The 57,671-nt window shown below is 39.0% G+C and carries 54 protein-coding genes, 1 tRNA gene and 1 pseudogene (2 of these 56 only partly in view); 30 read left to right on the top strand and 26 right to left on the bottom strand.

The genetic code is table 11. The features are described 5' to 3' along the window. Together FUA25_RS07115 and FUA25_RS07110 are read right to left on the bottom strand one after the other, a co-directional pair. Positions 1 to 266, bottom strand: partial view of a helix-turn-helix transcriptional regulator gene (locus FUA25_RS07115; protein WP_147756202.1) — the 5' end (the start) only. 736 nt of this gene lie to the left of the window's left edge; 266 of the gene's 1,002 nt are visible here — the first part of the coding sequence; it begins with the start codon at positions 264 to 266; its stop codon lies off the left edge, out of view. After that, on the bottom strand, positions 253 to 600 hold the full coding sequence (locus FUA25_RS07110; RefSeq protein WP_147756201.1) for a HopJ type III effector protein: 348 nt from the start codon (positions 598 to 600) through the stop codon (positions 253 to 255). The genes FUA25_RS07115 and FUA25_RS07110 overlap by 14 nt, the downstream gene beginning before the upstream one ends. Positions 601 to 693: 93 nt before the next feature. On the opposite strand from FUA25_RS07110, the gene FUA25_RS07105 reads away from it, so the two are divergent. Together FUA25_RS07105 and FUA25_RS07100 are read left to right on the top strand one after the other, a co-directional pair. Further along, the gene (locus FUA25_RS07105) at positions 694 to 2,073 is read left to right on the top strand and encodes an RtcB family protein (RefSeq protein ID WP_147756200.1); all 1,380 of its coding nucleotides are present in this window, start codon (positions 694 to 696) and stop codon (positions 2,071 to 2,073) included. Between the two features lie 237 nt (positions 2,074 to 2,310). Continuing rightward, positions 2,311 to 2,859, top strand: a complete 549-nt coding sequence (locus FUA25_RS07100) for a hypothetical protein (protein ID WP_147756199.1) — start codon at positions 2,311 to 2,313, stop codon at positions 2,857 to 2,859. Between the two features lie 163 nt (positions 2,860 to 3,022). On the opposite strand, the gene FUA25_RS07095 is transcribed toward FUA25_RS07100, so the two are convergent. Next, positions 3,023 to 3,139 (bottom strand): HopJ type III effector protein, encoded by a 117-nt coding sequence (locus tag FUA25_RS07095; protein WP_228411669.1) that lies wholly within the window; start codon positions 3,137 to 3,139, stop codon positions 3,023 to 3,025. 280 nt (positions 3,140 to 3,419) lie between these two features. Between FUA25_RS07095 and FUA25_RS07090 the strand changes: the two genes are divergently transcribed. The 3 genes from FUA25_RS07090 to FUA25_RS07075 all read left to right on the top strand — a co-directional run bounded on the left by FUA25_RS07090 (position 3,420) and on the right by FUA25_RS07075 (position 5,608). Then, positions 3,420 to 3,713 carry a hypothetical protein gene (locus FUA25_RS07090; protein ID WP_147756198.1) on the top strand — a complete coding sequence of 98 codons (294 nt, stop codon included), beginning with the start codon at positions 3,420 to 3,422 and terminating at the stop codon, positions 3,711 to 3,713. Between the two features lie 455 nt (positions 3,714 to 4,168). Further along, entirely contained in the window at positions 4,169 to 4,852 is a 684-nt protein-coding gene (locus FUA25_RS07080; RefSeq protein WP_147756197.1) for a hypothetical protein, read from the top strand. Between the two features lie 321 nt (positions 4,853 to 5,173). Then, complete coding sequence (locus FUA25_RS07075; RefSeq protein WP_147756196.1) at positions 5,174 to 5,608, top strand: DUF4304 domain-containing protein; 435 nt, start codon at positions 5,174 to 5,176, stop codon at positions 5,606 to 5,608. Positions 5,609 to 5,726: 118 nt separating this feature from the next. Here the strand turns inward: FUA25_RS07075 and FUA25_RS07070 are convergent, their stop codons facing one another. Then, positions 5,727 to 5,906, bottom strand: a complete 180-nt coding sequence (locus FUA25_RS07070; RefSeq protein ID WP_228411668.1) for a HopJ type III effector protein — start codon at positions 5,904 to 5,906, stop codon at positions 5,727 to 5,729. A gap of 162 nt (positions 5,907 to 6,068) precedes the next feature. Here FUA25_RS07070 and FUA25_RS07065 point away from each other — a divergent pair, with 162 nt between their 5' ends. Further along, complete coding sequence (locus FUA25_RS07065) at positions 6,069 to 6,746, top strand: XAC2610-related protein (RefSeq protein ID WP_147756195.1); 678 nt, start codon at positions 6,069 to 6,071, stop codon at positions 6,744 to 6,746. 122 nt (positions 6,747 to 6,868) lie between these two features. Here FUA25_RS07065 and FUA25_RS13465 read toward each other — a convergent pair whose 3' ends face one another. Then, positions 6,869 to 6,964 (bottom strand): HopJ type III effector protein, encoded by a 96-nt coding sequence (locus FUA25_RS13465; RefSeq protein ID WP_147756194.1) that lies wholly within the window; start codon positions 6,962 to 6,964, stop codon positions 6,869 to 6,871. Positions 6,965 to 7,100: 136 nt separating this feature from the next. Here FUA25_RS13465 and FUA25_RS07055 point away from each other — a divergent pair, with 136 nt between their 5' ends. Continuing rightward, a complete protein-coding gene (locus FUA25_RS07055) occupies positions 7,101 to 7,580 on the top strand; it encodes a CPCC family cysteine-rich protein (protein WP_147756193.1) in 480 nt (159 codons plus the stop codon). Between the two features lie 409 nt (positions 7,581 to 7,989). Beyond that, positions 7,990 to 8,667, top strand: coding sequence for a HEAT repeat domain-containing protein (locus tag FUA25_RS07045; RefSeq protein WP_147756191.1), 678 nt, complete (start codon positions 7,990 to 7,992; stop codon positions 8,665 to 8,667). Between the two features lie 212 nt (positions 8,668 to 8,879). Here FUA25_RS07045 and FUA25_RS13460 read toward each other — a convergent pair whose 3' ends face one another. Beyond that, a complete protein-coding gene (locus FUA25_RS13460; RefSeq protein WP_147756341.1) occupies positions 8,880 to 8,972 on the bottom strand; it encodes a HopJ type III effector protein in 93 nt (30 codons plus the stop codon). 143 nt (positions 8,973 to 9,115) lie between these two features. On the opposite strand from FUA25_RS13460, the gene FUA25_RS07035 reads away from it, so the two are divergent. The 6 genes from FUA25_RS07035 (at position 9,116) to FUA25_RS07010 (ending at position 13,429) form a co-directional block, all read left to right on the top strand. Then, positions 9,116 to 9,481 (top strand): hypothetical protein, encoded by a 366-nt coding sequence (locus FUA25_RS07035; protein ID WP_147756190.1) that lies wholly within the window; start codon positions 9,116 to 9,118, stop codon positions 9,479 to 9,481. A 255-nt stretch (positions 9,482 to 9,736) separates the two neighbouring features. Then, positions 9,737 to 10,222, top strand: a complete 486-nt coding sequence (locus FUA25_RS07030; RefSeq protein WP_147756189.1) for a hypothetical protein — start codon at positions 9,737 to 9,739, stop codon at positions 10,220 to 10,222. Between the two features lie 338 nt (positions 10,223 to 10,560). Beyond that, positions 10,561 to 11,016, top strand: a complete 456-nt coding sequence (locus tag FUA25_RS07025) for a DUF5063 domain-containing protein (protein WP_147756188.1) — start codon at positions 10,561 to 10,563, stop codon at positions 11,014 to 11,016. Beyond that, the gene (locus tag FUA25_RS07020) at positions 11,009 to 11,506 is read left to right on the top strand and encodes a hypothetical protein (protein ID WP_147756187.1); all 498 of its coding nucleotides are present in this window, start codon (positions 11,009 to 11,011) and stop codon (positions 11,504 to 11,506) included. Before FUA25_RS07025 ends, FUA25_RS07020 begins: the two co-directional genes overlap by 8 nt. A gap of 420 nt (positions 11,507 to 11,926) precedes the next feature. Then, positions 11,927 to 12,409 (top strand): hypothetical protein, encoded by a 483-nt coding sequence (locus FUA25_RS07015; protein WP_147756186.1) that lies wholly within the window; start codon positions 11,927 to 11,929, stop codon positions 12,407 to 12,409. A gap of 432 nt (positions 12,410 to 12,841) precedes the next feature. Further along, on the top strand, positions 12,842 to 13,429 hold the full coding sequence (locus FUA25_RS07010; RefSeq protein ID WP_147756185.1) for a hypothetical protein: 588 nt from the start codon (positions 12,842 to 12,844) through the stop codon (positions 13,427 to 13,429). Positions 13,430 to 13,486: 57 nt separating this feature from the next. Here FUA25_RS07010 and FUA25_RS13455 read toward each other — a convergent pair whose 3' ends face one another. Then, the gene (locus FUA25_RS13455) at positions 13,487 to 13,567 is read right to left on the bottom strand and encodes a HopJ type III effector protein (protein WP_147756340.1); all 81 of its coding nucleotides are present in this window, start codon (positions 13,565 to 13,567) and stop codon (positions 13,487 to 13,489) included. 132 nt (positions 13,568 to 13,699) lie between these two features. Between FUA25_RS13455 and FUA25_RS07000 the strand changes: the two genes are divergently transcribed. Next, positions 13,700 to 14,257: a hypothetical protein gene (locus FUA25_RS07000; RefSeq protein ID WP_147756184.1), complete on the top strand. Its 558-nt coding sequence runs from the start codon at positions 13,700 to 13,702 to the stop codon at positions 14,255 to 14,257. On the opposite strand, the gene FUA25_RS13450 is transcribed toward FUA25_RS07000, so the two are convergent. After that, positions 14,249 to 14,401 carry a HopJ type III effector protein gene (locus tag FUA25_RS13450; protein WP_147756339.1) on the bottom strand — a complete coding sequence of 51 codons (153 nt, stop codon included), beginning with the start codon at positions 14,399 to 14,401 and terminating at the stop codon, positions 14,249 to 14,251. The genes FUA25_RS07000 and FUA25_RS13450 overlap by 9 nt on opposite strands. A gap of 182 nt (positions 14,402 to 14,583) precedes the next feature. On the opposite strand from FUA25_RS13450, the gene FUA25_RS06990 reads away from it, so the two are divergent. The 5 genes from FUA25_RS06990 (at position 14,584) to FUA25_RS06965 (ending at position 18,676) form a co-directional block, all read left to right on the top strand. Next, a complete protein-coding gene (locus tag FUA25_RS06990; protein WP_147756183.1) occupies positions 14,584 to 15,168 on the top strand; it encodes an AAA family ATPase in 585 nt (194 codons plus the stop codon). After that, a complete protein-coding gene (locus FUA25_RS06985) occupies positions 15,096 to 15,980 on the top strand; it encodes an AAA family ATPase (protein ID WP_147756182.1) in 885 nt (294 codons plus the stop codon). Before FUA25_RS06990 ends, FUA25_RS06985 begins: the two co-directional genes overlap by 73 nt. A gap of 3 nt (positions 15,981 to 15,983) precedes the next feature. Beyond that, the gene (locus FUA25_RS06980; RefSeq protein ID WP_147756181.1) at positions 15,984 to 16,844 is read left to right on the top strand and encodes a DUF4435 domain-containing protein; all 861 of its coding nucleotides are present in this window, start codon (positions 15,984 to 15,986) and stop codon (positions 16,842 to 16,844) included. 239 nt (positions 16,845 to 17,083) lie between these two features. Next, positions 17,084 to 17,593, top strand: coding sequence for a hypothetical protein (locus FUA25_RS06975; protein WP_147756180.1), 510 nt, complete (start codon positions 17,084 to 17,086; stop codon positions 17,591 to 17,593). Positions 17,594 to 17,983: 390 nt separating this feature from the next. Then, on the top strand, positions 17,984 to 18,676 hold the full coding sequence (locus FUA25_RS06965) for a hypothetical protein (RefSeq protein ID WP_147756178.1): 693 nt from the start codon (positions 17,984 to 17,986) through the stop codon (positions 18,674 to 18,676). Positions 18,677 to 18,932: 256 nt separating this feature from the next. On the opposite strand, the gene FUA25_RS06960 is transcribed toward FUA25_RS06965, so the two are convergent. Together FUA25_RS06960 and rpsO are read right to left on the bottom strand one after the other, a co-directional pair. Continuing rightward, positions 18,933 to 21,272 carry a polyribonucleotide nucleotidyltransferase gene (locus FUA25_RS06960; protein ID WP_147756177.1) on the bottom strand — a complete coding sequence of 780 codons (2,340 nt, stop codon included), beginning with the start codon at positions 21,270 to 21,272 and terminating at the stop codon, positions 18,933 to 18,935. Between the two features lie 174 nt (positions 21,273 to 21,446). Continuing rightward, positions 21,447 to 21,716, bottom strand: a complete 270-nt coding sequence (rpsO, locus tag FUA25_RS06955; RefSeq protein ID WP_147756176.1) for a 30S ribosomal protein S15 — start codon at positions 21,714 to 21,716, stop codon at positions 21,447 to 21,449. 175 nt (positions 21,717 to 21,891) lie between these two features. Here rpsO and FUA25_RS06950 point away from each other — a divergent pair, with 175 nt between their 5' ends. The 3 genes from FUA25_RS06950 to FUA25_RS06940 are packed head-to-tail and all read left to right on the top strand — an operon-like array spanning position 21,892 to position 24,591. Next, the gene (locus FUA25_RS06950) at positions 21,892 to 22,461 is read left to right on the top strand and encodes a pyruvate decarboxylase (protein ID WP_147756175.1); all 570 of its coding nucleotides are present in this window, start codon (positions 21,892 to 21,894) and stop codon (positions 22,459 to 22,461) included. 56 nt (positions 22,462 to 22,517) lie between these two features. Continuing rightward, the gene (gene mgtE, locus FUA25_RS06945) at positions 22,518 to 23,861 is read left to right on the top strand and encodes a magnesium transporter (RefSeq protein ID WP_228411667.1); all 1,344 of its coding nucleotides are present in this window, start codon (positions 22,518 to 22,520) and stop codon (positions 23,859 to 23,861) included. A gap of 7 nt (positions 23,862 to 23,868) precedes the next feature. Next, the gene (locus tag FUA25_RS06940; protein WP_147756173.1) at positions 23,869 to 24,591 is read left to right on the top strand and encodes an ABC transporter substrate-binding protein; all 723 of its coding nucleotides are present in this window, start codon (positions 23,869 to 23,871) and stop codon (positions 24,589 to 24,591) included. Here FUA25_RS06940 and FUA25_RS06935 read toward each other — a convergent pair. Beyond that, positions 24,586 to 25,035 carry a GAF domain-containing protein gene (locus FUA25_RS06935; protein WP_147756172.1) on the bottom strand — a complete coding sequence of 150 codons (450 nt, stop codon included), beginning with the start codon at positions 25,033 to 25,035 and terminating at the stop codon, positions 24,586 to 24,588. The two genes, FUA25_RS06940 and FUA25_RS06935, sit on opposite strands and share 6 nt — an antisense overlap. A 12-nt stretch (positions 25,036 to 25,047) precedes the next feature. Beyond that, a complete protein-coding gene (locus FUA25_RS06930) occupies positions 25,048 to 26,475 on the bottom strand; it encodes a TonB-dependent receptor (protein WP_147756338.1) in 1,428 nt (475 codons plus the stop codon). A gap of 56 nt (positions 26,476 to 26,531) precedes the next feature. Here FUA25_RS06930 and FUA25_RS06925 point away from each other — a divergent pair, with 56 nt between their 5' ends. The 5 genes from FUA25_RS06925 to FUA25_RS06905 all read left to right on the top strand — a co-directional run bounded on the left by FUA25_RS06925 (position 26,532) and on the right by FUA25_RS06905 (position 30,602). Continuing rightward, positions 26,532 to 27,296 carry an MBL fold metallo-hydrolase gene (locus FUA25_RS06925; RefSeq protein ID WP_147756171.1) on the top strand — a complete coding sequence of 255 codons (765 nt, stop codon included), beginning with the start codon at positions 26,532 to 26,534 and terminating at the stop codon, positions 27,294 to 27,296. A 67-nt stretch (positions 27,297 to 27,363) separates the two neighbouring features. Beyond that, positions 27,364 to 27,448: transfer RNA gene (locus FUA25_RS06920), tRNA-Leu, on the top strand. 647 nt (positions 27,449 to 28,095) lie between these two features. Then, a complete protein-coding gene (locus FUA25_RS06915; RefSeq protein WP_147756170.1) occupies positions 28,096 to 28,626 on the top strand; it encodes a YceI family protein in 531 nt (176 codons plus the stop codon). A 25-nt stretch (positions 28,627 to 28,651) separates the two neighbouring features. After that, the gene (locus FUA25_RS06910; RefSeq protein WP_228411666.1) at positions 28,652 to 30,031 is read left to right on the top strand and encodes a hypothetical protein; all 1,380 of its coding nucleotides are present in this window, start codon (positions 28,652 to 28,654) and stop codon (positions 30,029 to 30,031) included. Positions 30,032 to 30,092: 61 nt separating this feature from the next. Further along, positions 30,093 to 30,602, top strand: coding sequence for a YceI family protein (locus tag FUA25_RS06905; protein WP_147756169.1), 510 nt, complete (start codon positions 30,093 to 30,095; stop codon positions 30,600 to 30,602). Between the two features lie 80 nt (positions 30,603 to 30,682). Here FUA25_RS06905 and FUA25_RS06900 read toward each other — a convergent pair. The 3 genes and pseudogenes from FUA25_RS06900 to queG form a co-directional block, all read right to left on the bottom strand. Further along, positions 30,683 to 30,793: pseudogene (locus tag FUA25_RS06900) on the bottom strand (DUF2459 domain-containing protein); the annotation flags it as partial. Positions 30,794 to 31,997: 1,204 nt separating this feature from the next. Beyond that, positions 31,998 to 32,702, bottom strand: coding sequence for a TIGR02117 family protein (locus FUA25_RS06895; RefSeq protein WP_147756168.1), 705 nt, complete (start codon positions 32,700 to 32,702; stop codon positions 31,998 to 32,000). 306 nt (positions 32,703 to 33,008) lie between these two features. After that, entirely contained in the window at positions 33,009 to 33,938 is a 930-nt protein-coding gene (gene queG / locus FUA25_RS06890; protein WP_147756167.1) for a tRNA epoxyqueuosine(34) reductase QueG, read from the bottom strand. 87 nt (positions 33,939 to 34,025) lie between these two features. Here queG and FUA25_RS06885 point away from each other — a divergent pair, with 87 nt between their 5' ends. Further along, positions 34,026 to 34,313, top strand: a complete 288-nt coding sequence (locus tag FUA25_RS06885) for a rhodanese-like domain-containing protein (protein WP_147756166.1) — start codon at positions 34,026 to 34,028, stop codon at positions 34,311 to 34,313. Positions 34,314 to 34,374: 61 nt separating this feature from the next. Here FUA25_RS06885 and FUA25_RS06880 read toward each other — a convergent pair whose 3' ends face one another. Next, complete coding sequence (locus FUA25_RS06880; protein ID WP_147756165.1) at positions 34,375 to 35,154, bottom strand: zinc ribbon domain-containing protein; 780 nt, start codon at positions 35,152 to 35,154, stop codon at positions 34,375 to 34,377. A 3-nt stretch (positions 35,155 to 35,157) separates the two neighbouring features. Beyond that, positions 35,158 to 36,255: a Nif3-like dinuclear metal center hexameric protein gene (locus FUA25_RS06875; RefSeq protein WP_147756164.1), complete on the bottom strand. Its 1,098-nt coding sequence runs from the start codon at positions 36,253 to 36,255 to the stop codon at positions 35,158 to 35,160. Between the two features lie 51 nt (positions 36,256 to 36,306). Between FUA25_RS06875 and FUA25_RS06870 the strand changes: the two genes are divergently transcribed. Next, entirely contained in the window at positions 36,307 to 37,131 is an 825-nt protein-coding gene (locus FUA25_RS06870) for an ion transporter (RefSeq protein ID WP_147756163.1), read from the top strand. Positions 37,132 to 37,183: 52 nt separating this feature from the next. Here the strand turns inward: FUA25_RS06870 and FUA25_RS06865 are convergent, their stop codons facing one another. The 9 genes from FUA25_RS06865 to FUA25_RS06825 all read right to left on the bottom strand — a co-directional run. Beyond that, on the bottom strand, positions 37,184 to 40,732 hold the full coding sequence (locus FUA25_RS06865; RefSeq protein WP_147756162.1) for an efflux RND transporter permease subunit: 3,549 nt from the start codon (positions 40,730 to 40,732) through the stop codon (positions 37,184 to 37,186). A 32-nt stretch (positions 40,733 to 40,764) separates the two neighbouring features. Then, the gene (locus tag FUA25_RS06860; RefSeq protein WP_147756161.1) at positions 40,765 to 42,018 is read right to left on the bottom strand and encodes an efflux RND transporter periplasmic adaptor subunit; all 1,254 of its coding nucleotides are present in this window, start codon (positions 42,016 to 42,018) and stop codon (positions 40,765 to 40,767) included. A 29-nt stretch (positions 42,019 to 42,047) separates the two neighbouring features. Beyond that, positions 42,048 to 43,376: a TolC family protein gene (locus FUA25_RS06855; protein ID WP_147756160.1), complete on the bottom strand. Its 1,329-nt coding sequence runs from the start codon at positions 43,374 to 43,376 to the stop codon at positions 42,048 to 42,050. Then, positions 43,360 to 43,977 carry a TetR/AcrR family transcriptional regulator gene (locus FUA25_RS06850; protein WP_147756159.1) on the bottom strand — a complete coding sequence of 206 codons (618 nt, stop codon included), beginning with the start codon at positions 43,975 to 43,977 and terminating at the stop codon, positions 43,360 to 43,362. Before FUA25_RS06850 ends, FUA25_RS06855 begins: the two co-directional genes overlap by 17 nt. A 164-nt stretch (positions 43,978 to 44,141) precedes the next feature. Further along, positions 44,142 to 46,277, bottom strand: coding sequence for a T9SS type A sorting domain-containing protein (locus tag FUA25_RS06845; protein ID WP_228411665.1), 2,136 nt, complete (start codon positions 46,275 to 46,277; stop codon positions 44,142 to 44,144). 767 nt (positions 46,278 to 47,044) lie between these two features. After that, a complete protein-coding gene (locus FUA25_RS06840; RefSeq protein ID WP_147756157.1) occupies positions 47,045 to 50,767 on the bottom strand; it encodes a T9SS type A sorting domain-containing protein in 3,723 nt (1,240 codons plus the stop codon). A 151-nt stretch (positions 50,768 to 50,918) separates the two neighbouring features. Beyond that, positions 50,919 to 53,513, bottom strand: coding sequence for a T9SS type A sorting domain-containing protein (locus tag FUA25_RS06835; protein WP_147756156.1), 2,595 nt, complete (start codon positions 53,511 to 53,513; stop codon positions 50,919 to 50,921). Between the two features lie 196 nt (positions 53,514 to 53,709). Further along, the gene (locus FUA25_RS06830) at positions 53,710 to 57,315 is read right to left on the bottom strand and encodes a T9SS type A sorting domain-containing protein (protein ID WP_147756155.1); all 3,606 of its coding nucleotides are present in this window, start codon (positions 57,313 to 57,315) and stop codon (positions 53,710 to 53,712) included. Between the two features lie 229 nt (positions 57,316 to 57,544). Beyond that, positions 57,545 to 57,671 carry the end of a fibronectin type III domain-containing protein gene (locus FUA25_RS06825; protein WP_147756154.1) on the bottom strand. The gene runs 4,916 nt beyond the window's last position, so the window shows 127 of its 5,043 coding nt (coding positions 4,917-5,043); the start codon falls outside the window, past its right edge — the gene reads right to left on this strand; its stop codon occupies positions 57,545 to 57,547.

Below are 57,671 nucleotides of genomic sequence, written 5' to 3'. Positions count from 1 at the left end.
TGGATACTGTATTCTGGATCACTGTAACGGTAATATTTCCTGTCATACACTTCAATCGGAGCTTCGTAACCGAATTTTTCGCTGCGCATGTTCTGAAGGTCTAACTGCACAGTACGTTTGCTTACAAAAGATTCTTTTCCTTCAAATTCAAACAAAGCTTCAGAACATTCGTCTATTAAATCTTCGAGCGTATAGTTTCTGAATTTGTTTTTAAGACACCGGTCTAAAGTTTTGTATCGGATTAATGCGTTCTTATTCGATGACATTTTCTTTCTTTTTCAGCGCTTCAGACTCAAATAAAATACCGTCCCAGCCAAACTTTATGAAATTTCTGATATTCTGATGATCATGGCCGTTTGGATTGTTTAAAACATCTCCCCTGTAAATCTCTCCGAATAGATGCAGCAATTCCGATTCTGAAAGATGATGAATTTTGCCAAAGCTAAAAATCTTGCATGAGCCATTGTTTTGACCGCTTTCATTTACAACCCCACCGTTTGTGAATTTGGATGGTGTAAAAATATAATGATGGTCTATATAAGAAATCACCTCTTTAAACTGTAAGGTTTCCGGCGAGGTTTTAAGTTGTGATAATATCATTGTTATTAATTTTTATAAATGTAGGAAATAATTTCAACTGCGCAAAATGGTTGCGTACATGACTTTTTTCTTTGTATCATCAAATTAAACATTATGAAAATAACAGGAAACGAATTAATCGATTTAGGGTTCAAACCAAAAAAATGGTTTACCGAGGCACTGGTTCACATCAATGAAAACAAACTTGACCACGCTGCGATGACGGAATATCTGGAGCAGTTTAAATCCCCTGATCCAAAACCGCTGCATGCCGATCCGGTTGATTTTATTGTGAACATCAAAGCGGAAAATGAAAATGAAACTGACAATGTTGAAAAAGTCATCAGGACGATGAAAGTATTAATGAAAACACCAACGCTGATGGCGGGTGCAATCATGCCCGATGCTTGCCCAACAGGTCCGGAAGGAAACATTCCGGTAGGCGGTGTCGTGGTTGCGAAAAATGCTATTCATCCTGGATTTCACAGTGCAGATATCTGTTGTTCGGTAATGCTGACCGATTTTGGGAAAAAAGATCCCAAAGAAGTTTTAGATGCTGCCCACTCCATCACTCATTTCGGGTACGGCGGTAGAGACCGGGGTTCACAAATGCCCATGTCGGCTGAACTGATGGATGCCTTCAGGGGAAATTTCTTTCTGAATGATGAGCGTTTAATCAGCATCGCACGTTCGCACATGGGAACACAGGGAGACGGGAACCATTTTCTTTTCGTCGGTATTTCAAAAAATACCGGAAATACGATCATGGTTACCCACCACGGATCACGCGCTCCGGGAGCGATGTTGTATGATAAGGGGATGAAAGTAGCAAACCGCTTTCGGGAAGAGTTATCTCCTGATACATTAAAGGAAAATGCATGGATTCCTTTTGAAACTGAAGAAGGGCGGTCATATTGGGATGCCTTGCAGCTCATCAGAAAATGGACCAAGGAAAATCATGAATCCATCCACAGCGCGACACTGGAAAAACTGAAAATTGAAAAACTGGATCGTTATTGGAATGAGCATAATTTTGTATTCAGAGACGGAGATTTATTCTATCACGCGAAAGGTGCAACACCGCTTGATGACAAATTTATGCCGGATGTTACTGGTCCGCGACTCATCCCACTGAATATGGCAGAACCAGTGTTAATTGTTCAGGGGAAAACCAACGACAGAAATCTTGGCTTTGCGCCGCACGGCGCAGGAAGGAATTTCAGCAGAACCCAGCACAAGAAATCTCTGGCCCATAAAACGACTGAAGAAATCTTCGAAGAAGAAACAAAAGGTCTGGACATCCGGTTTTTCACCAACGACGTTGATATCTCGGAACTTCCGAGCGCCTATAAAAGCGCAAAGAATGTAAGAGCCCAAATTGAAGAATATGGTCTTTGTGAAATCATTGACGAAGTGTTGCCTTTCGGATGTATAATGGCGGGTGATGTTCAGAAAAACGCACCTTGGAAAAAGAAGAAAAAATTCAGGAAATAAAAAAACCACCGGATAATCGGTGGTTCTTTCATTTTATATCTTTTCAGTCTTGGAATCCCTTCCAAAGCTCCTCTTCAATCAAGATTAGGTTCCTTCCAATTTCATAAAATTCCGGATATTTTGGTGGTCATTTGCATTGATCGTCTGTTGATTCATTTTTATCGAAACTTGCATATATTTGATTGCCAACTAAGATCACATTCATAAGAGACATATATACAAGTCATGCAATATTCTATGAAAAAGTCCGAAACCAAAGGAAGTCAAATATTTAAAATAATTTTTTATTCAGTAATAATTGCAAGTTTATTCGGAGCGATTCATAATCAAATATCTTATTCAGTTTCTTCAGAATTCTTCACAAATTTTCTTTTCGGAAATTTTGGCACCCATGAATGGAATTTAAAAAATAACAGACTTGAAGCATCAATTGTAGGAATAATTGGTTCGTACTGGGTTGGATTAATTCTCGGAATAATTTACATAATAGTTTTTCTCTTTATGAGAACCGAAAATAATTTTAAAGATATCATTAATGCAATTTTAATAAATATTGGCTGTGCATTTCTTGGAAGTTTTATTGCATATTTGATTGCAAAATATTTAATTGATTACGAAAATAGTGGAGTTTTCATTGATTTTGGAACTCAAAATCCGCAAAATTATCTTGAAGCAGCTTTTATGAATACTGGAAGTTATATCGGTGGAATTTTAGGAGTTATTGCTGGAATTATTTACTTGTTGAAAAAAAATAGTAACTACGAAAATAAAAAGAACAGATTATAACACGGCATTTCTACAACCGTGTAAAGTTTGTTCGAAGATTTTAGCAGTTAATAAAGTTCTTAGCAAGTAGAAAGTTTTCGTATTTTTTTCCGGCCTTCGGCAATACCCGCACCTTTGGCGCTCAAATCCTGCTTCATCGCAGCCAAACCATCCCGGGAATTTTCTAACTGCTCACTTCTGCTTTCAAAGCTTCCCCTTCAAACGAAATTCCGTCCCACCCGAACTCCATAAAATTCCGGATATTTTGCTGGTCATTTACATTGATCGTCTGTTGATTCATTGTTATCAAAACTTGCTTATATTTGATTGCCAACTAATATCACATTCAGGAAACCAATACAACATAATGCGGTTATTGGTTTTATGATATGAGACATATATACAAGTTGTGGGCAATTTTAAGATAAAAAATATTATAAAAGAATAAGGATTTGAATGAAGTAAAAATAAATACGAGTAAATTAAAATCCGATATAAATAAATTTAGGATTTCATTAATCATTTTGACTATATTTCAACTGATATATCTCTTGACAATAGTAGGAAGTTTTGTGTTAATAGTGAAATACAAAATAACAGATTCGGGCATAATTTCCCTGTGGATATTTTTAATTTTAGCAGGCGCGATTATTTTAGGATTTTTCAAAATGATATTTACATTTATTGTAATAAAATACGAACGAAAATACATACCAATCACTCAAAAGAAAAATAAAGACAATCTCCTGATGATTATGTTTACAGGTATAATTGGTTTATGGTTGTGGCTTCCAAACAAAAAAGAGACAGATCAAATTATTAAAAAAGTTTACCAAAACAACGAAAATGAGGACGGTAAAACTATTCTGATTTAAAAATCGAAGGAAAGATTGAAAAACATATTTTTAAAAACGAAATAATAAAAGAACTTAAAATAATTACCACATTATAACCGACAATAATTAATAATAGAAAACTGCCCACAACACGGTATTTATATTAGCGGGGTTGAAGTTTACATCATAAAGATTTTCGCTAAATGTTGCGCGCAGCCAAAGCATCCCGGGAATTTTCTAAATTCTCACTTCTGCTTTCAAAGCTTCCCCATCAAACGAAATCGCCTCCCACCCAAACTCAATAAAATTCCGGATATTTTGGGGTCATTTACATTGATCGTCAGTTATTTCATTATTATCGGAACTTGCTTATATTTGATTGCCAACGAAGATCACACTCATGAGACCAATACAACATAATACGGTTGTGTTGGAATGATTATATGAGACATATATACAAGTTATCTGTAATTTTAAAACAAGCCGTCACCGAAATGAAAGAATTAAAGAGATATTTTATAATTTGGTGGATTCCTATAATCGCATATATTATTCCCTACTTAATCTACGTTTTAGGAACATTATTTAAAAATGATGATGTAATTGATATAGCGCTAATTTTCTTCTACTTAAATATTCTTGGAAATATAGTTTCGGGCATTGTTCAAATTTATCTCAAAAAATGGTTTCTGTTAATACCTCAATTTTTGATTTCAGGTTTTTTGTTCTTTTCCGTTTCTGTTTATTTCACTTTTTCACCACCTGATTATTATGGTGCTAATAAAAAAATTCCTGAAAATATTAGATTCGACAAACCCTTAAATCGAGAAATAACCATAAGTGACTTAAAAGAAAATGATTTTAAATTAGCAGAAATTTCACAACCTGGAATTTATAATTATTACACAAACTATCAACCAAAAGAATTAGGGATATTTTTTATCAAAGCCTATGAAATAACTTCCAATGATAGATTATCTGAAGAAAGAATGACCGACCGCTCTAAAATAATTGTTGACAGTTTAAACAGAGGTTTACATTCTGGCGAATTTACAATTTACGAAGGTTCTTGGGGTGACAAATATGGAGCAAGAATTGAACTTTGGTACGAACCCAACACAGGAAAATCTTATAAAGTTGCGGTAAAAAACTATATTGTAGAAGGTTGGATGAGATAAAAACAACCGCTAACAGGATATTCCTACAACCGGGTTTAAGTTTTCAGTTGAAGATTTTAGCGATCACACCAGCTTCCCCGCAGCCAAAGCATCCCGGAAATTTTCTAGGTTCTCGCTTCTGCTTTTAAAGCTTCCCCTTCAACCGAAATTCCGTCCCACGCAAATTTCATAAAATTCCGGGTATTTTGGGGTCATTACATTTATCGGCTGTTGATAAACTATTATCGAAACTTGCTTATATTTGATTGCATATATACAAGTTTAGCGGCAAGTGTATCGACGACGAAACAACCATACGACTTACAAAAACAGAAAGAAAATATGAATAATTCGGACAAAGACAAAATGATTAAAAACCTGAACGAAATTGTTGTTCCAGCATTACGACAATTAAATTTCAAGGGTTCATTTCCGCACTTTAGACGACTGACAACAGACCGCATAAACCTTTTGACTTTTCAGTTTGACAGACACGGTGGAGGATTTGTAATTGAAATTGCAAATTGCAACTCGACAGGTTATAAAACCTCTCTGGACAGACCAATTGAACCTAACAAATTAACAGCTCACGACTTTAATACAAGAAAAAGAATACAAGCAAATATGAAAACACCAGACAGTTCAACGGACGACTGGTTTCGTTACGACAAAAAGAATTTGTTTGGTTTAGGCGACATTTATAAAAAAGTTTGTAAGGACGTATTAACAAAACTCGACGTCGCAGACGACTATTGGAAAAACGGAGAACTGAACTAACGACAGAACACCAGCCGATAACAGCACCCTTGCAATATGCTGGGGTTCGTGCATTTGCAAGCGCATTTTTTCAGCGGTGTAAACTTTTTGTTGGCGCTTGCCATAACCTGTGGAGCTTTTAATATATATTTGTGGTAGTAGGCAGTGAAGTGCTTTCTAATCCAGCCATCCCGGGAATTTTCTGACTTCTCACTTCTGCTTTCAGAGCTTCCCCTTCGAACGAAATTCCGTCCCACCCAAACTCCATAAAATTCCGGATATTTTGATGGTCATTTACATTTCTAGTCTGTTGATTCATTTTTATTGAAACTTGTTTATATTTGATTGCTACCTTAGATGCCATTTCATGGATCAATTCAACGTAATACGGTTATTGGTATGATGGTAGGAGACATATATACAAGTTAGTAGCTATTTTAAGATGGCATCGAAACAGATAGCAATTTAATACTACCGCAGAATGACAAAACTGACATTTTTCATATTGACAATATTAGGATTAACAATATCGTGTAACAATGGACAACGAAAAGACGGCAAGTCCCCAACCGACAGCATAGCATTAACTAAAATAGACAGTATAACGGAAACTAAATTTGAATCGACAGAAATTGTTTGTGACACAGTGTATCCAAACAAAGTCTACAAAATAAGCCTGATGGCTTTTGACCCAAGGAATGAAGACGAAAAAATTCCAAACACTTTGTTCACTATCAGCAAATTGACAAACGGAAAATATTTGCCAATTTTTTCGGACTCAATTTTCAGCAGAGTTCAAGAAGTTCGTTTTGAGGATTTCAACAATGACAAAGTAAAAGACATTTTAGTGCAAAACTATTCAGACGTAAGAAGTAACTGGACTTATTATTTGTATTTGGCTGATACCGTTCAGGACAAATTCAAAAAAATTAAAGGTTTTGAAGAAATCAAAAACCCGAATTATTTACCACAATACAATCTTATAGACAACTATGTTATGTCGGGTCAAATTTGGACAAGTTTTTATAAAATAACGGGCGACACCATTAAGGATTTTGACATTGTAATTTATGACAACCAAGCAGACAATGGAAGTTATGACCGTGAACACAAAAAAGCTATTAAATCAATATTGACACAAGAAAAAAACAGCCCCTAACAGCGCCTTTGCATTATGGCGGGCGAAGCATCTCTGTGCAGTAAAAAACCTCCCTTTGTCATGCTACCCGCTTCCGCGCACCCAAAGCATCCCGGGAATTTTCTAACTGCTCAATTCTGCTTTCAAAGGTTCCCTTCAAATGAAATTCCGTCCCACCCAAACTCCAGAAAATTCCGGATATTTTGATGACCATTTACATGGAGCGTCTGTTGATTCATTATTATCGAAACTTGCTTATATTTGATTGCTAACTAAGCTCAAATTCATGAGACCAATACAACACATTAGAGTTATTGGTATTATGATAGGAGACATATATACAAGTTAGTGGTCAGCTTAAGAGACAACCTAGAAATGAAAGAGCAAGAACATTATAACGACAATTTTAATCAGAGAAGAGACTTCTTTCAGAAAAACTTTGCAATAAAAATCGGTAAACAAAGAACTGATGTTAAAAGTGAAGACATATTAAAGAACTCTTGCCCAGTTTGTGGTTACTTGACCTTGGACGAGCGGGATTCGTTTGACATTTGTGCTATATGTTTTTGGGAAGACGATGGAATAGATGACTTTGAAGTGAACAATGACAGCGGACCAAACCATATGACACTTAAAGAAGGACGTGAAATTTTCCAAGAAGCAAAAAGAAAACTGTTATCTGCAACCGAAGGTGACAACTTAATTGATACTCTGAAAAACAAATTTTTAAACCTAGACAATTCAATTGAACTAGAAAATTTAGACAAGTCTGAAATAGTTAGATTACAAAACGAAATAGTTGACTTGCTGACTAAGAACAAAGTATATGGACTTGAAAAACTGTTTGACAAATAAAAGCCGAACCGCTAACAGCACCAATAAGAAATTGACGGTTCAGTGGTAATTGAACATTGAGCTTCGTATCAGCAGACAGTTTTCGTCTCCAAAATCGACAACTTCCTGTAGCTGCAAAACATTAGCGCTCAAACCGTCCTTCATCGCAGCCTAAAGCATCCTGGGAACTTTCTAACTGCTCCCTTCTGCTTACAAAGCTTCCCTTCAAACGAAATTCCCTCCCACCCAAACTCCTTAAAATTCCGGATGTTTTGGTGGTGATTTACATTGCTCGTCTGTTGGTTCATTATTATCGAAACTTGCTTATATTTGATTGCTCACGAAGATCACATTGATGAGACCAATACGACATAATACAGTTGTCTTGGTACTATTGTATGAGACATATATAAAAGTTAGTGACAACCGTATGGCGACTACAATCAAGAAAATATTACCCTACTTTTTGACCTCAATTTTTGCGGTTGGGCTTTGGTGGATTTTGACGTGGACTGACAATTATGCTTGGAACCCAGTTGGAAAAGAATTGTTAATGCTTGAAATTGCTCTTATTTCAATTTTCTATTACAAGACACTTTTTTGGTTAGTTATCGCAAACGTGACAGTTTTTACTGTTAGACAATTATTGCGTAAGCACTATAAGACGACTGCTATTAGTGCACTTTTGACAATTTCATTTTATTTCTTCGTTGGACAAGTAGTTGATAAAAAATGTGCTTTTCATTATTATTCTGTTTTTCATAACCAGTCTGTTTCAGAAGAATATATCGACAGACCAATACTTGAAGCAGGTTATCAAATCGGACCAATCGTAACAGAAAATATTGCTGACAAGGAAATGAAATATAGACGTTATGCAATCGGTGGACTTGAAAAAATAGGATACAAACCAGCGACTCCAACGCTAATCAAAATTCTACTTGACAAAAGTGAAATAGACGTATTTAGAGCAGACGCTTACGAAGCATTAACAGCTTTCGACACAGATGAGACAAGGAAAATATTAACTGAATTTAAAAACCAAGCAACCGACTCTCTTGACAAAAAGGTAGTTGGGCTTGGAGAATATTTTATAGACAACAAGTAAATGCAGACAAGAGCGGCAACCACTAAGAGCACATTTGCAATAGGCGGGGTTTAGCTATGCTGATTTTCATTTCGTCCTCAAAAGACTGTTTTGGGGTTTTTCAATATTAGTTTTTCAAATAAGTTTTGTGCTAAAAATCATTGCGATCGGCAATACCGCACCGTTGGCGCTTCTACCCTGCTTCACCGCAGCCAAAGCATCCTGGGAATTTTCTAACTTCTCACTTCTGCCTTCAAAGCTGCCCCTTCAAACGAAATTCCGTCCCACGCGAACTCCATAAAATTCCGGATATTTTGGTGGTTAATTACATTATCGTCTGCTGATTTATTATTATCGAAACTTGCTTATATTTGATTGCTCACGAAGATCACATTCATAAGACCAATAACATACTACGGTTGTGTTAGTATTATTATATGAGACATATATCCAAGTTAGCCACAATTTTATGACAGACCAAGAACTTGAACTATTATTGAAAAAAAGAGTTAAGTCGTTTGACTTAAAAAAGACTGCGTTTGACACTCTTGACAAAATTTTTGCTGACAACTCAGTCAATGCCGACTTTTTATGTGGTTTTAAGCAGGAAGAAATTATTACAAAATTCGATGGATTTATTTACCACATTGACAGACGAAATGGTGCTTCAATTATTAGAACTAAAATAGGCTTGTATGTTGAAAATCAAGATTGGACTGAAAATTTAGAAGGAATTGGATACTACGAACTTGAAACCGATTTGAACGGAGAAGCATTGGACGACTGGTTTGTAATTGAAAAAGAAAAATACTTGAAAGACATTGGAATTATTTGAAGTTCCCTTCTGCTTGCAAAAGCTTCCCTTTCAAACGAAATTCTGTCCCATCCAAAGCCATAAAATTCCGGATATTTTTGGTGGTTATTTACATTTCTCGCCTGTTGATTCATTACTATCGAAACTTGCTTATATTTGATTGCTCACGAAGATCACACTCATGAGACCAATAACATAATACGCTTGTGTTGGGATGATGATATGAGACATATAAACAAGTTACCTACAATCTCACGACAAATATTCTGTTTAAAAATGTATGAAATTGAATTTGAAAATTTTGGGAATATTTTTATACGAAAAAACCAAAAGGAAGTTTTATTAGTAAAACGAACTACCAATTTTTACGGTAAAGTTTTAGCAGAATATTTTGTGAACGGTAACTTAATATTAAAAACAGAGTCAATAAAATCAATTTTTTGGAAATTAAAAATTATACAGGTAAATGATAATTTTCAAATTAAGGAAATTGGCAACTATAATCTATTCAAAACTAAATTTAATTGTAATAACGCAGAGATAGAGATTAATGATAATCCTTTCTATCTAATAAATAAAAAATATTCTACAATTAAGTTTTCAAAAAGTAGAATAGGAGTTGTTAAAATGAAAAACAGAATTGGTGTAAATAAGAGACTAAATTTATTGCTAACTCTTGATTTTTCAATAGATGACACAGACAAAGAATTTGATAGCTTACTGTGTTATGCTATAACTTGTAACTTGTTAAATGCAGGCTAAAAAATAGAGACTGCAGGTAACAAAGTATTTCTATTAGTGGGTTGAAGTTCACATCATAAAGATTTTCACTAGTTGTTGGACGCAGCCATAGCAACCCGGGAATTTTCTAACTTCTCCCTACTGCTTTCAAAGCTTCCCCTTCAAACGAAATCCCGTCCCACCCAAAGCTATAAAATTCCGGATATCTTGGTGGTCATTTACATTGCTCGTCTCTTGATTCATTATTATCAAAACTTGCTTATATTTGATTGCTAACGAAGATTAAATTCATAAAACAATAGTTGTATTGGTTTTACTATATGCGACATAGTTGTGTTCCATATTAGAACGACACTACAATGAAAGAACTTATTCCGACAATAAACGAAATTGTTAAGTATGGACTTCAACCAAACTTGACAGTAACTGACAAAGAAAAATTGTTAGAAAGACACCTCGTGAAAATTTACGACCTATATTTTGACATAGAATATAAGTTTGACGAAACAGAATTTCCAGATTATGACAACTCAAAACTGCCAAATCTTAGACAAAATATAAAGAGTAATTTTAAGGACTTCGGATTTTACAAAACTATACTTGACATTAACGACATTGACAACTTACATGACAACGCAATCGGTGACGCAATTGACGACCTTTCCGACATTATTGCCGACTTACTAGAAATTAAATGGAGAATTGAAAATAATAGTTTGGCGGACGGACTTTGGTTTTTTGAATTGATTTTTTACAGTCATACACAGCAACATATTATCGACCTTTTAAACTTTATGAAGCAAAAAAATGGATGACGAAAAATTAATTCCCGATTTATCAAATTGGAGAAAATATAATGGTAATGAATTTTCAATTGAAGATTGGATTGTAGGTGAAGGAAATGTAAATTTTGCCATTGCCTATTCTTTTCTTTTTTGGCCTGAATTTTTAGAATATGATGATTGCATTATATTTAAAAATCATTTTGATAAGACCAACTTCGAAAATTGGAAAAACACTGAATACATTAAAAATTATGCGCAAATTGAATCAGTTTTAAATCATATTCATATTTTGGATTTATTTGGAACAGACGAAAAAAAAGATGAAGTGACTTACGAGCAAATTTTGTTTTTAGGTAAAAAACTTTGTGAGATATACTCAGCAAAACTTAAACACGAATTCCCTGAAAAGAAATTCATTTTTGATTTTAATGGAGATGAAAAGCTGACAGCATTTGACGAATATGAAATAACATTTTATCAAGAGAAAAACTTAAACCGAATGACAAAATGCGGCACATAACTGCACCTCAAGCAAGTGGGGGTTTAGTGCTTCTGTGAAAGTGAAGTGCTTCATCCAAGTTTTGGGCTTTTAATGAAGTTCACTGCTGAAAAACCCCTCCTTCGTATAGTTGTGAACCTTTGGCTCTCAAACCATCCTTCATCGCAGCCAAGCATCCCGGGAATTTTCTAACTGCTCACTTCTGCTTTCAAAGCTTCCCCTTCAAACGAAATTCCCACCCACCCCAATTCCCTGAAATCAGGATATTTTGATGGTCATTTGCATTGATCGTCTGTTGATTCATTATTATTGAAACTTGCTTATATTTGATTGCTCGCGAAGGTCATATTCATGAGTCAAATACAACACAATAGTGTTATTGATCTTATGATCGGAGACCTATATACGTGTTAGCAGTAATTGTAAAATATGGTGTCACAATTGAATTTCATCGAATTTAAAGATAGATTAACGGATTTAACTGTCGATGGGAATCCATTTCTTAAAGGATCTCCATTAGCGCTATTGTCAATTAATTTTTCGAATAAAATTTTTTACGGACGACTAGAAAAACAGGAATTTTATATTACAAAAAACGCGAATATTCTTCTTACACCCTTTTTAATTAGTGGTGAATTTAAAAAGGTGGGAAAATTCACAGATGTTGAATATGAAATTTCACCATTAAAATTCGGCTATTATTGGATGAAAATGTATCCGATTATTACAAATGTAATTCTATTGACAATTATTATAATTAATGTTTCTGAGTTTTCGTTTCAAAAGGTGAACTTAAATTTTATAACTATATTTATTTTTATAGCAGTGGAAGCGTTTTTATTTTCTCCATTGCTCTATTTAAAAAGATGTAAAATCGCATTGGAAAGAAAATTTTTAGAGAACCTTGAGATTAGAAACCGCTAAAAACACATTTGCAATAGCCGGGTTTTAGCTACGTTGATTTTCAATTCTTGCTCCACACACAGTTTTGTGGTTAATCAAACATTAGTTTTTCAAATTAAATTTTGTGGTAAGAGTCCCGCCCTTTGGGTAGCTGCAAACCGTTGGCGCAAAAACCCTGCTTCATCGCAGCCAAGCATCACGGGAATTTTTCAACTTCTCCCTTCTGGTTTCAAAGCTTCCCCTTCGAACGAAATTCAGTACCACCCAAACTCCATAAAATCCCGGATATTTGGTGGTCATTTACATTGATCGTCTGTTGATTCATTATTATCGAAACTTGCTTATATTTGATTGCTCACGAAGATCACATTTGTGAGACCAATAACATAATACGGTTTTATTGGTATCATCACATAAGATATATATAAGTTACCAGCATTTTACAGACAATTCATGAAAATAGCTCGAAGTGATTTAATCAAAGTTTGCGATGATTTTCTAGAAAATAAAATTGATAAAGTTGATGTTGAAAATTTTGCTTCTGAAATGATTTATATTGATGACGATTTTGAAGATGACATTGTTGCAACTATTATATTTGAATGGGATAATGAAATCATTAATTATGAAATTAACGAAGTGAATATTAAACTTTGGAAAAAATGGCTTCAAACTGATGAAAATGAACTTTTGGAACATAACATTTGGAATGTACATATTGAACCGCAAAAAAAAATCTGTGAAAAATATAATTCAATTTGGAAACCTATAAATAAAAAACTTAAAATTGGAATTTCTGACAATTTGAATGACAGCCCAATTAACGGACTTCGGCATTCACAAGAAAAAGGAACTACAGGATGGTTTATTTGGTCGGGAGAATATTCTGAAAACAATGATTTTTTTAAACCAATTTGTGCCGAACATTTATTGCAAATCAGACCTGAGATTATAAAATATTTAGGTTTAGAAATCGGTTTCAGATTTCTCGTCGATAATAAAGGTTATGAAGATGTTTGGAAAGATGAAAATATCAAATAAAGAAAACTGCTGACAATAAGGTATTTCTACAAGCTGGTATTAAGTTCTAGCGGAGATTTAGCGCTTCCCTTCAAACGAAATTCCCTCCCACCCGAACTCCATAAAATCCCGGATATTTTGGTGGTCATTTACATTGATCGTCTGTTAATTCATTATTATCGAAACTTGCTTATATTTGATTGGTCACGAAGATCACTATCTAAGACCAATACAACATAATTCGGTCATTGATATTCTGATAGGAGACATATACAAGTAAGCACCAAGCGTATGACGACAGAACGACACATAGAACTGGGACGACAAACAGCACTAATTTCATTCTTGCTTGGGACAGTTATTTTCGGACTTTACTTCCTGACTTCTTCGTTTGAATTACTTTTCGTTGGTTATGGATTTATCGCATTGACGGGCTTAATAAACATTGGAATATTAATCTCAATTCTGTTAAAAGCCTATAAGGACAAAGAAAACAGAAAAAAACTATTGACGACTTGCGGACTAATGTTAATGAATATTCCTGTAATGGTTGTTTACTGTTGGGTGGCAATTATACTTCTCGACACGATGAGGATCACTTTCACAAACTCTACACAGACAACCTTGACTAACATAAACATAATTGGTTGTGGCGGTGGACAAATTGACAAGCTCGAAATTGGAGAAAGTGAAACGGTTTGGGTTAAAATAACTGGCGACTGTTCAATAGACCTTAAATATTTATCCAACGGACAACAAAAGGAAGAAGGTGTTGCTGGCTATGTAACAAGCAGTATGGGACAAAAAATAAAACATAACATTGGCGGACAAAACGAAGAATTATTTTAGCAAACCCTGATTCATTGCAGCCAAAGCCTCCCGGGGATTTTCTAACTTCTCACTTCTGCTTACAAAGCTTCCCCCTTCAAACGAAATTCCGGCCCACCCAAACTTTATAAAACCCCGGATATTTTGGTGGTCATTTGCATTGATCGTCTGTTAATTCATTATTCCCGAAACTTGCTTATATTTGATTGTTCACGAAGATCATATTCATAAGGCTAATAACATAATGCGGTTGTTTTGGTATTATGATAGGAGACATATATACAGTTAGGATCAACTTTAAGTCATGCAATAACGACAAGATTGAATAAGTAAAACATATTGACGAAATGAAAATAAAAGAAATAAAAATCAGAAAGCTATATGGCTTCATGGACAAAGACATTGAATTTAAGAACAACATATCAATTCTTGTTGGCATAAATGGTTCTGGAAAGACGAGTGTTTTAAATTTAATTAATTGGTTATTGAAACCTAATATTGGTGAATTATGCCAAATAGAATTTGAGAGTATAACGCTTGACTTCAACTATAAAGCCGATGATTACATACTTGTTTGTGCTCAGAATAAAGTTGAAATAACTTTCAATCTTGAAAATGCTTCAAAAAAGAAAAAGTTTAATCAAATACAAGCAACTTTTAAAACACACCCAAAAAAGCTCACAAAAAACGAACAGCTTAAGGACGCAATTGCCGGTATATATGAAGGCTTAGGACCTGAAGAACATGAAAAGGAAACTTGGGCATTTTTATTTGGGGAATTACCAAAGCCTATTGTGATTGGTCTAGACCGTAACCTGTATACAGAGGAGGGTGAAGAGATACGGTTTCAAACTGAAAAATTTTATCTAATGATAAAAAAAGAGCAATTCGTAGAGAAAGACTTAATAATTATTCACCTCTTAGCAAGGTAAAACAATTATTAAGTCAAGAACACAATATCTATAGAAATAAAATACTTCAATTATATAGTTCGCTAAATGAGAAAATAATGCTTTCCGCATTTGATAAAATCTTTACTAAAACAAATATTGCTACACTTCTTAAAGAACCTAAACCAACAGTAAGTGCAATAGATATATTAAAAGAGCAGGTTGTCAATTTTTTAAAAGAGAATCAAACTATAAAAACAAGTAAAAAGACAGCAAGTATAAATGTATCAATAAAAAAGGTTAACACTTACTTTGACACACTAAAGTCCATTCTAAAGCAAACTAAAAGTGGTAAGGAAGCGCAAGATTTATTATATATAACAAATATTAGCCAATTTAAAAAGATTAATGATTTAGTTGTAGAATTTAAAAACTTTGAGACTGATACACAAAAATTGTATTTCCCACTTAAAGACTTTTTAGACACAATTAATAAATTTCTGATTGATTCATCAAAACAAATTTATTTTGACAAAGAAAGTTCTGAAGTGAAATTTAATATTCTGGATAAAAATGACCAAAAATTAGACGATAATAGAGATATAAAAAATCTATCTTCAGGGGAAAAACAAATTCTCATTCTTTTGACATATATTAAATATAACAGTAATCTTAATGTGTTCATAATTGATGAGCCTGAATTGTCACTTCACCCCAAATGGCAAAGTGAATTTCTAGATGCTGTGGAAAAATTGATGCCAAAAGATTCACAACTGATAATTGCGACACATTCACCAGAAATAATTGGCGATAAGAAGGAATTTTGTCAAGTTTTACTTCCATATAATTCATAAAATATGATTAGTGTTGAAGATAGCATTCCTAAAAAAGGAGACAAGTATTTAATGGGTCAAGATATTATTTGGACTCAGTTCAATGATGTCAATTTTTATGTAGAAGACATAGACCAAGAGAACTTCTATTTAGTTGTTCTTAAAAAATTATTCCCTGAAATAAAAATTAATAGAATTTTTCCTCGTGGTGGGAAGGAACCAGTGCTCAAAGAAGCTAGAAAATCTCTTAGGAACAAAAAGAAGGTATTTATATTAGACTTAGACTTTGACGAAATACTTGATAAAAAGGAATCCCTTAACAATGTTTTTTACCTAAAAAGATATAGCATAGAAAATTATCTAATTGAAAAACACGCAATCACGGAATTTTTAAAAGAAGAGAATTCTAAAATAAAAAAAGTTGATTTAAAAAGATTTGACTTATCAGATTTTTTTAAAGAGTGTAAAGATATTCTTAGGGATTTGGCTACAAATTTTTTATTGATTAAGAAATTTGAACTCGGGAATAAATATTTAAAAATCGAACCGCATCGCGATTGTGATTTTCGTTCAAACCCTTGTTGTCTTAGGCCTACCATAACGACTCCATATTTCAATTCAATTGAGAATAAACTAAAGTTAATAAATCCGAGATTAAAATATCATACCCAACTTGCAAAACATCGAACACATTTTAATAGTGTTTTAAAAGTGTTAATTAATATTCCAGGAAAGTACTTAATTGGGATACTAAAAACTAAACTAAAAAAGCTTTTTTCAATAAGCCAAATGACAATTGATAGTTTTGCTTACAGACTTGCAAAGAATTGTCAATTTCAAGAATTACAATATTTAAAAGTGGACATACTGAATTATGTCAAATAAAGCAGCTGCTAACAGTACTTACCCGAAAAGTGGTGTTTCGTGCTTTTGCAGACACATTTGTGTAAGCTGAAAGTTCACTTCTCAGAATGAAGTTTAGCTGTAAAAATCCTGCCCTTAAGGTAGCCGCGGCACGTTAACGCATTCCGCAGGGGCTAAAGGGATTCTTATGGAACTACTACAACTGCAGGCGTTTATTAGCTGAAATTTTAAATCCACATGCATTTCAAATTTAAAATTAGATGAATCCAATTTTTCATTTTGCCCAAGGTTTTTACGACATTGCTTATAATGCTGCTTATAGGAATAAAATAGATGGAACTGAAAAGGGATTTCAAAGACTTCCAACTGCGGTTATTAACTTTAATTTTTCAGCAGAACTATATTTGAAAGGTTTACATACTATTACAACGAAACTAATTATAAACGGACATGAACTTTGGAAATTATTCAAATATCTATCTCCTGAAATAAAATCTGAAATTGAGGAATTATACAATAATTTCCTTGAAACGAATAAAGATGAATTGTCAAGCTACAAAGCGAAATTCATAGTTAACAATATTGAACCACTTGAAACTCGTGAATCTGATAATTTAAAAAATATGTTACTTGTTCATAATAAATCTTTTGAAGAATGGAGATATTTATATGAAAACAAAAAATCTATAATTTATGAATATGACTTCAATAAAATGGATTGTTTCATTAAAAGCTTAATTACCGTGATAAATAAAATACAAAAAAAATAAAAACTATAGCTAACATTGGTAACTGTTGCATAACCTCCTTTTCAAATAAATAACAGAAGTTTCTGTGGAATAAAAAAAGAAGCAGAAATCTTCCCGCACACCTTAAAAATCCTTCCGCAACTTCAAGAAACCTTCCGGCAACCCACAGAAATGTTCCGGCAACCTCCAGAAATGGTTCGGCAACCCACAGAAACGCTCCGGCAACGTACAGAAACGCTCCGGCAACCTCCAGAAACGCTCCGGCAACCCACAGAAATGCTCCGGCAACTCACAGAAATGGTCCGGCAACGTACAGAAATGGTCCGGCAATATTGCCGGACCATTTTTTTGGTGAATTATTCATTTATTTTATAATTTTGGTAGATAATTTTAACATTAATACCGTTTATTATGGAAAATCTACAAAACAACACCCCAGAAAGCGGAAATACCCCGAAACGGAACCAGTATATTTCCGCAGATGAACTGATTAACCGGATGAAAGTGGCTTTCTCCAATGCCCAGGAGCCGGAAATACAGAGCCAGCTGGAAACGGTAGGCATCACGAAAGCCAAACTCGAGTCTTACCTGCAGGAAATTGAGCAGCTGGAGCAGCTGAGCAACACCCAAAGACAGGCCTATGGCGAACAATATGCGGAGACCGACCGGTTCAATAACAAGCTGGCGGAAATTGATCTGCTGTATACGCGACACCGCAACCTGTGCAAAATTGCGATGAAAGGCAACCGCCAGGCCTATGCCACCCTCGGGATTGATAAGGGCCGGAAACGCGCCTTCTCCGCCTGGTACCAGCAGGTCAGCAATTTCTATGCACAGCTGCTCGCCAATGATGATTTCAAGGCGAAGGCTGCAGAGGTGAACATCAATAATGCCGACATTACCGCGCAGCAGAACGCCCTGCAGGAAATTTCTACGCTGAAACAATCCCAGAAAAAAGAACTCGGCGAAGCCCAGAAAGCCACCGAAATCCGCGATGAAGCCCTGGATCTGCTGTATCCCAAATACAGCGAGCTTACGGCGTATGCCAAAGTCCTGTTCCCTAACGACCAGACCCTGGAAAAACTGGGAATTATCGTGAGGTGAGAATCAAGAGTCAAGAACCAAGAGTCAAGAATCAAGAGGCAAGAGTCAAGGGCCAAGGAAAAAGTAGAGGGTTGCTTCGCTGTGCTAGCAATGACGAAGAGCTGATGGCTGATGGCGAATGGCGAGAGGCGAGAACCAAGAGCCAGGAATCAAGAGCCAAGAGCCAAGATTCAAGAGCCGAGCGCCCGGACGTGAGAAGACCGCAAAAAAAACCACCGAAAATTCGGTGGTTTCATTATAATATAGTGTCCTCAGATTAGAAACCTTCCGGCTTCTCGTCGATTGGATTTTCGCTTTCGTTCAAAGGCTTGAAGGTATCTTCACCTGCAGGCCGCTCAGTAGCTGTACCGCTGTTGCCTTGCTGCGGTCTGTCGTTTCCGCGGTTGTTGTCTCTTCTGTCGCCACCGTCTCTTCTGTCGTTTCTTGGCGGACGGCTGTCGCGGTTTTCACGGGAATCTCCCTCTCCTTCTCTTCGCTCCGTTCTTTCCGGTCTTGGCAAAAGGACTTTACGGGAAAGTTTCATTTTCTTACGGTCATCAAAGCCCATAAATTTCACTTCCACCATGTCGCCTTCGTTGTAAGGAACTTTGTCCAGCCTCGCCCATTCGATTTCGGAGATGTGAAGCAAACCTTCGGTTCCTTTCGCAATCGCTACGAATGCACCGAAGTCCATTACTTTCACGACTCTACCGTTGTAGATTTCGCCTATCGTAGGTACGAAACAGATTTCTTTGATCGCCGCGATGGTCGCATCGATATTTTCTCTGCTGATCCCGGAGATTTCAATTCTTCCGATCTCGCCAATCTCTTCAATCGCGATAACGGTTAGGAAATCTTTCTGCATCTGCTGAATGATTTTTCCGCCAGGTCCGATTACACCACCGATGAATTCTTTCGGAATTTCGAGTACTTCCATTTTCGGAGCGTGTGGTTTCACATCCACTCTTGGTTTGTCGATGGTTTTCATCATTTCTCCAAGAATGTGAAGTCTTCCTTCTCTTGCCTGAGCCAAAGCGGATTCCATGATGTCCATAGAAAGTCCCTGGATCTTAATGTCCATTTGGCAGGCCGTGATTCCGTCTGCAGTTCCGGTTACTTTAAAGTCCATATCCCCCAGGTGATCTTCGTCTCCTAAGATATCGGAAAGCACCGTGAATTTTCCTGATTCCGCATCAGTAATCAGTCCCATTGCAATTCCGGAAACCGGTTTTGAAATCTGTACACCCGCATCCATCAGCGCCAAAGTTCCGGCACAAACCGTCGCCATGGAAGATGAACCGTTGGATTCCAGAATATCGGAAACGATACGGATCGTATAAGGATTCTCTGCAGGGATCATTCTCGAAAGTGCTCTCTGAGCCAGGTTTCCGTGTCCTACTTCTCTTCTTGAAGTTCCTCTTAAAGGTCTTGCTTCACCGGTAGAGAACGGCGGGAAATTATAATGTAAAAAGAATTTTTCGTCGTAATTGATGGCGACTGAATCTACCATGTTGGCATCTTTCACGGAGCCTAAAGTTACCGCGGTCAGCGACTGCGTTTCCCCTCTTGTGAAAATGGCAGAACCGTGAGCGCCCGGTAAATAATCGATTTCGGACCAGATCGGACGAATCGTTTCAGGCGTACGTCCATCAAGACGGATTTTCTCGTTCAGGATCAGCTGACGCATCGCTTCTTTCTCCACATCGTGGAAATATACTTTTGCGAAAGGTTTTACCGTTTCCATTTCCTCTTCGGAATACTGGGAAAGGAATTCTTCTAAAACCGCTTTGAAGTTATCGCCTCTTTCTTCTTTTGCAGAAGGCGTTTTGGCCACTTCATATACTTTATCGAAAGTTTCTTTCCAAACCTTATCGCGGATCTCTTCGTCGTGGTTTTCGTGGGTGTATTCTCTTTTCGGTAAAGACTTGCCTACTCTTTCAGCCAGTCTTTCCTGAGCTTCAACCTGAACTTTAATTTCTTCGTGAGCGAATTTAATGGCTTCGATCATTTCCTGCTCGGAAATTTCGTCCATAATTCCTTCTACCATTACGATAGAATCTTTTGTAGCACCCACCATAATGTCCAAATCTGCTTTCGCAAGATTTTCCATACTTGGGTTAATGGAAAGTTCTCCGTTTATTCTTACCACTCTTACTTCAGACATCGGCCCGTTGAAAGGGATATCGGTAATGGCGATGGCAGCGGAGGCAGCCAGACCAGCTAAAGCTTCCGGCATCACTTCTTTATCATAGGAAATCAGGGCAATCATCACCTGAACTTCTGCATGGAAATCGGATGGGAAAAGCGGACGCAAAACGCGGTCTACCAATCTCATCGTCAATACTTCCTCGTCAGAAGGTCTTGCTTCTCTCCGGAAAAAGTTTCCCGGAATTTTACCGCCTGAATAGAATTTTTCTCTGTAATCTACCGTAAGTGGAAGAAAATCCACGCCCGGACTTGCGTCTTTGTTGGCGACAACAGTTGCTAGAAGCATTGTTCCGCCCATTCTTACTACAACGGAACCGTTGGCCTGTTTTGCCAGCTTCCCTGTTTCGATGGTGATCTCTCTCCCATCTTTTAATTGAATTGTTTCAATAATTGCTTGTGGAGCATTCATAAAATGTGTTCGTCTTTGGCACTCCGTATTGAGTGCGGTTAGTATTTAATCGTTTTAAATTTTCGTTTGCGAAGATACGGATTTTAGGATAAAGAAAAATCACCTTCAAAAACCTGAAGGTGAAAATAAAAAGCAGCTCCAGGGAGCTGCTTTTATAGTTTTTCGGAAAAATGATTATTTTCTTAATCCAAGCTCAGCGATAATCGCTCTGTATCTTGTAATATCTTTCTTTTTAAGATAATCCAAAAGCGCTTTTCTTTTACCTACCAAAGCTACCAATGAACGTTCCGTGTTGAAATCGTGACGGTTGGCTTTAAGGTGTTGAGATAAATGGTTGATTCTGAAAGTGAAAAGGGCAACTTGTCCCTCTGCGCTTCCTGTGTCTGCATCAGACTTTCCGTGTTTTGCGAAGATTTCTTTCTTCTTGTCAGTAGTTAAGTACATTCAAATATTATTTAATGATTATTATGTAACGGGGGCAAAATTACAACAATTTTCTGAATTCCAAAACATTATCCTGTAATCATTATTGAAGTAGTTTTAAATAAATGTTAAAACTTTCTTAATAATTGTATTCAATATCCTTTAATTGGCAGTAATTTTGCAAGGAGAACAGAAGATGAAAAAACCTTTATCCTTTACCTTTATTTACGCCTTGTTTTTCTTTGGTTTTACCGGCTGCAGTGCGCAAAATAATGGTCTTTACTTAACGGACTCAAGGAAGGTCATCAAAATCGCCTACTTCAACCCCGAAGTTTTTCCGGATCTGGAAGAAATCAAAGCCCCGACAAATACCGCCTTTTTTTCGGCCGTTTCAGATAAACTGAACACTTTTAAAAACAACCGGCTTCTTTTTCTGAATACCTCCACCTCATTCGACAATACTGACAAAGAAACGATCAGGGAATTCTGCCTGAACAACAGCGCCGATTTTGCGGTCATTCCGAAAGTCAAGTATTTCAAGGTGGGCATCGGTACTTATGTCTTTTCGAATCAGGTAGAAGTAAGCATGAAACTGTATGATGCGCAGGGAAATTTCATCACGGAATCCAGCTACAATACCTTCAGAAAAAATGCACGGATTCTGGGCTCTGCCGAAAACTCCATCAAAATAGGCACCAACGGTGCATTAAAGGACATCACCAAAAATATGCGCAGAATATACAGAGCGGAGCAGGAAAAATCCTAAACCCGCAAGTCATATTAAAACGCATTTCTCTTCATTTCTAATTATTTCAAGTATTTTTGCAGCATCAAACAAAAGAGATGTCTGAAACTACCGAACTTTTTTTTAATCCCGAAGATATCGCCGAATCGCTGAGTAAACTTCATGCCGATAAAAGACTTCTGGAGTTTCTGAAGGTTCCGAAGGAATATAAAGCCGAGGTTTTTGCCCATCTGGATCCCGATTTTCAGGAAGAAACCATCAGAAGCATCGGCAGCGAAGAAGTGGCGGAGATCCTGAATGCGATGACCCCCGATGACCGGACGGCGCTTTTTGAAGACTTTCCCGACGAACTCATCAAATCCTCCATCAACTTACTGAATCCACAGGAAAGACGGATCGCCCTCAAACTTCTGGGCTACCACTCCGACTCCATCGCTCGACTCATGACGCCTTATTATATCCAGATCCGGAAGGAATGGACCGTGAAAAGGTGTTTCGAACAGATCAAAAAAGTGGGAAAAAAAGTGGAGACCATGAACCATCTGTATGTGGTTGATGAAAGAAACCGTCTTATTGATGACCTTGCCATCGGAAACCTTCTGTTGGCCGACGAGGATCAGCTCGTTTCTGAGATTACCGACAACTACTTCGTTGCCATTCCTACCGTGACTTCCAAAGAAGATGCCGTTTCTTATTTCGAAAAATACGACAGAACAGCACTGCCGATCGTTACGGAAAGCGGCGTTCTGGTCGGGATTGTAACGATTGATGACATTCTGGATCAGATCGAACAGCAAAATACGGAAGACATCCAGAAATTCGGGGGGATGGATGCGCTTGATGAACCGTACCGACAAACGAACTGGTTCGAAATGATCAAAAAGCGTGGATTCTGGCTGATCCTTCTGTTTTTTTTCCAGTTATTAACAGCTTCTGCAATGGGGTATTTTGAAGATGAAATTCAGCAAGCGGTGGTCCTGACCCTGTTTGTTCCCCTCATTATTTCCAGTGGTGGAAACACCGGTTCCCAGGCGGCGACGCTGATCATCCGTGCAATGGCGCTTCAGGAAATCACCGTAAAAGACTGGTGGATCGTCATTAAAAAAGAAGTGATTACGGGTCTTTTTCTTGGTGGGATTTTAGGAGTTTTGGGATTTTTCAGGATCATGCTCTGGCAGTACGCCGGTTGGTTCGATTACGGGGAATACTGGGCATTTATTGGGCTGACAGTAGGTTTTTCATTAACCATGATCGTGATGTGGGGAACACTTTCCGGCTCCATGGTTCCTTTTGTTCTGAAAAGATTCAATCTGGATCCCGCAACATCTTCAGCACCGTTTGTAGCCACACTGGTGGATGTTACCGGATTGGTCATTTATTTCACGCTCGCCGGATTACTGCTGAGCGGCAAACTTCTTTAAAATTTCCATGAAAATCATCTCGCTGGTTCCAAGCATTACAGAAACGCTTTTTGATTTCGGTTTAACGGATTCGGAAGTGGTTGGAAGGACAAAATTCTGCATTCATCCGGAAGATTCGGTTAAAAAAGTGACTGTAATTGGTGGTACAAAAAACCTGAATATTGAAAAAATAAGGAGTTTAAAGCCTGACCTCATTATTGCCAACAAAGAAGAAAATGAAAAACTGCAGGTGGAAGAACTCGAAAAGGAGTTTAAAGTCTGGGTCACCGACATCAAAAATCTGCGCGACAACGAAAACTTTCTGCAGAAATTGGGAACCCTTTTAAATAAGGAGGAAACCGCGCAAAATTATGTTCAGAAAATACGGACGGTTTTCGGAAACCTCTCAAAAGAGCCTTCCAAAAAAACGGCATATCTGATCTGGAAAGCGCCGTATATGACGGTTGGAAATGACACGTTCATTCACCACATTCTTGAACAACTCGGTTTTGATAATATTTTCAAAAATCAGAAAAGGTATCCCGTTATTTCGATAGAAGAAATGCAGTCCGCAGAATACCTCCTGCTTTCCTCTGAGCCCTTCCCGTTCCGGGAAAAACACATGGCTGAGCTGCAGAGCGAGATTCCTACAGCAAAAATCATATTGGTTGAAGGTGAAGCTTTTTCCTGGTACGGCACTCCGCTGTTAAAATGGGGGCCTTACTACAAGTCTTTGTTGGAAAATCTATAGAATTTTGGCTACTTTTTCACAAAGCCACTCCAGCATTTCGCGGTCTTCGGCAGTAAACGGGTTCAGGGTATGTGAATCAATATCGATCTGGCCGATATTTTCGCCGTTTTTAATGATGGGAACAACGATCTCGGCTTTTGTATCAATGGAACAGCTCAGGTAATTGTCTTGTTCGTGGACATCGGGAACAACAAAAGTTTCGTTGGAGACCGCTACCTGTCCGCAAATCCCTTTTCCGAAAGGAATGATGGTGTGATCGGTTTTAGCGCCCACATAAGGGCCTAAAATCAGCTCCTCTTTATCGCCGTTTTTAAAATAAAAGCCGGTCCAGTTGAAATAGGGAATTTCCTGATCCAACAGATGACAGATTTTTTCCAGTTTTTCCTGCGTATTCTGGGCAGGGCTATCAAGTATCGAGGAAAGCCTTTTCTTTATTTCAGACATTTTTTGTTTTTTTTAGGTAAATTCTTTGAGTTTTACTTCTTCTTTGTAACCGAACATGCCGCGTTCCTTGATCATTTCGGCAACGCCTTTCGGAATCTGGTTTTCCCAGCCTTTTTCATGGGTTGCAATTTTGTTCAGGATATCTCTGGAATAAATTTCAGCGTGTTTCGGATTGTAGTTTTTGATGTCCAGAATCCGTTTATTGAGTTTGAAATATTTGTACAGTTCCTTCAGATTGTCGCTTACCTTAAGGTTTTCAGAAGTAAGGAATTGGTGCGTGACAGGATCCTTGTAAGGATAAAGGTACACCCTCATATCCTGACGGAAGAATTTCCCGAACGCTTCGAGGATTCCACCTGACAGATTTTTATAGTAAGACTCATCAAAAACCATCAACAGATTATTTACGCCCATTGCCACACCGATTTTCTGGGAAGTGTAATGTGCAAAATAATCAATAAGGCGGTAATATTCAGAGAAATTGGAAATAATCACGGTGTAACCCAGTTTTGCGAGAACATCTACCCTGTCCAGGAAATCCCTTTCATCAATATCACCAGATGCACGAAGATTTGAAATGGTGATCTCAAAAAGAACTTCCGTATTTTCAACTTCACATTCGGCATCTTTCAGGAACATTTCAAGGCCGTTTTCGAACATATCAATATTTACGAGCGTTACAGGACGGAAACTGCCTCGTACCGCAAAAATATTTTTTTTGTAAAGAATATCTGCCGGAAGCATATTGTTGCCCTGCGGATTAAAAATTACCGCATCGGTCATTCCGTTTTTCACGAGCTGCAAACTCATCAGACGGTTATCAACATAGCAGAACGCAGGACCGTTGAAATCGATCATATCAATTTCGATATTATCGATGGCCACATCATCATAAAGCGATTCGATAAGTTTTCTCGGATTGTCGGAATAATGAAAAGCGCCGTAAATCAGGTTTACTCCAAGACTTCCAAGAGTTTCCTGCTGAAGCGTCGCATCATTTTCCTTGAATTTAACGTGAAGGACAATTTCGTTGTAATCTTCATGCTCATCCAACTGGAATCTGATTCCCACCCAGCCGTGACCCAGCATGGTTTTATCGAAATTAATCGTGGTTACGGTATTGGCATAGGAAAAAAACTTTCTTCCCGGAGTGGCCTCTCTCGAGAGGCGCTCTTCAATCAGGGAAACTTCATAGCGGAGCATTTTGCGAAGTCGGTTTTGGCTCACGTAGCGGTTCTTGAACTCTTTGCCGTAAATGGCATTACTAAATTCCTTATCGTAAGCCGACATGGCTTTTGCAATGGTCTGCGAAGCCCCTCCTGCGCGGAAAAAATGACGGACAGTTTCCTGACCGGCACCAATTTCGGCAAAAGTCCCGTAAATATTTTGATCCAAATTGATTGCTAACGCTTTCTGTTTGGGTGTTAATTTCTGATTGATCACAGGCGATTCTAATTTTTTGTAAATTTACCAAAATTAAACCCAACGTCAAAAAAATGAAGTTGAAATTTTTAGGCACCGGAACTTCGCAGGGCGTTCCCGTTATCGGCTGCAAATGCAAAGTTTGTAAGTCCGAAAATCCGAAGGACAGACGTTTTCGTTCTTCAGCATTGATTACTACGGAAGAAGGTGCAAAATTCCTCATCGACTGCGGGCCGGATTTCCGTATGCAGATGCTTCAAAACCATGAAGAGCACGTAGATGCGGTACTGCTTACCCATGAACATAATGATCATGTTATAGGACTCGATGATATGCGTCCTCTGATCTTCAGACAAAATAAAGAGATGCCGCTTTTCTGTCATAAAAGAGTCGGTCGAGAAGTGATGGAACGTTTTCCGTACGCTTTTGCAGACGAAAAATATCCTGGAGCGCCGCGATTCGAACTTGTTGAAATCACAGAAAAATTTAATTTAATGAATACGGAGATTATTCCGGTTGAAGTGATGCATAACCAGATTCCCGTACTGGGTTTCCGCTTTAATAATTTCGGTTATATCACCGATGCAAGTGCGATTCCTGAAAATGAAAAAGAGAAACTGAGGGGTCTGGAATATCTTGTCTTAAACTGCCTCCGAAAAGATAGACCGCATCCGGCTCATTTCATTCTGCCTGATGTGCTGCAGCTTTTTGAGGAACTTAAACCGAAGAAATTATACCTGACCCATATTTCCCATGAAATGGGTCTGCATGTAGAAACTGAAAAAGAACTTCCGGAAAATGTGCATATGGCATGGGACGGACTCGAAATAGACTTTTAATTTACGGAAAACAAAGAAAAATTTTTAGGAAGTAAAAATAAATTCTATATTTGCACCACCAAAAAATGCCCGGTTGGCGGAATTGGTAGACGCGCTAGACTCAAACTCTAGTATCGCAAGATGTGCCGGTTCGATTCCGGCACCGGGTACCAAACAGGAAAAGCAATAATTGCTTTTCCTGTTTTTTTTTTGATCAAGCTTTATCCATGTTCAAGGTGCGGAGATTGCCACTACACAACTTCTTTTCTGTATTTTCTTCCATCCCGACAGACATCATCTGGCAACATCAACATATAATACTTCTCCCAGGATGTTGGTAATTTGGGTTTTCCATCGTTCCAATCAGCACAAATAATCAATTTCCCATTCAATGGTTTGATTATCTTGAATTCAATAGGTTTAAACCATTCCATTTACGGGCGATGCGCTATGCAGAAAGCTTCACTGCCCCACTAGCGGAGTTTCAAAAATCCTATTCCACTTCCAAGTCCCTCAGTTTCATAAGATAGTTATTCAGTCTGGAAATCGAAAGTGTTTTTGCGTGACCCTCGTCACTATTCAAAAACTACCATTTTTAACAGTCTTTTAACAGTTCTTTATTTTTCCCAAAACCATTTCACTTATATCGATTTCGAATTAAGTATTCTTTACTAATATGTTTATTTTAATAAATATTTATCATCTTTTATTGCGAAGAGATATATATCATGTAAAAAATATGCAAATTATTACTGATTCAGTAAAATCAATTATACCTTTGTTCTGTTAAAAGCAAATAATTAACCTCAAAATTAAAAAAATGAAAAATTTCTCAACATTCAAAGTTTTGGTAATGACCATCGGACTCTTTAGCGGGCTGTTTTCCGCACAGAACATTACCGGAAAATCAGCAACTGTTTCCGTAAGCGGCACCTCCCCTATGCATGACTGGACGATGACCTCCAATACTGCGAACTTCTCAGGAACCGTAAGCGGAAATTCCATTACCAATGTAAAATTTGCAATGGCCGCTAAAAACCTGAAAAGCACAAAAGGAAAAATTATGGATAACAAAGCTTACAATGCCCTGAAAGCCGACAAAAATCCAAATATATCTTTTACAGCTGCCACACTAAACGTTGGCAAAAGCACATTATCTGGTAAACTAAGTATTGCAGGTGTCACCAAAACAGTATCACTGCCGGTGAGTGTCATTAGAAACGGTAAGTCTTACCACATCAGTGCAACTGAAGACATGAAAATGTCAGATTTCGGTATAGAAACTCCGGGTTTTTTGGGTGTGCACACTGGGGATGCCATTACTGTACACGTGACCATTACCGCTAACTAAACAATAACCATTAAATTTTAAAAATATGAAAACAATGTTAATGAAAGCTTCAATGCTTGCCGTATTATTCTCAGGAATAAGTTTTACGAATGCTCAGGAAAACTCAATGAGAGCCTATCTTGCACCGGAAAAATACAGCCGTGGCATATTCGAAGATCCAAAAGTGGATGCACCGGAATACGACGGCGTAAAGGTCTCCGTTGGCGGAGATTTCGCACTGCAGTTTCAGGGTTTGAAACACAGCACCGAAGGCACCCTTCCGGCTGGTGTAACCCTTATACCGCTTGGAAAAGACGTTAATTTACCCGAAGCCAACCTGGATCTTAATGCCTACCTTTCAACAGGCGTAAAAATGCACCTCAGAACATATCTTTCAGCACGTCACCACAATGAGGCCTGGGTAAAAGGGGGTTATATTCAGATAGACAATCTTGATTTTATTTCCAAAGGCTTCATGAGTAACATCATGAAATATGCAAGGGTCAGAGTTGGAATGGATGACCTTAATTACGGTGATGCCCATTTCAGAAGAAGTGATGGTGCATATACAATCAATAATCCGTTTGTTGAGAATAACATCATGGATTCCTTCACCACTCAACCGTACGCTGAATTTTACGGATTCTACCAAAATTTCATTGGAATGGTGGGAGCTTCCAACGGGAAAATGAACCAGACGGTTGTAAACACCGCCACGTCGAACATCAATCCTTCTATTTATGCAAAAATTGGTTTCGACAAACAGATAGATTCTGACCTTAGATTAAGACTCACCGGGTCCGTCATTAAAACCAGCGGTTTAACCACAAACGGACAGTTATTCGGTGACGACAGAACAGGATCACGGTATTATTACGTATTGCTGACTAGTGCTGACCAGGCTGCCAGTGCTGCAAAAAACAGTTCATTCGGTACTGACAATCCTTCAACAGGCAGATTCAATCCAGGATTTAAAGACATGACCGCATTTCAGATCAACCCATTCATCAAATACCGCGGATTTGAATTTTTCGGAACCATTGAAAGAGCTTCAGGAAATAAAGTACTGACCGTTGCAGGCGTTCCTACAAAACGAGATTCTGACGGTGCTTACAACCAGTTTGCAGGGGATCTGCTTTACAGATTTGGCAGCAAAGAACAGTTCTATATCGGCGGAAAATACAACACCGTTAGCGGAAAAGACTTCGACGCAATGCCTACAAGAAAAGTAGACCGCTGGAATATTGATGCCGGTTGGTTTTTAACAAAAAACATTCTGGCAAAAGCGGAATATGTAAACCAGAAATATGACAACAGTTTAGGTTGGGGTACTTATACCGCATCAACAAACACCTGGAATCCAAATACCGCACTTTACGGTGGTAATTTCAAAGGCTTTATGCTTGAAGCAACCATTGGTTTCTAAATATCAGTAAATTTTTCAATCAGAAGGGGGCTGTCTCCGGCCCCTTTTTTAAACTCCAATTATGAAAACTCTAGTCACCGGCCTGCTTCTCTTCTGCTTAAGTCCGCTTTTACGCTCACAGACCAACCGGGTGGAGATTAACGGCCGAACGAATATCAATACATTCAAATGCACAAACCAGAGTTTCACCAATTCCGGAAGCCAGTATTCCTTAGGAGGAACACACCTGCCCAATGTCATTCTGAAAGTGGAAGATTTCGACTGCCGTAATAGAATGATGACTTCTGATTTCAAAAAAACTTTAAATTCTGACCGTTTTCCGAACCTCAGCATTAAATTTATTCAGTTCAACAAAGCGCTTTACAATAAATACGACGCAGTGGTAGAGGTCAAAATGATGGCTGTAACGAAAAAATACAGTGTTGAATTCACCTCCCAAAACAGCAGCCTTGTTGGATATAAAAGACTGAAGTTCTCGGATTTCAATATTACAGCTCCAAAAAGAATGGGTGGTGCAGTGTATGTCAAAGATGATCTGGATCTCGTATTTACCCTGGCAATGGAAGATTAACCTTCTAAAACTTTAAACATCAGAGGTTAAATTTTTCATATTTTTTTTAATGATGTTGAACTCCCTGAAAAGGGAGTTTTTTATTTGTAATGCTGAAAAATTCCGATGTCAGAAGGCGTCCAGAGGGCGGCTTTCTGTCCTGCAGCTTTCAGTCCGTCATTTGTCCAGGTATTGCAAGTGGTCAGGAAGCTATTACAAAAAAAACAGAAAGAAAAGAATGTTGAATATTCTAATAAAACCCCAAATTATTATGAGATATTGAAATCTGTTCTTGTGTTCTCCCTACAAGAAGATAAGTTAAAATAGCAATGTTTTTCAATAATCTCATCATGGGCAATTTCTACTCGTTGCTGGTGCACTGTTAATTATCATTTTCTTTCTGAAGATGAAAATGTTTTAAAATTAATAACAAACTTGAGGTAAAAAAAATTAAAAGTGAAACGAAATTGAAAATACTATTTGACAATCTAGCATTTGAAAATCCCAAAAAATAAAGTAAAGTACATAGTAAAGATATTTCACAGAAAATAAAAAAATAACGGTCCCTGTATAATTTAGATTTGAATCCCACAATTAAAGTACCAATTATAAATACCGTTAATAATCCTTCCCAAAAAATTTCGTGGAAATGAGAAAGTGATATAATATCATAAATAAATTGATACAAAAAAAGTAATAAGCAAAGAAAAAGTGGTATCTCATGTTCTCCGGGCATATTTATCCATAGAAAAGAAATAACCCATATTAATTTTAGAAAAAAAACTTTTTTTTCATTTTTAGGGTAATTTCTGTTGGTTGCAGAACCATTTCCACTAGTAGAATGGGGAGTTTTAACAGTAATCAGTCTCAAAATTAATAGATGTGAAAGCTGTGGAAAAGAGTAGCTTGGGGTGAGCCATATTGCTAAAAATTTCAATTACACGAAAAAAAATCTCATGAAAGTAAATTTTTATTTATTATTTCTTTTAAGTTGACTCTTCATTTTTAACAGGATTTTTAAAATGCCAAAATAAAAGAACAATGGAACTTGTTAAAAATACAATGAGCGGAGTTAAAAACCATATTGAATATTTTAGATTTTCATTACTGGTGTCAAATTTTAAAATGTATAATATTCCTGTAATCCAAAGAGATATCATACAAAATAAAAAAAGATATCTTTCTTTAAAACGATTACAATTTGCAGCAATTAACAAAGTCCAAATAATAGGAATTATACAAAGACCCTCCCAAAGGATTTCATTTGTAAAAATTGAACCCATAAATTGAAATAGTACTATAATCATTATCAAAAATATAGGATATGTGCTATCACTCATCCCTATAATCAAAAAGAAAGACAAAAAGAAAAGAATCCTGACTATTCTCATAACCGTTAGGGACATGTTCTATTTGTTACTGGACCATTTGAATTAGAACTCCCTGCTTATAATGCTGAAAAATTCCGATGTCCGAAGGCGTCCATAGGGCGGCTTTCTGTCCTGCAGCTTTCAGTCCGTTATTCGTCCAGGTATTGCACGTGTTCAGGAAGCTGTAGCGGCCTTTTGCGTCATAAAAAGCATCATTTTTTCCGTAAACTGCATCCGTTTTAATGAGGATTGGTCGGCCGTTTGCGTCCCGGTCGAATTTATCGCGGATAAACTGTATGAGTTCGAGATATTGTTCATGCGTGAGCGTGAGCTTTTTGCAGTCTTCCCCTTCGGTCATTCTATCGTAATAAGTACAGTGCATCGCCGATTCACTCAGCCAGAAAGCGGCATTGAAGGCCGTGGAAACTTTCAGCTCGGCCCAGGTTGGCGTATCGAGGTAAAAACCTTTGTCGCCCCACCCGATGGAGAGATATTTGAAATCATTTCTTTGGGAAAGCGTGTTCTCAAAAGGAATCTCTTTGCTCCAGTCCATTTCTGCAGATTTTACCGGCACCACCAAATCGGTATGAACACCGTTGGTCAGGATATAAGCGGTAACAGTTTCTGGTTGGGTAACCTTTTTCTCAGGTACTTCTATGTAAGGAATTAAAAATCCGCAGATTAAATAAAACACAACTACGGCAACGATGGCGCCAAGTGCTTTGAGGATCACAAGAAAGATTTTCTTCATTTTCAAATGTATTAAAAAAATAACATTAAATTTTTATGAAGATATCGTTTAATTTGAAATAATATTTTTAAATTTATTTGCGAAACAGCAAGGATATATGCCAAAAAAATCCAAATCATCCAAAAGATTTAAGATCAGAGTAAAAGTTGCACCGAAAAGGAACCAGAAAAGACGGTAATTCTCCGGAATTTTCTGAAGATCGCGTTTAGCTCAACACTTTGATTTTATGTAAGCCTTGATTTTTAAAAATCTGAAGGCCCGGTAAAATTTCTCTATTAAGTTTGGAAAACCGTTTTCCGAACAGCATTACTTACCCAAAAATTCTATATTTCTTTTCAGGCCTGCAAACTTTGTACGTTTTACAGGCGACTTTCTGAAAATTTCTGAAAAAAGTTCCTGAGTCAAAGCTTTCCAGTCTTCTTTTCCATAATTTAACAAATAGGAATTGGGTTTGAATTTTTCCTGCTGATGTGGAGCGGAAAAACGGTTCCACGGACACACATCCTGACAGATATCGCAGCCGAACATCCAGTCTTCCATTTTATCGGTGAAATCGTCCGGGATTTCGCTTTTCAGTTCAATCGTTGCGTAAGAAATGCATTTGCTGCCGTCAATAATTTTGTCCGAAACAATGGCCTGGGTCGGGCACGCATCGATGCATTTTCTGCAGGTCCCGCAATGATCGGTCGTCGGATAATCTTCCTGAAGCTCGAGATCGCAGATGATTTCAGCCAGAAAATAGAAAGAACCATTCTGTCGGGTGATCAGATTAGCATTTTTCCCTACCCAGCCAATTCCGGATTTCCGGGCCCAGCTTCTTTCCAGAACCGGTGCCGAATCCACAAAAACACGGCATTCAAAATCACCGATCTCTTCCTTCAGTTCTGCCACCATTTCCGCCAGAATTTCTTTCAGAATTTCATGATAATCCTGCCCGTAAGCATATTTTGAGATCTTAAAATGCTCCAGAGCCGGCAGTTCCTCTTCCGGGAAATAATTATAGGAAAGCGAAATGACGGATTTTGAACCTTCCACCAGAATCTGAGGATTAAGCCTTTTATCGAAATGGTTTTCCATATAAGCCATCTCGCCGTTAAAATTATTTTTGAGCCAGTTTTCGAGCGGTCTTGCCTCTTCTTCCAGAAAACCTGCTCGCGAAATGCCACACCCGTTGAAACCAAATTTTGCGGCTTTGGTTTTGATCAGATTTGAATAGATTTCGACTTGTGGTTTCATAAAAAATCGCCTTGCAAAACTAACATAATTTTATAACTTTGCTTATCCGGCGGGAATTCGCGGGAATAAAATTTAAAAAATTAAAATATGTCATTAATAGAAGTCCTGAAAGCAGGAAATTACCATTTGATCGACGTCCGTGAGCCGATGGAACTCGAAATGGACGGAAATATTGAAGAAGCACAGAACATTCCGCTCGGCGAACTGGAAGACCGCAAACAGGAAATCACCAATCTGAGCGGTACAAAAATTTTCTTCTGCAGAAGCGGAAACCGCAGTGGTAAAGCTGTTGATTATTTCAAATCTGAGGGTATGACCGATGTTTACAACGGCGGCGGCTACGAAGAAATGAAAGCGACGCTGGAGCAACTTTAACTGATTGCCACAAAAAATCCCGCTGAAAAATATTCAGCGGGATTTTTTTATGGGTAAATGATTAGAATTTAATGATATCCTTCATTCTTTCGTTTTCTTCGTTCACCAAATCATCGTCTACCAGAATTTTCCCGGAATGCTCATCAATGATGATTTTCTTTCTCTGGGCAATTTCCATCTGCTTCTGTGGAGGCAGGGTGAAGAACGAACCTTTCGGCGCGCCTCTTTCCAGACCTACAACGGCAAGACCGGTAGTTGAGTTGTTTCGGATTCTGCTGTAAGATGCCAGAAGTCTTTCGTCGATTTTCGCAGCAAACTCCTTGGATTTTTCAATCAGGTAATCTTCTTCTTTCTGGGTTTCAGAAACGAGATCTTCCAGTTCTTCTTTTTTGAATTTGAGGTGGTTTTTAAGTTCTGATATTTTGGTATTCAGATCTTCGAAAGTCACATTTTTCATCTCGATATTGGCACTGAATCCTTTGATCTTCTTGTCAGCAAGCTGAATTTCCAGTTCCTGGAATTCAATTTCCTTATCCAGAGCTTCAAATTCCTTGTTATTTCTTACGTTGTCCTGCTGAGATTTATATTTTTCGATCAAAGAAGCCGAATGGCTCATCACCTCTTTCTTGGTGTTGATTTCGTCATTCTGTTCCTTGATTTCTGCCTGAAATTTTTCGGCTCTTTTCTCGAGACCTTGAATTTCAATTTCCAAATCCTCCACTTCTATCGGCAGTTCGCCTCTTGTATTGCGGATTTCATCCAGTCTGGAATCAATAATCTGCAAATCATAAAGTGCTCTTAATTTTTCTTCAACAGAAATTTCTACGTTTTTCTTAGCCATATTTTATAAAAAATAATTTACTGGATTGGTTTTCCCAATAGATTTTGAGATTGCAAATTTAGGAAATTTTTCCGACAAAATTTCAAATAATTGTTGACTTACAAATTGTTCTGACTCAAAATGGCCGATATCGCAGAGCAGGATTTTATTTTCTGCCTGAAAAAAATCGTGGTATTTCAAGTCACCGGTCAGATAAGCATCACAACCAGCGGAAATCGCCGCTTTTATGCCACCGGAGCCGCTTCCGCCCAAAACCCCTACTCTTTTTATTTTTTTTGAAGTGAAAGCCGAATGACGGATGATTTTCAGATCGAATTTTTCTTTCACGATCTGCAGAAAATCTTCTTCTTCAAGTTCAGTTTCGAGATCGCCAAAACGTCCCAGTCCTGAATACTGGTTTTCGTTTTCGAGACTGATGATCTGATACGCCACTTCTTCATAAGGATGTGCCGCTTTCATGGCCGAAATGATCTGATGCTGCTTAAAATTTTCAAAAATTACCGAGACCACTTCTTCCTGTGACGTTTCGCGGATATTCAGACTGCCGGAATACGGATTAGAATGCTCCAACGGTCTGAAAGTTCCTGTTCCTGCAACCGAAAAGCTGCATTCATCATAAAAGCCGATGTTTCCTGCTCCGGCTGCGAAAAGTGCGTTTTTCAATTGTTCAGCATGATCTGTCGGTATATACACTTCCAGTTTTTTAAGATTCTGTGTTTTGGGCATCAGGATCTTTTGATTTTTAAGACCGAGTTTTTCGCAGATCCCAAAATTGACTCCGAAAAAATCATTGTCGAAGGCAGTATGCACAGCGTAAATCGCAATTTTATTTTCGAGCGCTTTCATGACAGCTCTTTCAACATAATTTTTTCCTGTCAGGGATTTCAGTCCTGAGAAAATAATGGGATGAAAAGTGAGAATGAGATTTGAACCGCCGGAAATGGCTTCTTCAATGACATTTTCGAGCGCATCGTGTGCAATTAAAATTCCTGAAATTTCTCTTTCCGGGTTTCCGCAGAGCAAACCCACATTATCAAAATCCTCCGCCTGTTTTGCAGGGATGATCTTTTCAAACTCAGAGACAAATTCTTTAATTTTCATATAAATTGAGTAATTTCAACGAAGATATTACATTTGTAAAAAATACACGTTATGAAACCGGAATATGACCTCATTCCCGAAGACCATCTGCTGCTGAAGAAAATCTACAGGGTCATTTATTTTTCGGATACCAAAGCGGGCAAAATTTTTGATATTTCGTTGCTTTTACTTATCCTCTTCAGCACTGTTCTGCTCATGCTCGAAACCGTTCCGCAACTGGATCTGAAGAATCACCATCTTTTTTATCTGCTGGAATTCATCATCACCATTTTTTTTACGGTGGAATATTTACTCAGAATTTTTACCATAAAAGATAAGAACGAATATATTTTCAGTTTTTTCGGAATCATCGATCTTCTGGCGATTATTCCTTTCTATATCAGCCTCCTGTTTCCGGTAGCCCATTTTTTCATCATCATCAGAATGTTACGGATGCTGAGGATTTTCAGGATTTTCAATCTGGCAGATTATATGCACGACGGCCAGTATATTATGTCGGCACTTCGGCAAAGTTCCCGAAAAATCTATATTTTTCTGCTGTTTTTAAGCATTTTCATTGTAATTATCGGCGCGGTGATGTATGTCGTGGAAGACGGCAAAAACGGCTTCAACAGTATTCCGCAGAGTATTTACTGGGCGGTGGTTACGATTACAACTGTTGGTTACGGCGATATTTCTCCGGTTACCTCATTCGGAAAATTTCTCTCCGTCATCGTTATGCTTTGCGGTTACAGCATTATTGCTGTACCAACAGGAATTGTTACTTCAGAATTCCGTAAAAAAACAGTCGCTCAAAAAAACTGTTCCCGCTGCGGAAGCCAGGATAACGATGCTGATGCGCGCTACTGCAAACAGTGCGGCGACAAATTCATTTAAATAAAAAAGCTGTTTCAAAATGAAACAGCTTTTTTATTTAAATTGTTAATTATTATTCTTTGTCTCTCTTATGCATTTCAAATTCTGCGGGATACATTTTCTTTAAACGTTCAACTTCCCTTGCCTGCTCTTCTGCATCGTTTTCATGTCGGTGCATGTATTTGCGGCGTGCACTGATTTTTCTTTTCGAAATGATGTAGAACATCACCGGTACAATGATCAGCGTAAGGAAAGTCGCAAACGAAAGACCGAAAATGATCGTCCATGCCAACGGTCCCCAGAACGCTACGTTATCTCCTCCTAAAGAGAAATGCGGATTCAGCGTGGTAAGGAAGGATGCCACATCAAAGTTCAGCCCGATCGCGAGCGGAATCAAACCTAAGATCGCGGTGATTGCCGTTAAAAGAACAGGTCTTAAACGCTCTTTTCCTGACTCTACAATAATCTGTTTTACTTCTTCCAATTCCAGATCATCGTGGGTCTCGACACCTTTTTCTGCCACTTTTTCATCGAGTTTCAGAACAAAGAAGTCCATGAGGACGATCCCGTTCTTCACCACAACTCCTGCCAGGGAAATAATTCCCATCATCGTCATCAGGATCACGAAATCCATCCCGAAAATACTCAGTCCGAGGAAAACTCCTGAAAAACTCAGCAAAATAGTAGTCATAATGATCAGCGTTTTCGAAAGCGAGTTGAACTGGAACACAATAATTGATGTTACCATCGCCATTGCCAGGAATAAGGCGAACAAAAGGAAATTCATATTTTTTCCCTGCTCTTCCTGTTCCCCTCCGAAAGAGTAGGTTACTCCGTCTGCAGCTTTGTAGTTTTTAAGCACAGTCTGGATTTTCTGTACAATTTCATTGGAATTATAGTCTTTCAGCACTCCGGAATACACCATAATGGTTCGGGTATTGTCCTTTCTTTTGATTTTGTTGAAGGTATTCGCTTCCTGCATGGTTGCAAAAGTGGACATCGGTACCAGAACCGGCCCGTTCTGGCCTTTCAGCGTAATGGGTTGGTTGAAAAGCAGACTCGTGTTTCTCCGCTGATCTTCTTTAAGCCTTATCGAAATATCATAATCGTCTTCGGTATCTTTATAGGTCGAAATGTCCTGCCCGAACAAAGCCCTACGAAGTGTAATTCCGGTAAGTGCAGTATTCACGCCCAGATTTCCTGCAGTTTCACGGTTGATGTCGATCAGCAGTTCCGGACTCTCTTTGTTAATGTCGGATTGAAGTTTTTCAATTCCCGGAATTCCCTGACCGTTGATGAAGGTGATCATTTTCTGAGCTTCAACCAAGAGTTGGTCATAATCATTCCCTTTCAGTTCAATGGAAACCGGATAACCAACCGGCGGACCGTTCGCATCTTTTTCGACCGTATAATTGAATCCCGGAATATCGGGAATCGCTTTACGGATATCTTCCATCACGTCTGCAGTGTTGATACCTCGTCTTTTTCCGAATTCAACGTAAGTAATCGTAATCTTGGATTTGAAAGGCGTATCGGCCTGAGAACCTGCATCCACCTGCGGATTGATCGCACCTTTACCCACCTGTGTCACCATCGATTCTACGAGATAGTTCACCCCGTTGCCTTCTTTGTATTTGTTCAACACATTCAGGATGTTCGCTTCCACCTGTTTGGTGGCCTGATTGGTTTTGCCGATATCGGTTCCCTGCGGATATTCCATGTATACAATGGTTTGCTTAGGAATATTTTCCGGGAAAAATAGCACTTTGGAACGGCCAATGGCCATCATTGCACCAAAAATAACAAAGGAAAGCAACAACACTCCTACTACTCCCAAAAATGCGTTCCGCGGTTTTTTTCCGTTTAACAAATTCTCAATAAATTTTTGGTACTTTTTCGCCAGATTCGGGAAGAAGGTATACTGGAAATGTTCGATTTTATCGTGGAAGAAGTTTTTGTAGAGCCAGATGGCAAGGATCGCCAATAGCGACAGAATTACAACTGCGAGAAAATATTTGATCCCTGTTGCCAATCTCAGAATACCAAAAACAACAGCTATTATTCCAAAAATCAATGTGTATTTTTTAGCCTGTCCCTGGGTGATATTCTTGTTGTCCAGTGTCATTCCGCCGCCCGTCATCGAAGCATTGATGATCATCGCCACAAAAAGAGAGGCCATCAGTGTTACCGAAATCGTAATCGGGAAATACTTCATGAATTCACCCATAATTCCCGGCCAGAGCAGCATTGGTAAAAATGCAAAAACGGTGGTTAAAGTGGAAGTAATTACGGGAAAAGAGATTTCGCCGATCCCGAATTTGGAAGCTTCGCGCCTTTTATAGCCTTTTTCCATATTGGCATAAACGTTATCCACGACCACAATACCGTCATCCACCAGCATTCCGAGTCCCATTACCATGGCAAAAAGTACCATTGTATTCAGCGTGATGCCGAACATATGAAGCACCGCAAATGCAATAAGCATTGAGAGCGGAATCGCAGTTCCAACGAAAAGGGCATTCTTGAGTCCCATTGAAAAACTCAATACCGCCATAACGAGTAGAATACCAATCAAAATATGGTTCGCCAGTTCGTTCACCTGATGTTCAACATCGGAGGACTGGTCGGAAGTAAGCGTGATCTGCAAATCCTGAGGCAGATAGGTAGTCTTAGCTTTTTCGAGTTTTACTTTAGCCTGATCAATCGCAGAGATCATGTTGGTTCCCGCCCTTTTTTTCAGGTCGATCATGACTACGTCCTGTCCGGATTCTCTTGCATAAGTCGTTTTCTCCTTTTCTTTAAAAGCGACCGTTGCAATGTCCCGAATACGTACCCCTGGCTTGATCACAAAATTATCAAGATCCGAAGGTTTTGAGATCTGTCCTTTGATCCTTACGTTTTCGCGGTTCCCTTCAGAAATGAGATTTCCGCCGGAAATGGTGACATTCTCGTTGCGGATGGCCATAATGATGTCGTCGAAACTCACTCCGGCTGCATTCATTTTATAAAGGTCTACCGCAACTTCCACTTCATTATCGTCAACCCCCAAAATGGTGGCCTCCTTTACCTCTGAAATATCTTCAAGATCATCCTTAATGTCTTCAGCGTACTGTTTCAGGGTAAATTTGTTGTAATTTCCTTTAAGATTGATATTTAAAATGGGGAATTCTTCAGAAATGTTCAGGTCGAAAACACTCGGTTCAACTTTTGAACCGGAATCCATCGAAGGCCAGTCCTGATCGCCTTTGGCTTCATCCACTTTATCCTTGATTCTCTGTTTTGCTTCAGCCAGCGGAATTTTCTCATCGAATTCAACAATGATCAGACAGTAATCCTGAAAAGAGTTTGAACTGACCTTGTTGACGCCTGAAACATTCTTGAATTTATCTTCGAGCTCTTTGGTGATGAGTTTTTCAACGTCTTCCGCCGAATTTCCCGGGTATACCGAAGAGATATAGATGTTGTTCTGAACCACCTCCGGGAAACTCTCCCGCGGCATCGAAAAGAAGGAATAAATTCCCATGATCACGATGATGAAGGTGAGTACATACACCGTGGTACGGTTATCTACCGCCCAACTGGAGAAAAAAGATTCCTTTTGGTGGTGTTTATTTTGACTCATAATTTTTGTTTTTAATTTAGAAATTGCAGGAGTTATAGAGCGATTTTTACTTTCTGACCTTCCACGAGGTTTTTGGAACCGTCGGTAATCACAACATCTCCGGCTTTCAGGCCAGTGGTAATTTCTACAGCATTCTCAGACTTCTCTCCCTGACCGACAAACACTTTTCTGGCAACGGCATTTTCACCTTTAATGTTTTGCGCTATAAAAACGTAGGTACGGTGTGCTGCATCTTCGTAAATATACTGAGCAGGAATCTGCATCGCATTCGGGTTCACATAATCCTCAATTTTTACCTGCGCCATCAGGTTGGGCTTAATGAGACCTCCTTTGCTCGACACCGGAATTTCGATTTTGAAGGTTCTGTTTTCAGGATTGATGTAATTTCCAACAAGTCTGATGCTTGAACTGATGGTCTGGTTAAGCGTAGGAATGAAAATCTTCACCGAAGTTCCCGGTCTAACTTTTGCCAAATAGGTTTCCGGAACATCGGCTTCAACACGCATGGTTCCGAGAGAAATCAATTTTACGATTTCAGTTCCCGGTGAAACCACCTGTCCGTTTTGGGTAATCACTTCATCAATCACGCCACTGAAAGGGGCAGTAATAGCTGTTCTGGCCAGATTAGTACGCACCGCATCTGCTGCTTTCTGAGTCGCGGCAACCTGACTTTGAGCCGCAGCCACCTGTTTCATGGCACCGTCATAATTGGCTTTTGCCTGAAGATACTGCATTTCGGAACCGATTTTCTTTGCCCAAAGCGAACTCTGTTTCTGATAGGAAATTTTAGCCAGTTCTGCGGACGATCTCACCTGCTGAAGCTGTGCCTGCATGGTGGTTACTGAAATCTGTGCCTGTTTGTACTGATCATTCAAACCACCGTCTGAGACCCTTCCAATGATTTGTCCTCTTTTAACATTCTGACCTTTTTTTACAAATAAACTCAGGGTTCCGGAAAACTGCGGCTGAACTTTTACATCCTGATCCGTCGTTACATTTCCCTGAATCTCCACATTGTGCACAAAATTGGTAGGTGCCATTTTCAATACTGAAACCACACCGCTGGCTGCTGCCGAAACGCCCATTTTATTAAGATTGGCGTCAATTCCTGCCATTACCTGATTAAGGCTGTCAACTTTATATTTTTGGCGCTCTTTATAGGCCTGAAGCCCTTTTACATCTTTATTTTTAATTAAAGTTTCGAGTTTTACGTCTGTGGATTCAGTCTCTTTTTTGCAGGCAGTCAAGCCGGCCAATATGATCAGTGGTATTAAGAATTTTTTCATCGTGAAATATTTATATTATTAGTTTTTGATTAAAGTTTGCCCACAGCTTCGTCGAGCTTGGTTTTTGCCTGAATAAGTCCGATTGCGGCTTCATAGTAACGTGACTGTGAATCGTAGAGCTGGGTTTCGCTTTGCTGCAGTTCGTAACTTGTACCGATACCTTCGTTAAATTTTATCCGCTGTTTGTTGTAGATGCTGGAGGATAATGCAATGAGCTCCTGCGCATTTTTGTAGGAATTATAGGCATTGTCATAATCTACAGATGCTGCGTAAACGGTGTTCTGCAAATCTCTTTCAGTTTCAACGATGTCGAGCCGGGCTTTGGAGACATCGAGTTTCGCCTGCTCAGTCTGCCAGTGTCTCTGGAATCCGCTGAAAATAGGAATATCCAGCTGAACTGCAATCACAGAGGTATTGAACCAGTCCTGAGTGCTGTTGAAAAACTTGAACTGATCGCCGTTTCCGTTGTAACTGGAAGAAAGGCCTGCCGCCAAAGTGGGCAGCGATCTGGATTTCTGAAGTTTGAGCTTGAGTTCTGACAATTTCAAGGCATTTTCCTTCAGCCGGTAATCAATATGGTTTTTAACATCCTGATTCATATTCAAATCGACCAAACCCTCATTTTTGGTTACGATCTCATCGAGGGTTGAAGTCAAAGTAATTTCACTTTCCAAAGGATAACCCATTAAATATTTTAAAGCCATCAGCAGTTTTTCACGCGACCGTTTAAGGTTCTGCTGATTCGCGAGAAGGCTTTTATAACTGAATTCAAGCTGTTCAACATTCTGATATTCTACCAATCCTACTTTATAGGTTTCACGAGTATCATTCAGTGATTTTTCAGCGACTTTTCTGTTATCTTCAAGGGTTTTGATGTTTTCGTCCATCACCAAAACCGCTGCATAAGACATTAAAATCCCTTCTTTGACAGAGATTTGGGTTTTTTCCTCGGCTAGTGCAGCAGTTTCCTTGTATGCTTTTGCGGATTGCAAACCCACCAGATAAGAACCGTTGAACAGCAGCTGACTCAGTGTGAGTCCACCGCTTACACTTTGTTTCTGCCCGAATTTTACCGGTACATAAGTTCCCGGGGTGCCACCCGTGATTTCTGCAGGCAAGAGCTGGACCGGAATGTTGAGGAAATAATTATAAGTCCCCTGTGCGCTGAGCTGCGGTAAACCGATTCCCGTGGTTTCTTTCACTTTTTGTGAGGCAATGGTACGGTCGATTTTTGCTTTCTGCACACTGATGTTATGTTCCAGCGCATATTGCCAGGAATCATCAATGGAGAAACTCTGCTGTGCGTAAACATTTACAGAGAGTGCCGAGAAGGCAAAAAGTTTAAGCCAATTCTTCATATTTAGTTTTTAGTTGAGTTAAGATTTCGGTTCCTTTGGGTGTTAAGATTGAGTAAAGGAAAAACTCGGTGGCGTTCTGGCAGAGATGAGCCGGATTTTTAGCCTCTTCTTCAAATAGCGAAGAACCTTCCATTGAAAGAAAAAGCTGCATCATGAATTTTACATAGATCGCTTCATTGAAATTGTTACGGTAATAACCTTCTTCCCTACCGATCTGAATATTGTGTAAAATGATTACGGAAATTTTGCTGTATACTTCCAGAACATGGTCGTTAAAAATGATGGGATAGTATTTGTGAAGCTGCCGTAAAAACACCGTTTTATTGGCCTGCGTAATGGTCTGAAGATTTTTTTCGCGCAGAAGCATTCTTTCAATCGGATTGGCAGTGAGCTTTTCCACTTCTTTCATATGAAAAACGATGTCTGAAAGTTTATAGGAAAGTACTGCTTTCAGCACCTCTTCCTTATTTGTATATTGCTGGTAAAGGGTTTTCTTGGACATTGAGAATTCCTTTGCTATATCATCCATCGTCACTGTTTTCGCCCCGTTCTGTATGAACAGATCAGAAACCTTTTCGAGAAATAAGTTTTTATTTTCCATAATTAAAGGGCAAAGATACAAAAGAAAACTAAAAAACTAAAAAAGTTTTCCCGTTTTTTAATGTGTACAACTTTCCCTGCCAATGTAGACGGTTGAATTGAAAAATTACTTTAAATAAAAAGACAGCCGTTTCGGGCTGCCTTAAAAAATTAAAAGTTTAGTAATTATTTCTTAATCGCTTTCATTGTTTTTACAGATCCGTCTTTGTATTTCAGCGTTACCAAATACATTCCGGCTGTTAAATCACCTAACTGAAGTTCAGCAGTTGGTTTTGTAATTGTTTTAACCGTTCTTCCAGAAACGTCGGTAATGATAACAGAAGCCACATTTTTAACATCTGAAATATACAGGACTTCATTGAACGGGTTTGGATAAACGGTTACATTCTTTCCTGACGCAACTTCAGAGGTTGATAAAGAACTGTCGTATGCTGAAATTTTGAACTGACCGTCTTCGCTGCCTGTTCCTATCCATTTTAAAACACTGATATAAAGAGTTGAATTCGGAGTCAGGCCAGTTAGTGCAACTCTTGAAAATCTCTCGACTCCGGCCACTATATCATCATTACAGCCATTTGGCACTTCAACTAGCGAGCCGCATGCACCGCTGTAAATATTCAAAACAGAATCAATAAAAGGTGAGCCTGCTACAGCGGCGGTTTCAATTGTAATATTACCCGAGGCCGGTACCTGTACGGTAAACCACACATTATTATCAGAATCCGTAACACATGATTGGGGGGTACCATCGGTTGTAGCCCCAAGATTAGAAGCTGTAATTGCATTTTGCGAAAATGTTGCACCAGGAGTAATAGCTAAAGCTCCTGCACATCCATTATTAACGGGTGGAGGAGGTGGAGAGGTTACACAAATATCAAACGAGTTAGCATACCCTGTCCCATTTGAGTTATAAACTCTTAAGTAATAAGTATTGCCTATGGTAAGTCCTGTCAGTACTGCAGCACTCGCCGCACTCGTATCACACAGAATACTGGCTAAAGTTCCACAAACTCCACTGAACGCCTGAAGATAAAGTGATGTTGAATTTGTTCCAGTTCCTACAGATATAATATTGGATAATGTTATGATATGTGAGGGATTTGTTGCCACAAAAGAATACCAAACATCATCATCTGTAGTACCTGTACAAGGTGCTACTGCTACCCCCGAGCTGGTCGCTGCTAAAGTGGTTCCTGCCGTGGGAGCAGCACATGTTGTGGTTGTACTGGCTACCAATGGAATTGCAGTTGCACAATTATCATTAATCGGAGCTACAGGGGTGACAATACAGATGTTAAACGTATTTGCATATGCTGTTCCTGCATTGGAATTATAAACCCGAACATAATAAGTGTTTCCGACTGTAAGACCTGTTAGCGCTGTAGGAGTAGTTCCTGTTGTATCACACATTACACTAGTTAAACCAGCGCAGGATCCACTTAAAACCTGAAGATACAATGATGTTGATGATGTTGCACCAACTGATACAATATTAGAAAGCATAACGTTGTGCGTTGTTGAGGTTGCAACGAAAGAATACCACACATCATCATCTGCCGTACCCGTGCAAGGAGTTAAGGTATTACCTGAACTTGTAGCGGACCAGGTACTGCCTGCAACAGATGAAATACAACTTGAATTGGCACTTGGTATTAGTACGACTGCGTTTGCACAATCATCGTTGGCGGGTGGCGGCGGTGGTGCGGTTACACAAATATTAAAACTTGCGGCAGCGGTAACAGTAGCGCTGTATGTATAGACCCTGATATAGTAAGTTGCACCGACTGTTAAACCACTCACGGTTCCGCTATTGGGATCCGAACAAAGCAATGAGGTAACTGCCCCACCACACGCATTACTCATCACCTGAAAATACATATCGGTTGAGGATGGATTACCAACCGAAACAATATTAGAAAGGGTCACGATATGCGTGGTACTGGTTGCTACAAATGAATACCAAACATCATCATTGGGTGTACCTGAGCAGGTTCCAGCTACCATTGACTGTGTTGCACCCAGTGTAGTCCCTGAAACCGGAGTTACACAAGTCGGATTGCTATTTGCAGTAAGAAGTACCGCATTACTACACTCATCATTTGCTGGTGGTGCAGGAGCCGCAGGACTGGTGAAAGACTGTATTGCAGATGTACACCCTACGGCATCACTTCCTCCATTTGTAGGAACCACATACCAGTAGTAAGGAGTATTGTATTCAGTTAAGCTCGCGGTATAAGTTGTAGTTGGAGCCGTGATCGTTGTAGTTAATGTTGTCGGCGGATTCGTCGTGCCTACATACACCTTGTATGCGGTAGGTGCAGGCCCGGTGATAGGGGCGTTCCATGATAAAGTTGGAGTTAGTGTCGCTACAGTAGAACCATTAGCAGGGGCAGTTAATGCGGCACACTGTGGTGTTGGTGGAGCGTCAGTAATGTCCAGTGTAAATGCTCCACAATTTGGGGTTGGCCAAGTATCAATCACAATATAGTAGATACCATTTGCAGGAAAATTAACAACACCGGATGCGGTATTTCCCGAACTGGTTTTAATCACACCCACAAGATTGGCAGTGAGAGGTGGACATGCAGAGTGTACGGAAGCAATCTTCCAGATGGCAGCCCCACCTAAATCTAACTTCAAGTTGATCGGTGCGTTGGTAATGTTGATGGAATAAACATAATCTTCACCTCCTCCATAGTTGGTATCGAAGGTGCCAGCTGCAAAATCATTACCTGTACCGCAAGTTGTCTGTGCGCCACTTGAAAACGGTATACTGGTAATCGGAATTGCGGTTGCACAATCATTCTGGGCCCTAAGACCACAAAAAGACAAAAGTGCAATCCAAAAAATAAAGAGTTTTTTCATAACATAATATTTTTTATTAATAAATAAAATTACACTTTTTTTCTAAAACGCAAATTATTTTTGATAATAATGTGAATAAATATGACATTTGGCGTTACAATTATGTAATACAACGATAAACACATGATTGTTTGTGAATCTTTATGTGGATGCAAAAAAAAGGCGACCCTAACGGGGCGCCTTCATATTCATGATTATAATTATTATTTTTTAATCGCTTTCATTGTTTTTACAGATCCGTCTTTGTATTTAAGGGTTAATAAATACATTCCGGCCGTTAAATCACCTAACTGAAGTTCAGCAGTTGGCTTTGAAATCGTTCTAACCGTTCTTCCTGAAATATCAGTGATGATTGCAGACGTAACATCTTTAACATCTGAAACATACAGGATATCATGGAATGGATTAGGATAAATTTTCACAGTATTGCTTGTTGGTTCATTTTCAGAAGTACCAAGCGAGCCGTCATAAGCGGAAATCTGAAATTCTCCGTTTGTTACAGTCGCAGAACCGTATCCGTAAACACTAACATAGAGTGTTGACCCGGGGGTCTGTCCTGTTAAACTCAAAAGTGAAAAATTTCCGGTACCCGAATCATCATCACAACCTACCTGTGTTAAGGAACCACAAGATCCAGAATATACTCCTACGGACGTATCTGTAAGCGATGTACCGGTTGTGGTCTGGGTTTCAATTGTAATATTTCCACTTGCAGGAACTACAACTGTATACCAAACATTAAATACTGAAGTAGTGAGACAAGAAGGAACGGGTCCGTCTGTTGTAGCTCCAGCATTGCTTCCGGTAATATCATTCTGGTCGAAAGTTCCACCTGGAGTAAGAGCAATTGCACTGGAACAGTTATCATTCGCAGGCGCTCCAGAAACAGTTGGGGAAGTAATACAGATATCAAAAGTATCTGCATATACATTGCCCTGATTAGAATTGAATAATCGGACATAATAGGTCTGCCCAACCGTTAAACCACCAAGTGTAGAAGGTGATACAGCACTCGTATCACAGATTATTGTGGATAATGAACCACAGCTTCCACTGAACACTTGCATATAGAGTGTGGTTGAAGAGGTTGATCCCACTGAAACCACATTACTAACATTAATGGTATGTGTGGCAGCAGTAGCGGTAAATGAATACCAAACATCATCGTCAGCAGTTCCGGAGCACGGTGCAACAGCAATTCCTGAATCTGTAGCCCACTGCGTGGTACCTGATATTGAATTACAGGTGTCATTTACACTCGGTGTCAAAACGATAGCGTTTGCACATTCATCATTTGATGGACCTGCAGGTGGCGTTGTAACGCAAATATCGAAAGAAGTGGCATATGCCGCACCTGCATTACTGTTGTAAATCCTTACATAATAAGTTTGACCCGGTACCAAGTTCGAAAGTGTTGCAGCGGATGCATCAGTTGTATCACAAACGATGCTGTTAAGAGCGCCGCAGTTTCCACTGAAGGCCTGGAGGTAAAGTACAGCTGAATTCGTTGTTCCTACAGAAACAATATTAGATAATGCAACATTATGGGTAGTGCTAGTTGCCACAAACGAATACCAAACGTCATCATCCGCAATTCCAGAACAAGGTGCTACTCCAATATTGGAGTCGGTAGCCCATTGTGTAGTGCCGGCAACTGAAGCGGTGCAAGTCATATCCGGATTTACAGTCAGAGAAACTGCATTTACACAATTATCATTCGCAGGCCCTGCAGGAGGAGTTGTTACGCAAATATCAAATGAAGATGCGTAGGCTGAACCATTTTGAGAGGTATAAATTCTTACATAATAGGTTTGGCCTGGTGTAAGATTGTATAGTGTCGCTCCTGTAGCATCGGATGTATCACAAAGGATGCTGGAAAGGCTTCCACAAGTACCACTGAATGCCTGAAGATATAATGTTGTTGATGTTGTTGTTCCTACGGATACTACATTTGATATTGTTACGATATGAGTGGGCCCGGTCGCTGTAAAAGAATACCACACATCATCATCTGCGGTTCCTGTACAAGGGGCTATTCCAATACCGGAATCTGTAGCAAACATTGTGGTTCCTGCGGTAGATGTACAAGTTAAGTTTGAACTCACCGGCAGAACTTCAGCACCAATACAATTATCGTTTGCGGGAGGAACTGCTGAACTAATGCAAATATCAAACGAAGTTGCATAGTTACTTCCTGAAGCCGAAGTGTACACCCTCACATAATAGGTTTGCCCAACGGTAAGATTATCCAGCAAGGTAGCGGATGCATCTGTTGTATCGCAGGCTACACTCGAAAGCGCCCCACAAGAACCTGTTAAAACCTGAGTGTATAAAGTAGTAGACGTTGAAGTTCCTACAGAAACAATATTAGAAAGCGTTACCAGATGCGATGTACTGGTAGCAACAAAAGAATACCATACATCATCATCTGCGGTTCCTGTACATGGTGACAAGGTATCTCCTGACGGTGTTGCATATAAAGTTGAACCCGATGTAACTCCACCGCATGCAATCCCTGCACTTGAAGTAAGTGGGATAGCAGTAGAGCATTCATCATTCTGTACTGATGGAGGGGTAAGGATGCAGATTTTAAAAGAGGCTGCATAATCACCACCCAGTTGTGAAGTATAGATTCTTACATAATAAGTTTGCCCCGGGACTGTAGATACAACAGTAGGTGAAGCATCAGTTGTATCACAAACTTCACTAACTAAAGCTCCGCAAGTTCCCGAAAATACCTGTGTATAAAGAACTGTAGCAGTAGACGTTCCTTCAGATACAATATTACTCAGTTCAATCTGGTGTGAAGTCTTAGTTGCTACAAAGCTGTACCAAACATCATCATCAGCATTTCCTGTACATGGCGATAAAGTAGCAGTTGATGCAGTAGCAGCAAGTGTATTTCCACCAGTGCTTCCCGAACAGGTAAGTCCAAGCTGTGGAGTCAATGAAATAGCAGTTGTACATTCATCATTTGCCGGAGTCTGAGGTACGGTAAACGTCATTTCTGTACAGCCTGCTGCATCACCAATTATGTTGGTAGGAATGATTTTATAATAATAGGTACCAGGCGTTAAATTAGCTAGGGTGTAAGAAGTTGTATTACCTATATTTAAATTGTTGAGAATATCGGTTCCATTAGGTGTAGTGCCAAGGTTAACCTTGTAGGACTGTGCGCCAACAGCAGCTAACCAGGTAATAGAGATAGGATTCACTGCATTCATTGCGCCGTTTGCAGGAAATGTTACGGTTGCGCACGTTGGAAGAGTTGTTGGCGGCGGCATAGTTACATTGAAAGCAACCAACGGTCTTCTGTAATTGCTAGAGCTCAATGCATTATTTAATGCCCCTGTTGTATTATTATACTTAGTTGTATTATTATTAGAAGTATCTGAACACGGCGCAGTATACTCATAATTCCAGGAGATGGTACTTGTTTGTCCCGCGGTCTGGGTATATTCAACAAAAACAGCAAGATTACTGCCGTTGGTATAATTAAAATTTGCCGAATGTACAAACTGCTTATATCCTTCAGTACTTCCAACTGCTGTCTGTGGATCCGAATCATACACCAAGGTGGCCGATGCAGTTTCAGCAGCCCAGTCTACTGAGGTAGTACCGAAATCTACTGAAGGATAATTTTTTAGATAAATTTTGAAGGTTGAACCGGGTTTAAGTGTTCCCGTAGCCGAACTTCTCTTAAAATAGGTTGATGTTATGGTCCCACCTGCAATACTAACCAACTGAGACGCGGGAAGTATAAAAGCAGTGCGGTTTTTGCTGTTTGCCGTGGTATTGCTATTCATAGGGCCATAAGTTGTTGACCCTAAATCAGAACAGGCCGGAACCACGTAACTCTGACCTGAGTAAGAATTGAAAGTGACAAACATGATCACTATCAACAAAAAATAGTTTAATTTTTTCATAAATTCTTTTTATATTATGCTAAAAATAGGGTTTTCAAACAAAAATCCTACAATTAGGCTGCAAATAAGTTGTAATTATATAATAATATAGTAAAATTATATAAATAAAAAAGGCAGCCTGATTGGCTGCCTTTAGATAATAATTTTAAAATTATTTCTTAATCGCTTTCATTGTTTTTACAGATCCGTCTTTGTATTTAAGGGTTACCAAATACATTCCGGCTGTTAAACCACCTAACTGAAGTTCAGCAGTTGGTTTTGCAATTGTTTTAACCGTTCTTCCGGAAATATCTGTAATGATAACAGACGTTACATCTTTAACCTCTGTAATGTACAATACATCATGGAATGGGTTCGGATAAATCTTCACTGTTCTGACATCAGAAATAAGATCTGAAGTTCCTAAAATTCCGTTCGTAGACATGCTGATTGTGAATGGACCTTCAGGATTATCTGTAAAGCCGGAGTATTGTCCCACATTTATATAATAAGTGGTTCCCTGAACAGCAACGAAAGAAATAGTTTCTCCTGTATCATCTCCATTATCATCCACACTACCGACACAGTTAAAGCTACCGCAGCTACCGGTATAGACACCTATTTCCGGATCCCAACCAGTCACGTTACTCAAGGTCACTGTCATTGTAGTTCCATCTCCAAGAATGGTATACCAAACGCCATCATTCATACCTGATGTTCCACAAGATACAAATCCACTGTTGTTGGTTGCTGCTAAAGCGTTCTGAGTATTGGTATATGGAGTTGTTGCAGTGGGAGATCCATTTATTGCTGAAGTACAGGCATCATTTGCCGGGGTTGTCGGAGGAGTTGTAAATGAATAAGATGCCCACGTACTTTCGCCCGCTGCACACATCGATCTCACCCAGAAATAATAGGTCGTTTCTGGCGAAAGGGTTCCTACTGATACCGTGGTAGCAGTTGTAGGTGTACCAGTAGTAGGCGGGGTATTTGTAGTGGAATAATAATATTGATATCCGTTTGCCGGTGCTGTTGCCGGTGCCACCCAGCTGAGGTTGTTACCGGAAACAGAAAGGTTGCTCGGTTCTGCACATGAAGGCGTCAATTCTAATTTAAAATCATCAAATCCCATGTAATAAGGGGCAAATGATGTTGCCAATGTTTCTATCCCGAAATAATAGGTTCCTGTAGTAGCAGGCACGTACGTAACTTTATATTGGGTGTAAGCAGGAGTTGTAGTCGTGGCTGGAATTACAAATGAACTTCCCAGCTGGGTTGCACCCGTAGATGACTGTGCTGAATTTACATATACATCACCTTGCCATCCTGATGTATCATCACCCGCCCAATAGAATGAAAAGTCATAAGACTGACCTGCAGTTAAAGTAAAACCAGGAGTCCATAAATCTGCAGCAGTTGTAGGGTAGTAAATTGTTACATAATTAGGGGCGGATCTCGGATTGTTATAAGTTTGGGAAGCCGCATTTTGTGTGGTATGCGATCCTGAAGTTAACCAGCAGACCGGTAAAACTTCGGTACCGATATTTGGCATAGCATCAAAGTTTTCTGACCAAGGCAGTGAGGTAAAGGGCAGACAGGCTGTGGCAAAAACTCTTTGCACACAAGATGAAGAGACATTCAAAGTATTATACGAATTTACAGTATAATAATATTTCGTAGAATTTGCTAAAGGTGCTGTGAAAGTATAGGAAGCCGCATTGCCTAAATCAATATTATTTAGAATATTTGTACCTCCGGGGGTGGTTCCCACTGATAATCTGTAGCCTGTAGCACCATTTACAGCATCCCATGTTATGGTAGGCGTTGTGGAGAGTCCCGCAGCGTTAGCTGTCGGTGCCGTAACTGTTGGACAAGGAATGTTTTTTGTTGTAAACGTATTTTCACTGCAGCCCACCGAAGGATTGGCGCCATTATATGAAGTTACAGTGTAGTAGTGTTGCTTGTTGTAAGCCAATGGAGTAGAAAAAGTGTATGTAGTAACATTTCCAACGTCAACTGAATTCAGGACGTCTGATCCTCCTGGAGTTGTACCGACCTTAATTCTGTAACCTGTTGCATTTGAAACTGCATTCCAAGTAATAGTGGGCAACTCAGAAACACCCGTAGCATTCGCTGCCGGTGCGGTAACCACAGGACATGCAGGAACTGTGCTTGCAGTGAGACCTACAATTGTAACAACGGATTTATTAGCAGATCTGGTACCAGCAGGAGGAGTTGCCGGATCAGGATTCACGCTGTCATCTCTGTAATATAATGAACCATTGGCAGCTCCACTGTACACATACATCGCTTCAGAAAATCCATTACTATCATAATCTGCTTTATTTTCCTCTGCTGCTATAACAAGATTATCTATATTGTTATAGGCAAAAGGTGTTGTGAAAGTAATTTCAACAACTCCAGCATTATTGGTAACCGTTCCTGAAAATACCTGTGTTAAATTTGTTAACGGAATCCATGCTGAAGTACTAGAGAATGTGGAATTTGTTGTATGCCCCAGATAAACGATCCATTCATCAGAATTGGTTAGCGTACTGGATGAAGAAAGATAAAATTTGAGTCCGGTAATATTACCTGCAGCATTTGCATTAATTTCAGATTTCGGGAAAATCTGCTGAACATACGAATAGCCGTAATAAGTGCTTATGGGTGCAACACCGGTATTCGTACCACTTCCCAAAGTAATTTGGGCATTGTAAACTGTGCCAATAAATAAAATAAGACACATCAGTAAAAGTTTTTTCATAACCTTGTGTTTTTTTTAATTAATATTAATAAATGCTAATGTAAGAAAAACATTTAATTGAGCAATAAAATACAGAAATATTGCACAATTCAATAACAATCTATTGCTAAGCTTGCGAAAAATTTATGCGAAATAGAAATTCACAAAAAAAGGCGGCCCATTTGGGCCGCCTTAAATATAACAAAAGGTTTAAAAATTATTTCTTAATCGCTTTCATTGTTTTTACAGATCCGTCTTTGTATTTAAGGGTTACCAAATACATTCCGGCTGTTAAACTACCTAACTGAAGTTCAGCAGTTGGTTTTGCAATTGTTTTAACCGTTCTCCCTGAAATATCAGTGATTGTTACAGATATAACATCTTTAACATCTGAAATATTTAATACATCATGGAATGGGTTCGGATAAACAGATACCTTTTTTGTCTCTGCACTCACATCAGATGTACCTAATGTACCGGTTGTCGATATGGTATAATAACCAATTTGGTCAGCTGAATAACTGGTCAAATACACGTAATAAGTAGTACCTGCGGTTGCAGTAAATGTAACGGTTGGCGCATTATTATTACCTGAACAACCGGAATCTGCATAACCTACACCTGAGGTATTGGCCACACAAGTCAGTGTACTACAGTCTCCCGTATAGACTCTCATATAAGCATCAAACGCGGTTCCACATGCACTGATCGTAATAGGACCACTTACTTGTGAGGTAACAGTATACCAAACCCCATTATAAGTTGCGGTTGGCGTTGCGCTTCCACATGTTGATGCTGGTAAAGTGTCAGCAGTGGCGAGAGCATTATTTCCAGTAACCGAACCATTAGGAGCGATTGCAATTGCAGTAGCGCACGTATCGTTGGTAGGTACTACGGGCGTTGTGATACAAATCTGGAAATTAGAAGTCGTAGCAGCAGTAGCGCTTACAGAGTAAACTCTCACATAATATGTTTGCCCTATATTCAAGGTTGACAAAAGAACGTTGGAGTTTCCATAAGCTCCGGAGAAACATGCTATCGCAGTAAGGCTTCCACATGTTCCTGAGTAGACCTGTGTTGCTGTGGCGTTATCGCTGTATGCAACATTTACAAGATGAGTGGTTGAAGTTGCAGTGAACGAATACCAAACATCATCATTAATGCCGGTTGCAGCACAGGTTGGTGCTGTCCCAGTACTCGCTGTTGCACTGATTGTAGAACCGCTTACAGGATTACTGCATACGCCGGAACTGCCAACAGTAAGGGACACTGCATTTGCACAATCATCATTGGCTGGTGGGGGTGGTATTGTACCAATACAGATGTTAAAATTATTTGCATAAAGTGTAGTACCATTCGTATTAGAATTATAAACCCTAACATAGTAGGTTTGCCCAGGGGTTAAACCTGAAACTGGAGTGTTAGCAGTGGTACCACAGCCTAAACTTACTAGTGTGCCACAAACCCCGCTAAATACCTGTGTATTCAGGGCGACTGAGGTCGAAGTACCTGCCGCTGTGATGTTTGACAGCATGACCATATGTCCAGTACTGGTTGCGATAAATGAATACCAAACGTCATCATCCGCTGTACCGGCACAAGGCGTAACTGCTAAGCCTGAGTTTGTAGCCGATAATGTAGTTCCTGCGACAGGTGTTACACAATTCAAATCCGGATTAACTGATAAGGTTACAGCATTTGCACAGTTATCATTTACAGGAGCAGCTGGTAAAGTACCGATACAAAGATCAAAAGTACTGGCATAAAAAGTCGCGCCTGAATTGGTATCAGAATTATAAACTCTTACATAATAGGTCTGGCCTACTGTTAAACCATTTAAAAGCGAATAATTCGTATTGGAAGTGATACAGGTTGTGCTGGTTAAACTTCCGCAGGTACCTGAGAAGATCTGAGCATACAAAGATGTTGAGGTTGATGTGCCAACCGAAACCACATTTTTCAACCAAAAAGTATGAGATGTGGCTGTGGCAGTGAAAGAATACCAAACATCATCATCGGGAGTTCCTGAACAAGTACCAACCGGTACACCGGAATTAGTACCACCTAAAGTAGTTCCTGGTGTTACACTTCCGCAATTCATATCAGGATTAACGGTTAGTGAAACAGCATTTGCACAATCGTCGTTTGCTGGTGGTGGTGGTGGCGTACTTATACAAATATTAAAACTTTGGTTTGCTCCCGGACCAGCATAACTGTAAACCCTTACATAATAAGTTTGCCCAGGAGTTAATCCGTTAGCAGTTGCTGATAGTGGATCACTACATAGAACACTTGTCAAGGTTCCGCAAGTGCCACTCAACACCTGAAAATAGGTATCCGTGGAAGTGGATGTACCCGTAGCAACTACATTACTTAAGGTAATCACATGACTTGGGTTGGTAGCAACAAAACTATACCAGACATCATCATCGGGATTTCCAAAACATGGTGAAGCAGCTTGAGATTGTGTTGCACCCAAAGTATTTCCTGGCGTTGTTGTTGTACAAGTCAAAGAAGGATTAACCGTTAAAGCAATCGCATTAGCACAGTTATCATTAGCAGGCGGCACTGCTGATCCGGTTGTGAAATTTCTTTCAGTACAACCTGTGGACGTATTGATGCCGTCATATGAATACACGGTATAAAAATACTGTGTATTTGGACTCAGGTTGGAAGAAAAAGAATATGTGAATACGTTCCCTAAATCTATATTATTTAGAATATTAGTACCTCCTGCTGTTGTTCCTACAGATAATCTATAGCCGGTAGCGCCATTTACTGCAGCCCAGTTTATTGTTGGCATCAAAGAGGTTCCAGTAGCTGCAGTTCCAGGAGAGGAAACCGAAGGGCACGGAATATTGATTGTAGTAAAAGATGTTTCTGTACAGCCAGTAGCATTTCCTACATTATTAGTAGGAATTACTGTCAAATAATAAGCAGTATTGTACATCAGCGGACTTGTTGAAGGAAGCGTATATGAAACCGAATTACCGGCGTTAAAAGAATTTAATACATTAGTTCCTCCTGGTGTTGTTCCTAAATTAATTAAATAACTGGAAGCACCGTTTGCACCATATACACCCGCCCATGAAATTGTTGGAGTTATAGACACTCCAGTTGCGGCATTGGCTGGTGCAGATACAGTAGTACATGCTGGCGCCACAGTCGCAGGCGGCATCGTAACATCAAATGCGATAACAGGTCTTCTACCTTCTCCACTAGCTAGAGTAGCTGTAAAAGCGCCAGTGGTATTCTGATATCTGGTGGTATTTGTTCCCGTTGCGGTATTAACACAAGGACTTCCGTATTCATAGTCCCAAGTAATAGAAGTTGTAGGGCCGGTGGTTTGAACGTATTCCATATACACGGCAAGATTACTTCCAGAAGTGTAAACAAAGCCAGAAGTATGTAAAAATTGCTTAAACCCAGCAGTATTTCCCACTGCAGCAGCAGGATCTGAATTGTAAACCAATGTAGCAGAGGCTATTTCTGTCGCCCAAGTTGGGGCAGTTGGAAAATTAACGGCTGCTGTATTCTTTAAATAAATACTGAATGTGGTACCGGCAGGCAAAGTACCTGCTGCTGCCATTCTTCTGAAATAGGTAGAAGTAATATTTCCACCAGCAATTGCCTGCAGCTGACTTGCTGGGATAATAAAGGCAGTCCGGTTCTTACTATTCGCAGTGGTTACACTGTTCATTGGTCCATAGGTATTGGTTGCGATACCTGTGGAACATTGACTGACAGTAAAATTTTGGGCTACATACATCTGACAAGTCATAAGACCTATCAGAAGTACATAAATTAGTCTGAGTTTTTTCATAAAAAAAAAGTTTAAAATTATGTAACAAAAATACACTTTTATGTGACTTGACAAAGAATTTCATACTATTATAAATATTTTTTATTAAATACATTAAAATGTTATAATATCACTTTACAAATAAACAATTGTTTAAAATATTGCATTTATTCTTTTATTATCATACTATGACTTCCATAAAAAGGCGGCCCAATTGGGCCGCCTTAAATATTAATGAATTAATTAAAAATTACTTCTTAATTGCTTTCATAGTTTTAACTGAGCCGTCTTTGTATTTGAGCGTTACCAAATACATTCCGGCTGTTAAACCACCCAGTTGAAGTTCAGCAGTTGGTTTTGCAATCGTTTTAACCGTT

It is taken from the genome of Chryseobacterium sp., assembly GCF_008014695.1.
In the GTDB taxonomy this organism is placed as follows: Bacteria; Bacteroidota; Bacteroidia; order Flavobacteriales; family Weeksellaceae; genus Kaistella.
This window is presented reverse-complemented; position numbering and strand designations above follow the sequence as displayed.

What these genes read in the sequence shown, in the direction of transcription:
- FUA25_RS07110 (WP_147756201.1), bottom strand. Translation starts at nt 600, where the DNA reads ATGATATTATCACAACTTAAAACCTCGCCGGAAACCTTACAGTTTAAA.
- FUA25_RS07105 (WP_147756200.1), top strand. Translation starts at nt 694, where the DNA reads ATGAAAATAACAGGAAACGAATTAATCGATTTAGGGTTCAAACCAAAA.
- FUA25_RS07100 (WP_147756199.1), top strand. Translation starts at nt 2,311, where the DNA reads ATGAAAAAGTCCGAAACCAAAGGAAGTCAAATATTTAAAATAATTTTT.
- FUA25_RS07095 (WP_228411669.1), bottom strand. Translation starts at nt 3,139, where the DNA reads ATGAATCAACAGACGATCAATGTAAATGACCAGCAAAATATCCGGAAT.
- FUA25_RS07080 (WP_147756197.1), top strand. Translation starts at nt 4,169, where the DNA reads ATGAAAGAATTAAAGAGATATTTTATAATTTGGTGGATTCCTATAATC.
- FUA25_RS07075 (WP_147756196.1), top strand. Translation starts at nt 5,174, where the DNA reads ATGAATAATTCGGACAAAGACAAAATGATTAAAAACCTGAACGAAATT.
- FUA25_RS07070 (WP_228411668.1), bottom strand. Translation starts at nt 5,906, where the DNA reads ATGAATCAACAGACTAGAAATGTAAATGACCATCAAAATATCCGGAAT.
- FUA25_RS07065 (WP_147756195.1), top strand. Translation starts at nt 6,069, where the DNA reads ATGACAAAACTGACATTTTTCATATTGACAATATTAGGATTAACAATA.
- FUA25_RS13465 (WP_147756194.1), bottom strand. Translation starts at nt 6,964, where the DNA reads ATGAATCAACAGACGCTCCATGTAAATGGTCATCAAAATATCCGGAAT.
- FUA25_RS07055 (WP_147756193.1), top strand. Translation starts at nt 7,101, where the DNA reads ATGAAAGAGCAAGAACATTATAACGACAATTTTAATCAGAGAAGAGAC.
- FUA25_RS07045 (WP_147756191.1), top strand. Translation starts at nt 7,990, where the DNA reads ATGGCGACTACAATCAAGAAAATATTACCCTACTTTTTGACCTCAATT.
- FUA25_RS07035 (WP_147756190.1), top strand. Translation starts at nt 9,116, where the DNA reads ATGACAGACCAAGAACTTGAACTATTATTGAAAAAAAGAGTTAAGTCG.
- FUA25_RS07030 (WP_147756189.1), top strand. Translation starts at nt 9,737, where the DNA reads ATGTATGAAATTGAATTTGAAAATTTTGGGAATATTTTTATACGAAAA.
- FUA25_RS07025 (WP_147756188.1), top strand. Translation starts at nt 10,561, where the DNA reads ATGAAAGAACTTATTCCGACAATAAACGAAATTGTTAAGTATGGACTT.
- FUA25_RS07020 (WP_147756187.1), top strand. Translation starts at nt 11,009, where the DNA reads ATGGATGACGAAAAATTAATTCCCGATTTATCAAATTGGAGAAAATAT.
- FUA25_RS07010 (WP_147756185.1), top strand. Translation starts at nt 12,842, where the DNA reads ATGAAAATAGCTCGAAGTGATTTAATCAAAGTTTGCGATGATTTTCTA.
- FUA25_RS07000 (WP_147756184.1), top strand. Translation starts at nt 13,700, where the DNA reads ATGACGACAGAACGACACATAGAACTGGGACGACAAACAGCACTAATT.
- FUA25_RS06990 (WP_147756183.1), top strand. Translation starts at nt 14,584, where the DNA reads ATGAAAATAAAAGAAATAAAAATCAGAAAGCTATATGGCTTCATGGAC.
- FUA25_RS06980 (WP_147756181.1), top strand. Translation starts at nt 15,984, where the DNA reads ATGATTAGTGTTGAAGATAGCATTCCTAAAAAAGGAGACAAGTATTTA.
- FUA25_RS06975 (WP_147756180.1), top strand. Translation starts at nt 17,084, where the DNA reads ATGAATCCAATTTTTCATTTTGCCCAAGGTTTTTACGACATTGCTTAT.
- FUA25_RS06965 (WP_147756178.1), top strand. Translation starts at nt 17,984, where the DNA reads ATGGAAAATCTACAAAACAACACCCCAGAAAGCGGAAATACCCCGAAA.
- FUA25_RS06960 (WP_147756177.1), bottom strand. Translation starts at nt 21,272, where the DNA reads ATGAATGCTCCACAAGCAATTATTGAAACAATTCAATTAAAAGATGGG.
- rpsO (WP_147756176.1), bottom strand. Translation starts at nt 21,716, where the DNA reads ATGTACTTAACTACTGACAAGAAGAAAGAAATCTTCGCAAAACACGGA.
- FUA25_RS06950 (WP_147756175.1), top strand. Translation starts at nt 21,892, where the DNA reads ATGAAAAAACCTTTATCCTTTACCTTTATTTACGCCTTGTTTTTCTTT.
- FUA25_RS06940 (WP_147756173.1), top strand. Translation starts at nt 23,869, where the DNA reads ATGAAAATCATCTCGCTGGTTCCAAGCATTACAGAAACGCTTTTTGAT.
- FUA25_RS06935 (WP_147756172.1), bottom strand. Translation starts at nt 25,035, where the DNA reads ATGTCTGAAATAAAGAAAAGGCTTTCCTCGATACTTGATAGCCCTGCC.
- FUA25_RS06925 (WP_147756171.1), top strand. Translation starts at nt 26,532, where the DNA reads ATGAAGTTGAAATTTTTAGGCACCGGAACTTCGCAGGGCGTTCCCGTT.
- FUA25_RS06915 (WP_147756170.1), top strand. Translation starts at nt 28,096, where the DNA reads ATGAAAAATTTCTCAACATTCAAAGTTTTGGTAATGACCATCGGACTC.
- FUA25_RS06910 (WP_228411666.1), top strand. Translation starts at nt 28,652, where the DNA reads ATGAAAACAATGTTAATGAAAGCTTCAATGCTTGCCGTATTATTCTCA.
- FUA25_RS06905 (WP_147756169.1), top strand. Translation starts at nt 30,093, where the DNA reads ATGAAAACTCTAGTCACCGGCCTGCTTCTCTTCTGCTTAAGTCCGCTT.
- FUA25_RS06895 (WP_147756168.1), bottom strand. Translation starts at nt 32,702, where the DNA reads ATGAAGAAAATCTTTCTTGTGATCCTCAAAGCACTTGGCGCCATCGTT.
- queG (WP_147756167.1), bottom strand. Translation starts at nt 33,938, where the DNA reads ATGAAACCACAAGTCGAAATCTATTCAAATCTGATCAAAACCAAAGCC.
- FUA25_RS06885 (WP_147756166.1), top strand. Translation starts at nt 34,026, where the DNA reads ATGTCATTAATAGAAGTCCTGAAAGCAGGAAATTACCATTTGATCGAC.
- FUA25_RS06880 (WP_147756165.1), bottom strand. Translation starts at nt 35,154, where the DNA reads ATGGCTAAGAAAAACGTAGAAATTTCTGTTGAAGAAAAATTAAGAGCA.
- FUA25_RS06875 (WP_147756164.1), bottom strand. Translation starts at nt 36,255, where the DNA reads ATGAAAATTAAAGAATTTGTCTCTGAGTTTGAAAAGATCATCCCTGCA.
- FUA25_RS06870 (WP_147756163.1), top strand. Translation starts at nt 36,307, where the DNA reads ATGAAACCGGAATATGACCTCATTCCCGAAGACCATCTGCTGCTGAAG.
- FUA25_RS06865 (WP_147756162.1), bottom strand. Translation starts at nt 40,732, where the DNA reads ATGAGTCAAAATAAACACCACCAAAAGGAATCTTTTTTCTCCAGTTGG.
- FUA25_RS06860 (WP_147756161.1), bottom strand. Translation starts at nt 42,018, where the DNA reads ATGAAAAAATTCTTAATACCACTGATCATATTGGCCGGCTTGACTGCC.
- FUA25_RS06855 (WP_147756160.1), bottom strand. Translation starts at nt 43,376, where the DNA reads ATGAAGAATTGGCTTAAACTTTTTGCCTTCTCGGCACTCTCTGTAAAT.
- FUA25_RS06850 (WP_147756159.1), bottom strand. Translation starts at nt 43,977, where the DNA reads ATGGAAAATAAAAACTTATTTCTCGAAAAGGTTTCTGATCTGTTCATA.
- FUA25_RS06840 (WP_147756157.1), bottom strand. Translation starts at nt 50,767, where the DNA reads ATGAAAAAATTAAACTATTTTTTGTTGATAGTGATCATGTTTGTCACT.
- FUA25_RS06835 (WP_147756156.1), bottom strand. Translation starts at nt 53,513, where the DNA reads ATGAAAAAACTTTTACTGATGTGTCTTATTTTATTTATTGGCACAGTT.
- FUA25_RS06830 (WP_147756155.1), bottom strand. Translation starts at nt 57,315, where the DNA reads ATGAAAAAACTCAGACTAATTTATGTACTTCTGATAGGTCTTATGACT.